47 protein-coding genes and 1 pseudogene (1 of these 48 cut by a window edge) are annotated in these 57514 nt (G+C 69.5%); 20 read left to right on the top strand and 28 right to left on the bottom strand.

All coding sequences use genetic code 11. From position 1 onward, the window contains the following. Window positions 1-788 carry the 3' portion of a hypothetical protein gene (locus BS329_RS43705; protein WP_158075894.1) on the top strand. The gene continues 538 nt to the left of window position 1, outside the view, so only the last 788 of its 1326 coding nucleotides appear in the window; the start codon falls outside the window, past its left edge; it ends in the stop codon at window positions 786-788. 56 nt (window positions 789-844) lie between these two features. On the opposite strand, the gene BS329_RS40875 is transcribed toward BS329_RS43705, so the two are convergent. Continuing rightward, window positions 845-1576 (bottom strand): TetR/AcrR family transcriptional regulator, encoded by a 732-nt coding sequence (locus tag BS329_RS40875; protein ID WP_244197494.1) that lies wholly within the window; start codon window positions 1574-1576, stop codon window positions 845-847. Between the two features lie 72 nt (window positions 1577-1648). On the opposite strand from BS329_RS40875, the gene BS329_RS40870 reads away from it, so the two are divergent. Both BS329_RS40870 and BS329_RS40865 read left to right on the top strand, forming a co-directional pair. Next, window positions 1649-2752 (top strand): FAD-dependent monooxygenase, encoded by a 1104-nt coding sequence (locus BS329_RS40870; protein WP_076168881.1) that lies wholly within the window; start codon window positions 1649-1651, stop codon window positions 2750-2752. A gap of 222 nt (window positions 2753-2974) precedes the next feature. Continuing rightward, complete coding sequence (locus tag BS329_RS40865) at window positions 2975-3421, top strand: DUF6640 family protein (RefSeq protein ID WP_076168879.1); 447 nt, start codon at window positions 2975-2977, stop codon at window positions 3419-3421. A gap of 394 nt (window positions 3422-3815) precedes the next feature. On the opposite strand, the gene BS329_RS40860 is transcribed toward BS329_RS40865, so the two are convergent. From BS329_RS40860 to BS329_RS40845, 4 genes are read right to left on the bottom strand one after another with little or no spacing between them, the layout of a single operon-like run. Beyond that, window positions 3816-4061 (bottom strand): phosphopantetheine-binding protein, encoded by a 246-nt coding sequence (locus tag BS329_RS40860; RefSeq protein ID WP_076168877.1) that lies wholly within the window; start codon window positions 4059-4061, stop codon window positions 3816-3818. Next, window positions 4058-5554 (bottom strand): amino acid adenylation domain-containing protein, encoded by a 1497-nt coding sequence (locus tag BS329_RS40855; protein WP_076168875.1) that lies wholly within the window; start codon window positions 5552-5554, stop codon window positions 4058-4060. Before BS329_RS40855 ends, BS329_RS40860 begins: the two co-directional genes overlap by 4 nt. Beyond that, window positions 5551-11817, bottom strand: coding sequence for a non-ribosomal peptide synthetase (locus BS329_RS40850; protein ID WP_076168873.1), 6267 nt, complete (start codon window positions 11815-11817; stop codon window positions 5551-5553). The genes BS329_RS40855 and BS329_RS40850 overlap by 4 nt, the downstream gene beginning before the upstream one ends. A 24-nt stretch (window positions 11818-11841) precedes the next feature. Beyond that, complete coding sequence (locus BS329_RS40845; RefSeq protein ID WP_076168918.1) at window positions 11842-12831, bottom strand: TauD/TfdA family dioxygenase; 990 nt, start codon at window positions 12829-12831, stop codon at window positions 11842-11844. Between the two features lie 160 nt (window positions 12832-12991). On the opposite strand from BS329_RS40845, the gene BS329_RS40840 reads away from it, so the two are divergent. Beyond that, a complete protein-coding gene (locus BS329_RS40840; RefSeq protein WP_076168871.1) occupies window positions 12992-13207 on the top strand; it encodes an MbtH family protein in 216 nt (71 codons plus the stop codon). A gap of 13 nt (window positions 13208-13220) precedes the next feature. Further along, window positions 13221-14228: a 2,3-diaminopropionate biosynthesis protein SbnA gene (gene sbnA / locus BS329_RS40835; protein WP_076168869.1), complete on the top strand. Its 1008-nt coding sequence runs from the start codon at window positions 13221-13223 to the stop codon at window positions 14226-14228. 399 nt (window positions 14229-14627) lie between these two features. Here the strand turns inward: sbnA and BS329_RS40830 are convergent, their stop codons facing one another. Next, window positions 14628-15872 carry an MFS transporter gene (locus BS329_RS40830; protein ID WP_076168867.1) on the bottom strand — a complete coding sequence of 415 codons (1245 nt, stop codon included), beginning with the start codon at window positions 15870-15872 and terminating at the stop codon, window positions 14628-14630. Window positions 15873-16049: 177 nt separating this feature from the next. Here BS329_RS40830 and BS329_RS40825 point away from each other — a divergent pair, with 177 nt between their 5' ends. Beyond that, window positions 16050-23318, top strand: a complete 7269-nt coding sequence (locus BS329_RS40825) for a non-ribosomal peptide synthetase (protein ID WP_076168865.1) — start codon at window positions 16050-16052, stop codon at window positions 23316-23318. A gap of 203 nt (window positions 23319-23521) precedes the next feature. Here the strand turns inward: BS329_RS40825 and BS329_RS40820 are convergent, their stop codons facing one another. Together BS329_RS40820 and BS329_RS40815 are read right to left on the bottom strand one after the other, a co-directional pair. Then, entirely contained in the window at window positions 23522-24112 is a 591-nt protein-coding gene (locus tag BS329_RS40820) for a response regulator transcription factor (RefSeq protein WP_084750862.1), read from the bottom strand. Next, the gene (locus BS329_RS40815) at window positions 24109-24729 is read right to left on the bottom strand and encodes a helix-turn-helix transcriptional regulator (protein ID WP_076168863.1); all 621 of its coding nucleotides are present in this window, start codon (window positions 24727-24729) and stop codon (window positions 24109-24111) included. Before BS329_RS40815 ends, BS329_RS40820 begins: the two co-directional genes overlap by 4 nt. A 257-nt stretch (window positions 24730-24986) precedes the next feature. On the opposite strand from BS329_RS40815, the gene BS329_RS40810 reads away from it, so the two are divergent. Genes BS329_RS40810 through sbnB form a run of 5 tightly spaced genes read left to right on the top strand, consistent with a single transcriptional unit; the run spans window position 24987 to window position 32486 of the window. Continuing rightward, window positions 24987-25946 carry an ornithine carbamoyltransferase gene (locus BS329_RS40810; protein ID WP_076168861.1) on the top strand — a complete coding sequence of 320 codons (960 nt, stop codon included), beginning with the start codon at window positions 24987-24989 and terminating at the stop codon, window positions 25944-25946. Next, the gene (locus BS329_RS40805; protein WP_076168859.1) at window positions 25939-28242 is read left to right on the top strand and encodes a lantibiotic dehydratase; all 2304 of its coding nucleotides are present in this window, start codon (window positions 25939-25941) and stop codon (window positions 28240-28242) included. The genes BS329_RS40810 and BS329_RS40805 overlap by 8 nt, the downstream gene beginning before the upstream one ends. Beyond that, the gene (locus BS329_RS40800; protein ID WP_076168857.1) at window positions 28239-29168 is read left to right on the top strand and encodes a threonine ammonia-lyase; all 930 of its coding nucleotides are present in this window, start codon (window positions 28239-28241) and stop codon (window positions 29166-29168) included. The genes BS329_RS40805 and BS329_RS40800 overlap by 4 nt, the downstream gene beginning before the upstream one ends. A gap of 13 nt (window positions 29169-29181) precedes the next feature. Beyond that, window positions 29182-31428, top strand: coding sequence for a lantibiotic dehydratase (locus tag BS329_RS40795; protein ID WP_076168855.1), 2247 nt, complete (start codon window positions 29182-29184; stop codon window positions 31426-31428). A gap of 59 nt (window positions 31429-31487) precedes the next feature. Then, window positions 31488-32486: a 2,3-diaminopropionate biosynthesis protein SbnB gene (gene sbnB / locus BS329_RS40790; protein WP_076168853.1), complete on the top strand. Its 999-nt coding sequence runs from the start codon at window positions 31488-31490 to the stop codon at window positions 32484-32486. A gap of 41 nt (window positions 32487-32527) precedes the next feature. Here sbnB and BS329_RS40785 read toward each other — a convergent pair whose 3' ends face one another. The 3 genes from BS329_RS40785 to BS329_RS40775 are packed head-to-tail and all read right to left on the bottom strand — an operon-like array spanning window position 32528 to window position 35324. After that, entirely contained in the window at window positions 32528-33040 is a 513-nt protein-coding gene (locus BS329_RS40785) for a GNAT family N-acetyltransferase (RefSeq protein ID WP_076168851.1), read from the bottom strand. A gap of 36 nt (window positions 33041-33076) precedes the next feature. Next, window positions 33077-34168: a winged helix DNA-binding domain-containing protein gene (locus BS329_RS40780; RefSeq protein WP_076168849.1), complete on the bottom strand. Its 1092-nt coding sequence runs from the start codon at window positions 34166-34168 to the stop codon at window positions 33077-33079. A gap of 1 nt (window position 34169) precedes the next feature. Then, complete coding sequence (locus BS329_RS40775) at window positions 34170-35324, bottom strand: epoxide hydrolase family protein (protein ID WP_076168847.1); 1155 nt, start codon at window positions 35322-35324, stop codon at window positions 34170-34172. A gap of 63 nt (window positions 35325-35387) precedes the next feature. Between BS329_RS40775 and BS329_RS40770 the strand changes: the two genes are divergently transcribed. Beyond that, on the top strand, window positions 35388-36359 hold the full coding sequence (locus BS329_RS40770; RefSeq protein ID WP_076168915.1) for a helix-turn-helix transcriptional regulator: 972 nt from the start codon (window positions 35388-35390) through the stop codon (window positions 36357-36359). 213 nt (window positions 36360-36572) lie between these two features. Here BS329_RS40770 and BS329_RS40765 read toward each other — a convergent pair whose 3' ends face one another. Next, on the bottom strand, window positions 36573-37697 hold the full coding sequence (locus tag BS329_RS40765; protein WP_084750859.1) for an alpha/beta hydrolase: 1125 nt from the start codon (window positions 37695-37697) through the stop codon (window positions 36573-36575). A 133-nt stretch (window positions 37698-37830) separates the two neighbouring features. On the opposite strand from BS329_RS40765, the gene BS329_RS40760 reads away from it, so the two are divergent. From BS329_RS40760 to BS329_RS40745, 4 genes are all read left to right on the top strand, one after another. Further along, complete coding sequence (locus tag BS329_RS40760) at window positions 37831-38997, top strand: sensor histidine kinase (RefSeq protein ID WP_076168845.1); 1167 nt, start codon at window positions 37831-37833, stop codon at window positions 38995-38997. Next, a complete protein-coding gene (locus tag BS329_RS40755) occupies window positions 38994-39650 on the top strand; it encodes a response regulator (RefSeq protein ID WP_076168844.1) in 657 nt (218 codons plus the stop codon). Before BS329_RS40760 ends, BS329_RS40755 begins: the two co-directional genes overlap by 4 nt. Window positions 39651-39745: 95 nt before the next feature. Beyond that, complete coding sequence (locus BS329_RS40750) at window positions 39746-40513, top strand: FkbM family methyltransferase (protein ID WP_158075893.1); 768 nt, start codon at window positions 39746-39748, stop codon at window positions 40511-40513. A gap of 34 nt (window positions 40514-40547) precedes the next feature. Next, on the top strand, window positions 40548-40988 hold the full coding sequence (locus BS329_RS40745; protein WP_076168842.1) for a hypothetical protein: 441 nt from the start codon (window positions 40548-40550) through the stop codon (window positions 40986-40988). 69 nt (window positions 40989-41057) lie between these two features. On the opposite strand, the gene BS329_RS40740 is transcribed toward BS329_RS40745, so the two are convergent. From BS329_RS40740 to BS329_RS40730, 3 genes are all read right to left on the bottom strand, one after another. Beyond that, the gene (locus BS329_RS40740; protein ID WP_244197493.1) at window positions 41058-41555 is read right to left on the bottom strand and encodes a hypothetical protein; all 498 of its coding nucleotides are present in this window, start codon (window positions 41553-41555) and stop codon (window positions 41058-41060) included. A 438-nt stretch (window positions 41556-41993) separates the two neighbouring features. Then, complete coding sequence (locus BS329_RS40735; RefSeq protein WP_076168839.1) at window positions 41994-42992, bottom strand: HEAT repeat domain-containing protein; 999 nt, start codon at window positions 42990-42992, stop codon at window positions 41994-41996. Continuing rightward, a complete protein-coding gene (locus tag BS329_RS40730; RefSeq protein WP_076168837.1) occupies window positions 42986-43660 on the bottom strand; it encodes a HEAT repeat domain-containing protein in 675 nt (224 codons plus the stop codon). The genes BS329_RS40735 and BS329_RS40730 overlap by 7 nt, the downstream gene beginning before the upstream one ends. A gap of 128 nt (window positions 43661-43788) precedes the next feature. Between BS329_RS40730 and BS329_RS40725 the strand changes: the two genes are divergently transcribed. Continuing rightward, window positions 43789-44205 (top strand): DUF6892 domain-containing protein, encoded by a 417-nt coding sequence (locus tag BS329_RS40725; RefSeq protein ID WP_076168835.1) that lies wholly within the window; start codon window positions 43789-43791, stop codon window positions 44203-44205. Window positions 44206-44334: 129 nt separating this feature from the next. On the opposite strand, the gene BS329_RS40720 is transcribed toward BS329_RS40725, so the two are convergent. Then, a complete protein-coding gene (locus tag BS329_RS40720; RefSeq protein ID WP_076168833.1) occupies window positions 44335-44796 on the bottom strand; it encodes a nuclear transport factor 2 family protein in 462 nt (153 codons plus the stop codon). An 88-nt stretch (window positions 44797-44884) separates the two neighbouring features. On the opposite strand from BS329_RS40720, the gene BS329_RS40715 reads away from it, so the two are divergent. After that, on the top strand, window positions 44885-45472 hold the full coding sequence (locus tag BS329_RS40715) for a TetR/AcrR family transcriptional regulator (RefSeq protein WP_076168832.1): 588 nt from the start codon (window positions 44885-44887) through the stop codon (window positions 45470-45472). 58 nt (window positions 45473-45530) lie between these two features. Beyond that, complete coding sequence (locus tag BS329_RS40710; protein ID WP_076168830.1) at window positions 45531-45953, top strand: HPF/RaiA family ribosome-associated protein; 423 nt, start codon at window positions 45531-45533, stop codon at window positions 45951-45953. Window positions 45954-46068: 115 nt separating this feature from the next. On the opposite strand, the pseudogene BS329_RS45065 reads toward BS329_RS40710, so the two are convergent. The 12 genes and pseudogenes from BS329_RS45065 to BS329_RS40645 form a co-directional block, all read right to left on the bottom strand. Continuing rightward, window positions 46069-46207 (bottom strand): annotated as a pseudogene (locus BS329_RS45065) (TetR/AcrR family transcriptional regulator); the annotation flags it as partial. A gap of 18 nt (window positions 46208-46225) precedes the next feature. Next, window positions 46226-46612 (bottom strand): nuclear transport factor 2 family protein, encoded by a 387-nt coding sequence (locus tag BS329_RS45445; RefSeq protein WP_341866361.1) that lies wholly within the window; start codon window positions 46610-46612, stop codon window positions 46226-46228. Continuing rightward, a complete protein-coding gene (locus BS329_RS40695; RefSeq protein ID WP_076168829.1) occupies window positions 46609-46788 on the bottom strand; it encodes a hypothetical protein in 180 nt (59 codons plus the stop codon). The genes BS329_RS45445 and BS329_RS40695 overlap by 4 nt, the downstream gene beginning before the upstream one ends. A 46-nt stretch (window positions 46789-46834) precedes the next feature. Beyond that, window positions 46835-47272, bottom strand: a complete 438-nt coding sequence (locus BS329_RS40690; RefSeq protein ID WP_076168827.1) for a GNAT family N-acetyltransferase — start codon at window positions 47270-47272, stop codon at window positions 46835-46837. A 77-nt stretch (window positions 47273-47349) separates the two neighbouring features. Then, window positions 47350-48150, bottom strand: coding sequence for a metallophosphoesterase (locus BS329_RS40685; RefSeq protein WP_076168825.1), 801 nt, complete (start codon window positions 48148-48150; stop codon window positions 47350-47352). A 78-nt stretch (window positions 48151-48228) separates the two neighbouring features. Continuing rightward, window positions 48229-48972, bottom strand: coding sequence for a DJ-1/PfpI family protein (locus BS329_RS40680; RefSeq protein ID WP_076168824.1), 744 nt, complete (start codon window positions 48970-48972; stop codon window positions 48229-48231). Between the two features lie 20 nt (window positions 48973-48992). Then, on the bottom strand, window positions 48993-49955 hold the full coding sequence (locus tag BS329_RS40675) for a GlxA family transcriptional regulator (protein WP_076168910.1): 963 nt from the start codon (window positions 49953-49955) through the stop codon (window positions 48993-48995). A gap of 346 nt (window positions 49956-50301) precedes the next feature. Beyond that, window positions 50302-52347 (bottom strand): MDR family MFS transporter, encoded by a 2046-nt coding sequence (locus BS329_RS40670; protein ID WP_076168822.1) that lies wholly within the window; start codon window positions 52345-52347, stop codon window positions 50302-50304. 392 nt (window positions 52348-52739) lie between these two features. Next, window positions 52740-53621, bottom strand: coding sequence for an IS3 family transposase (locus BS329_RS40660; RefSeq protein WP_076168819.1), 882 nt, complete (start codon window positions 53619-53621; stop codon window positions 52740-52742). Then, window positions 53618-53905: a transposase gene (locus BS329_RS40655; RefSeq protein WP_158075892.1), complete on the bottom strand. Its 288-nt coding sequence runs from the start codon at window positions 53903-53905 to the stop codon at window positions 53618-53620. Before BS329_RS40655 ends, BS329_RS40660 begins: the two co-directional genes overlap by 4 nt. Window positions 53906-54038: 133 nt before the next feature. Beyond that, window positions 54039-54926: a CPBP family intramembrane glutamic endopeptidase gene (locus BS329_RS40650; protein ID WP_244197498.1), complete on the bottom strand. Its 888-nt coding sequence runs from the start codon at window positions 54924-54926 to the stop codon at window positions 54039-54041. A gap of 79 nt (window positions 54927-55005) precedes the next feature. Next, the gene (locus tag BS329_RS40645; RefSeq protein WP_076168815.1) at window positions 55006-55575 is read right to left on the bottom strand and encodes a TetR/AcrR family transcriptional regulator; all 570 of its coding nucleotides are present in this window, start codon (window positions 55573-55575) and stop codon (window positions 55006-55008) included. Between the two features lie 75 nt (window positions 55576-55650). Here BS329_RS40645 and BS329_RS40640 point away from each other — a divergent pair, with 75 nt between their 5' ends. Beyond that, entirely contained in the window at window positions 55651-57390 is a 1740-nt protein-coding gene (locus BS329_RS40640; protein WP_076168813.1) for an ABC transporter ATP-binding protein, read from the top strand. The last annotated feature ends 124 nt before the right edge of the window (window positions 57391-57514 follow it).

Below are 57514 nucleotides of genomic sequence, written 5' to 3'. Positions count from 1 at the left end.
GCGGGATCGGTGGTGCCGGTAACGCCGGGAACGTCACCGGTGGCGCCGGAAACGACACCGCTGTCCTCACCGCGGGTAAGGGCGCCAACGGCGGTCTCGGTGGCCTCGGCGGCAACGGCGGCGGTGTCGCCGGTGGTGCGGGTGCCGGGGGTATCGGTGGCGCGGGTGCGGCCGGTGGCGTCGGGAACTCGGGAGCCTATAACGATGATCTCGTCGATCCCGGTCTCGACAACGTCACGGCAAACGGTGGTGCCGGTGGTACCGGCGCGGCCGGTGGCGTCGCCGGCTGCGGCCATGGTGGCGGTGCCGGGGGTGTCGGCGGTGCCGGTGGTGCGGGTGGTGTCGGGAACTCCGGGACCGTCAACAGTGGTGCCGGTGTCGACACGCTGAAGGCCAACGGCGGGCTCGGCGGTAACGGTGGCGTCGGTGGCAAGGGCGGCAACGGCTCCGCCGCTGTCCAGCCCGGCGGCGCCGGCGGTGTCGGCGGCGCGGGTGGCGCCGGCGGAATCGGGAATTCCGGCACTCTCACCGGCGGAACCGGTGTCGACAGCATCACCGCCACCGGTGGCAAGGGTGGCAACGGTGCCGTCGGCGGTAACGGTGGAACCGGTTGCAGTGGTCCTGGCGGTCCTGGTGGCATCGGTGGTGCCGCGGGCGCCGGCGGTCTCGGGAACTCCGGGACCGTCAACGACGGGGCGGACACCATCGCCACACCGTCCGGCGTGAGTGGCCTCGCGGGTGGCAACGGCATCGCCGGGGTCAACAACGGCGGCGTCTGCACCTGCTGACCGGTGATCTCGACGGGCGGCGACCTCTCTGGCGACATCGGAGAGGTCGCCGCCCGTCAATCCCCGTCCAGTCCTAAGAGGACGGTGAGGCCGCGCAGGCAGTCCTCGAAGACGGGTTCCAGGTCGGTGTAGGCGAAGTCGAGCTGGTGCAGGACTTCCATGCACAGCAAGCCGTACAGCCGGGTCCAGCAGGTCAGGAAGACGTACGCGGCTTCTGGGGGGAGGCGTGCGTCGATGGCGGCCGAGTAGGCGGTCAGTTGCTTGCGGAGGGCCGGGGCGAGGTCGGCCGGATCGGGTACCGGAAACGGCCGGGTCCGCCACAGTTCGGCGGTCAGTTCGAGCAGGACGAGCTCGAACCGTTGCCCGGCTTCGTGCCGGGGTGAGGTCCGATCCAGGTCGGGCGGGGTGATCGGGCTGGCGAAGATCCAGCCGAACTCCGCCGGATTGGTGATCGCCCAGGTGCGCATGGCCCGGCACACGGCGAGGATGCGATGGCCGGTCGGCGCGTCGGCGTTGGTGTCGCGGGCCTGTTCCAAGACCGTGGTCAGCTCGCGGAAGAAGTCCGCGGTCACCGCGCCGATCAGTTCGTCGTGACCCGCGTAGTAGTGGTACAGCGCGGGGCCGCTCATGCCCACCTTCCGGGCGACCGCGTTGATGGTCACCGCGGCCGATCCCTGCTCGACCAGCAGCGTGCGCACAGCCGCGTGGATCTCCTTCAGCGCGTCCTGGCGCCTTCTCTCCCGCCTGCTGCCTGGGCTGTCGGCCATCGTCGCCTCATCTCGTCGCACTGTTGACATCTTAGGGCAGCTATGTTTCCTTAATGACTCTAAGCTGGCCTAGAGGCATTAAGGGGATCGCTGATGAAAGTGACCATCGTGGGCGGCGGTATCGGCGGACTGACCGCCGCTGTCGCGTTCCATCGGCGCGGCTGGGAGGTCGAAGTGCTCGAGCGCGCATCCGAATTCACCGAGATCGGTGCGGGGCTTTCGATCCAGCCCAACGCCCTGCGCGCGCTGGACGCGCTAGGTCTGGGTGATCGTCTTCGCTCCGGTGGACTGGCCGAGCCGTTCGCCGGTGTCCGCCGCGCGGACGGGCGATGGCTGTTCCGCAACGACGTCGCCGATCTGAAGCGCCGGTTCGGCCACTGGGCGACCGTGCATCGTGCCGACCTGATCGACCTGCTCGTCAAGGCCCTGCCCGCGCGGGTACTGCGGCCCGGCACCGATGTACGCGAGGTGCGGCCCGACGGCGTCGTCGTGCACAGCGGCGGCACCGTCGCCTCCGACCTCGTCGTGGGCGCCGACGGGGTGCACAGCGCGACCCGGCGGTCCCGGTGGCCCGATGCGCCCGGCCCGCGTTACGTCGGGTACACCACTTGGCGCTTCATCGTCCCACCGCACCCGATCACCGGAAGCGTGGAAACCTGGGGCCGTGGCGAACGATTCGGGCACCTTCCGATGCCGGACGGCCGCGTCTACTGCTACCTGATGGCCAACGCCCCCATCCGCTCGCGCACCGGTCTGGACCAGCTACGCGAACGGTTCGCGGGCTGGCACGATCCGATCCCCGCGCTGCTGGCGGCGGCGGAGGACCACACGGTGTCGCAGCACGACAGCTACCAGCTGCCGGAGTTGCCCACCTACGTGTCCGGCACGGTCGCCCTTCTCGGCGACGCCGCACATGCCATGACGCCCAACCTCGGGCAGGGCGCGTGTCAGGCCCTCGAGGACGCCGTCACGCTCGCCCTCGCCGTCGACACGCTGGGCGTGCGCGCGGGACTGGTGGAATACGACCGTTCCCGCCGTCCGCGGACGCAGATGATCACCCGCCGTTCCCTGCAAGCCGGTGCTCCCGCGCATTGGACGTCCCCGCCGGTGATCGCCCTCCGCGACGCACTGCTTCCGCGACTACCCAAATCCTTCTTCGAGCGCTCGCTCGTCCCCGCGTACACCTGGACGATCTGACCGACCCGGAGGGCATGTGTGGCGTGGCCTTTAGTGCACGGGAAACGTCCTGCGGTCAGTGTCCTCACTCATGTCGCGAAAGCCACTTTCGGGACATCAGATGTCCCGAAAGTGGCTTTCGCGACACCCAGATCACCACCCAGGTGAGCACGCGAGTGGACGCCCCCGTCGGCCGGCCTCACAGTGACCTACCCCCAACACTCAACCCGAAAGGCGGATTCCATGGCCCTGCCGCGAACGGTGCTCATCGTCGTCGGAGTGATCACGACGATCAGCGCAGTACTCGCCGATCTGGTCGTTCCCGACCTGGCGGCGCAGCACGCCTTCAATCCGGGTTGGCCGCCCCACGCCAAATTCCACGACGCCCAGTACATGGTGATGACCGTGCTGCTGGGTCTGCTCGGCCTCACCCTCGCTCTCCGGCGATCGGGCAAGTCGCGCGGCGGCCTGCTGTGCGCCACCGGCGTCCTCGCCACCCCCTGGCTCGGAATGATCGGCGCGCTCCTGTTCCCCGGCACCGCGACCTACGACCCGGAGTTCGTCGACAGGACGCTCTTCGTCTTCGGTCTGCACGGCCAGGTTCTGATGGCGATCGTCCTGATCCTCGTCCTGCTCGGCGCGGCAGCGGCGACACTACGCCTGCCGTCGGAAGCCGTATTCCGGCACTGAAGCAAGCCATCATGCCGGTATCCCGTGAGCGCTATGGAAAACTCCCTGACGGGTGACAGGCGCGAAGAAGCCTCCAGCCGAGGAAGCCGCAGCGAACTCGGCGGCGAGGCGGCCGTCCTGATCGACAGCTTGCTGTGGTTGTCGGTGACGCATGCGTGGGCAGGCAGGTCCTGGCCAACATCCCTTCGTTCGAGCTGTCACGCAGCGGGTCCCGGAACTGCTGGACCGAGCGCTGAGCGAAGACGACGAGCCGTACGACGAACTTCCGGCGGTTCGCCGAACTTCTCGAGCACGTCCGGCACTGGCAGCTGCTGGGAGAACTGGTCGCCGATGTGCGTGAAGTGGTCGAAGACTACGACAAGTACCGGCACCTCTGGAGCTGTTCCCGCGGCGATCAGGCGGATCCCGGCGCGTCCGAGGCGATGACGGCCGCCAGGTCCGCCGGGGACGGGTAGGCGAAGACGAGGGCGACCGAGACCTCGATGCCGAGAGCGTCCTGCAAGCCCGCGGTGATCTGGAAGGCGGCCAGCGAGTCCCCGTTGGACTCGAAGAAGTCGCTGTCGGCGGCCAAGGTGTCGTCGCCGAGGGATTCCCGGTACAGCGACACGATCAGCTCGGGGATGTCGTGGGTCGTGGTCATCTCGGTCCGTTCTCGTTGTCTTGGGCCAGCACGGTTCGGTCGGTCTTTCCGCTGTGTGTGGTGGGGACGCGGGCGATGCGGACGAAGCGGCTCGGCAGCATGTACGGCGGCAGTGACCTGGCCAGGTGTGCGCGCAGCGCGGCGTCCGGCACGTCGGCCAGTTCGCCCGCGACGTGCGCGGTGAGGGCGACGCGGCCCCGTTCGTCCTTGGCCGCGGTGAGGACCGCGCCGATCACGGCGGGGTGGGACAGCAGCGCGCCTTCGATTTCGACCGGATCCACGCGGTAGCCACGGATCTTGAGCTGGCGGTCCATCCGGCCCAGGTACACCAGGTCGCCGTCGGAGTTCCGCCGGGCCAGGTCTCCGGTGCGGTAAAGCCGTGCTCCCGGCGGGCCGAACGGGTCCGGGACGAACCGTTCGGCGGTCAGGCCGGGGCGCCCGCCGTAGCCGCGTGCGACGCCGATGCCGCCGATGTGGACTTCACCGGCCGTCCCGTCGGGTACGGGACGGCGATCCGGGCCGAGCAGCCACACCGAAACCCCGTCAATCGGCCTGCCGACCAGGTCGGCCGCCGTCATCGGGTCTGCGGGCACGGGGTACCGGGTCGAGGTCATCGTGCACTCGGTCGGGCCGTACTGGTTGACCAGCAGGCCCGGCAGCAGCCGGCGACCACCGGAGGCCAGGAACGGCAGCAGCGACTCCCCGCTCGAAACGATCAGCTCGACCGTCCGCAGCGCGGCCGTGGCGGCCTCGTTCCCGGCGAGGAAACCGAGGAACGACGGAGTCACGCTGAGCAGCGTGGTGACGCCGAAGGTGCGCACGGTGTCGGCGAACTCGTGGGGGCGCAGCAACTTGGCACGGGGTACGAGGACAACGCATCCGCCGGCGACGAGTGGCGCGAACACGTCGCGGATCGACGCGTCGTAGCCGATCGGGGCCGCTTGCAGCACGACCGTCTCCGGGCCCAGCCCGTTGTCCGCACCGATCGCGCGCAGATACGACCGCAACCCGCCGTGCTCGACCAGCACGGCGTTCGGGGTGCCGGTCGACCCGGACGTGTGGCTGACGTAGGCGAGCGAGCGTGGCGTGACCTGCGGCAAGCGCACGACTTCGGCGGGCGGCGCGGGCTGGTCGATCAAGACGACCGGGCCGTCGACGGGCAGCGTAAGCCGGTTGGCGAGCGCGGTCGTCGTCACCAGCATCCGCGCGCCACCGGTATGGCACATGGCTTCGAGGCGGGCGTGTGGCAGGTCCGGGTCGAGGGCGAGGAACGCGCCGCCCGCTCGCGCCACGGCGGCCATCGCGATCACGGCGTCCACCCCGCGGACGACGGCGAGGGCGCACACCTGCTCCGGTCCCAACCCGTTGCCGCACAGGACTTCGGCGAGCCGCTGGATCCGGCAGGCCAGCTCCCCATAGGTGAGCAGGCCGTCCGGAGTGCGAATCGCCGGTGCCGCAGGAGGATTCGCGAGGACGTCGTCGACGAAACTCATGTCGCCTCACTGGCCAGCAACCGCGCCACTTCGGCGTCGGAGAGCCCATCGATCTCATCCTCGACCGCCCGTGTCACCGCTTGCGCCAGCTCGGCGACCGTGGTGGCCTCGAACAGGCGCCGCAGCGGAAGCTCCACGGCGAACGCGCGCCGCAACTCGGCGAGCACCCGGGTGGCCAGCAGCGAATGCCCGCCCAGCGCGAAGAAGTCGTCCGTCACCCCGACCCGGTCCACTCCGAGTACCTCGCGCCAGATGTCGGCGACGAGCCGTTCCGCCGGATCGCGGGGTGCCTCGGCCGATCCGGGACTGGTCAGGTCCGGAGCGGGCAAGGCCTTCCGGTCGACCTTGCCGCTCGCGGTCATCGGCAGAGCGGCGAGCTTCGCCCAGCGTGCCGGGACCATGTACTCCGGCACCAGCGCGCGCAGGTGTTCGCGCAACACGTCGGCGTCCGGCGTGCCGACCACGTAGGCGGCCAGCAGTGGGTCGCCCGACGGACTTGCCGCGGTGACCACTACGGCCGCGTCCACGTCCGCGTGCCGCAGCAGGGCCGCCTCGATCTCTCCGAGTTCGATGCGCAAACCGCGGATCTTGATCTGGTGGTCGATCCGCCCGAGGAACTCGATCGCCCCGTCCTGGCGGTGCCGGACCAGGTCTCCGGTGCGGTACAGCCGTGCTCCCGGCTGGCCGAACGGATCCGGGACGAACCGCTCGGCGGTGAGGGCGGCGCGGTCGTGGTATCCGCGGGCCAGCCGCACCCCACCGAGGACCAGCTCGCCGGGTACACCGGTCGGCACCAGGCGGAGGTCGGCGTCCACGATGTACGCGCGGGTGCCCGCGACCGGCCGTCCGATCGGCATCGCGGCCCCGCCCTGCTGCCCGCCGAGGTCACCGGCCACCGGGTACAGCAGGGAACAGATGGTCGCCTCGGTCGGCCCGTAGCTGCACAGGAACCGCCCCGGCAGGCCTGCCGCCGCCCACCGCCGCGCGTCGTCGACGGTGACGACGTCGGCGCCGACGTTCATCAACCGCAGGCCTGCCAGCAGCTCCGGGCCGTAGCGCATCGCCTCGCGGTAGTACGCGGGCGTGGTGTCGATGATCGTCACCCCGTGTCCGGCCAGTTTGGCCGGTAGCTCGGCCGGGGTCCAGAACACCGGGTCGCTCACCACGATCGTCGCGCCGGAAAGCAGAGTGGCGCCGATCTGGTCCATGGACACGTCGAAAGTGAGCGCGGACAACAGGACCACCCGGTCGTCCGGACCGATGGTGTAGGCGTCCGCGATCACCCGGCAGTGGTGGGCGTAGGACCGGTGCTCGATCATGACGCCCTTGGGCCGCCCGGTCGAGCCGGAGGTGTAGATGATGTACGCCAGCGCTCGCGGATCCGGCGGAGGCAAGGGATCGTCGGCGGACCACTCCGTCGGATCGCTGTCGACGGTCACCACTTCGCGGTCGCCGAACCGGTCGGCGAATTCGGCGGTGGTCACCACGACCCGGGCACCGGCGTCGGTGAGCATGAAGGCCAGCCGTTCGGCGGGATGCCGGGGGTCGAACGGGACGTACACACCGCCCGACCTGAGCACGCCCAGCAGGACCACGACCGCGTCGAGAGACCGCTCCAGGCACACGCCGACGACGGTCTCCCGAGTGACCCCGCGTGCCCGCAGCAGCCGCGCGAACCGGTTGACTCGCGCGTTCAGCTCGGCATAGGTCAGTTCCCGCGTGCCGCAGACCACGGCCACCGCGCCGGGCCGCAGCGCCGCTTGCCGCTCGACCAGTTCGGGGACGGACAATCGGTGCTCTTCGGCGGGATCGAGTGCGGCCAGCCGTTCGCGATCCGGGTCGTGCCAGTCGTGCAGGAGCCGTCGGCGCTCGTCGTCACCGAGCACGTCCAACTCGGCCAGACGCTGGTCGGGATCGGCGGCGATACTCGCCAGCAGACGCAGGTAATGCCCGGCCATCCGCTCGACGGTCGTCCGGTCGAACAGGCTGGTCGCGTACTCGAAGACACAACGCAGCTCACCGCCGTCCCGCTGCTGGACGGACACGGTGAGATCGAATTTCGCCACCTGGGTGCCGGACGGGATCCGCTCGACGGCGGTGCCGCAGAGGGTGCCAGGGCGATCTTCCAGATGCTCCAGCTCGAACATGATCTGGAACAGCGGGTTGCGGGACAGATCCCGGTCCGGCTGGAGAGCGTCGACGAGATGCTCGAACGGCACGTCCTGGTTGGCGAACGCGTCGGTGCAGCCGCGGCGCACCTGATCGAGCAGTTCGGTGAAGGCCGGCTCGCCGGCCAGATCGGCGCGCAGGACCAACGTGTTGGTGAAGAACCCCAGCAGATCTTCGGTCTCCTGCCGGGTGCGGCCCGCCACCGGAGTACCGATCGAGACGTCGGTTCGGCCGGTGTAGCGGCCGAGTAGCACCTGGAACGCGGCCAGCAGGGTCATGAACGGCGTGGCGCCCTGCCTCGCGGCCAACTCCGTCATCGCCCGCGCCACCGGCACCGGCACGGTGACCGACAGCGAGTCCCCGCGCGGATCGCGCTGTGCCGGGCGCGGCCGGTCGGTGGTCAGCTCGACCGGGGTGAGGCCGGTCAGCCTGTCCCGCCAGTACCGGAGCTGACCGGCCATGTCCTGGGTGGACTGTGCGGATCGTTGCCATACGGCGAAGTCCGCGTATTGGATGGGCAGCGGCTGCCGGTGCGCGGCGTTCAGGTCGCGGAACAGGATGTCCATCGACCAGGCGTCGGCGACGATGTGGTGCAGGGTCAGCGCGACCAGGTGCTCGTCCGCGGCGACCCGGACCACGGTGACCCGCAGGGGATGCTCGCGCTCGAGGTCGAACGGCTTGCTGGACACCTCGTCCAGCAGTTCGCGGGCCGCCGAAGGCCTGCCTGTCAGGTCGACGAGACGGAACGCCACCGGCCCAGGCGGATCGACGATCTGCACGGGCTCGCCGTCTCGGCCGACGTAGCGGGTGCGCAGCACCTCGTGCCGCGTGGCGAGCCGATCGAGCGCGCGCCGGAACGCGTCGACGGACAGCGGGCCGGAAAGCCGCAGGGCCAACGGGATGAGGTACTCGACGCTGTCCGGGTCGAGCTGGTCGAGGAACCACATCCGCTGCTGCGCGAACGACAACGGCAGGCCGCCGTCGCGCGAGGCCGGCTGAATGGCCGCGACGGCGGTGCCCGCGTCGATCCTGGCGGCGAGCCGCTCGACGGTCCGGTCTTCGAACAGGGCACCGACCGTCAGCTCACCACCGAACTCACGCCGGAGTTTCAGCACGAGCCGGATGGCCAGCAGCGAGTGCCCGCCGATGGCGAAGAAGTCGTCACGGGCGCCGACCTGCTCGACGCCGAGCAGTTCGGCCATGGCGACGGCGACGAACTTCTCGGTCGGGGTACCCGGGGCCGGGCGATCGTCCGATGTGGACTCCGGGCCGGACGGCCGGGGCAGCGCGGCGCGGTCGAGTTTGCCGTTGGGGCCCAGCGGGAGCGCGTCGATGACGCGGATGACCGCTGGGAGCATGGGCGACGGCAGCCGGGCGGACAGGTGTTCGTGCAGGTCGGCCGGTGTGGTTCCGTTGGACGACACCGCATACGCGACGAGGGTGGTGTCCTGGGGGACGACGGCGGCCGCCGTGACCTCCGGGTGCGAGCACAGGACGGCCTCGATCTCGGCGGGTTCGATGCGCACACCGTTGATCTTGACCTGATGGTCGACCCGGCCGTCGAACTCCAGCGTGCCGTCGTCCCGCCAGCGAGCCAGGTCGCCGGTGCGGTACCAGCGTTCGCCGGGAACCGCGGGGTACGGATGCGGGGTGAACTGCCGGGCCGTCTGGTCCGGGCGATCGGCGTAGCCGCGGGCGAGTCCGGCACCGCTGACGCATAGTTCGCCCGGTACGCCGATCGGCACGAGCCGGTCCGCGGCGTCGACGACGAAGACCCGGGTGTTGGACAGCGGCGTGCCGATGGGGACGGTGCCGGTGTGCTCGTCGCGCCGGTAGCGTCCCGCGGTGACGTCGATGGCGCATTCCGTCGGGCCGTAGGTGTTGTCGATCTCGACGTCGAGCAGTGAGGTCAGGTGACGGCACAGTGCCACCGGCAGTGCCTCGCCCGCCGAGCAGACCAGGCGAAGTGACGTGCACTCGGCGAACGCGGGCTCATCGAGCAGCAAACGCAGGACCGACGGGACGAGTTGCAGGACCGTGGCGCCGTGGCGGGTGATCGCCGTGGCCATCGCGGCGGGATCGCGATGGGCGCCGGGTGGCGCCATGACCAGGGTGGCACCGGCGGCGAACGGGGTCAGCAACTCCCACATCGACGCGTCGAACCCGGTCGTGGTCTTGTGCAGGACGCGGTCGGCGGCGGTGAGCTGGTCGCGGACCGACCACAGGACCCGGTTGCGGATGCCGTCGTGGGTGACGGTGACACCCTTGGGTGTGCCGGTGGAACCGGAGGTGTGCACGACGTAGGCGATCTGCGCGCCGTGGATGGCGGGGCGTTCGGTGAGGGAGTGCTGGGCGATGGCTTCCCGACGCGCGTCGAGGTCGACCCGCGTGACGCTGTCGGGGAGGCCGACGTCCACTGTGGATTGTGTGAGGACCAGTGTGACGCCGGTGTCGGCGACGACCTGGCGGAGGCGTTCGGCCGGATGGTCCGGCGGCAGCGGAACGTAGGTGGCACCGGCGGTGAGGATCGCCAGCAGCGCGACGGCCAGGTCGGTACCGCGGTCCATGGCGACGCCGACGGGCGTCTCCGTGCCGACTCCGATCTTGACCAGGTAACCGGCGAGGGCGTCGACGCGGGTGGCGAGCGCGCCGTAGCTCAGTTCGTCCACATCGGACAGTACGGCCATGGAACTCGGCGATCGTCTTGCCTGCGCGAAGAACAGCTCCGGCAGTGACTGTCCGGCCACTGCGGCCGGCGCCGTGCCGAAGGAGCGCAGCCGGTGCTGTTCGGACTCGGCGACCAGGTCGAGCACGTGCGCCGGATCCTCCGGCGCGGCGGCGATTTCGGCGAGCAGTCGCAGGTAGTTGCCTGCCATCCGCTCGATCCGGGCCCGGTCGAACAGGCTCGTCGGAAAGATGAGCTGGCCGTGCACCGAACCGTCGGCGAACCTGGCGAGGTGGAGCGACAGGTCGAAAGCCGAGGCGGCCCACAGCGGGGTGCACAGCGTGACGTCGAGACCGGGAAGCCGGTAGGGCCGGCGTCGGGCGTCGTACCACGCGATACCGGCTTGGAACAGCGGGTTTCGCGACGGGTCGCGCGCCGGATCCAGACGGGCGATGACCTTGTCGAACGGCACGTCCTGGTTTGCGTACGCCTCGAGCGCGGTCTTCCTGACCTGCCCCAGTAGTTCCACAAAGGACGGTTGACCGGACAGGTCGCTTCGCAGCACCAGCGTGTTGAGGAACATGCCGATCAGGGGTAGCTCGTCCCGTCTCCTGGTGGAGACCGAGACGCCGACCGCGACGTCGTCCTGGCCCGAGTAGCGGGCGAGCAGCAGCTGATAGGCGGCCAGGTACACCATGAACGGCGTCGCGCGATGGGTCCTGCCCAGCTCGCTCAGCCGGTCGGCCAGTTCCGGCGGTACGACGAGGTCGACGCAGTCGCCGTCGGCCGCCCACCGCGCGGGCCGTGGGCGATCGGTGGGCAGTTGGAGCGGGGCGAGCCCGGCCAGCCGGTCCGCCCAGTACGCGAGCCCAGCGGCGGGCACCGGTTCGCGGCGGCGCATGGCTTCGTGGTGCTGGAGAGACAGTGGCGGCAGCGTCGTCGAACCGTAGAACGCGTGGAGTTCCTCGGCCAGTACGCTCCAGGACAAGCCGTCGAAGGCGATGTGGTGCACGGCGATCAGCAGGATCGCCTCGTCGTCGGCCCACCGGACCAGTGTGACCCGCCACGGCGGCTCCGTGCGCAGGTCGATCGGGGTGCGCAGGTCGCGCAGCCGAAGCTCCCGCAGTCTCGCCTCCCGCTCGCCGGGTGGCAGGTCCGTGGTATCCACAATGGACAGATCGACGGGTGCGGGATCGGTGACGATCTGCACCGCCTCGCCGTTCACCGTGTCGAACCGGGACCGCAGTACCGCGTGCCGGGACGCGATTTCCGTCAGCGCCGCGGCCAGCGCCTCGACGTCGAGGGCGCCACGCAAGCGCAGTGTCGCGGACAGCAGGTGTTCGATGGCCGCACTCGAACGCAGCTCGTCGATGAACCACAGCTGTTCCTGCGCCGACGACAGCGGGTGGACGGCACCGCTTTCCAGCATGGCCAACACCTTTCGATTCCGGTACTACTGACCGTTCTCGCCGGTCGACGGTTCGGCCATGGCCACGGCGATCTTCCGGTCACCGGTGAACGGTTCCCTGCCGTGCGAGGAAAGCATGTTGTCGACCATCAGCACGTCGCCGCGCCGCCAGTCGAAGCGCCGGGACGCCGCGCGGTAGCAGTCCCGCAGATGGGCGACGACCTCGTCGGGAATGGTGCCGCCGTTGCCGTAATAGGTGTTGGCCGGCAGGTCTTCTTCGGCGAGCATGGCGCGCAGCCCCAGGCAGACGTCCTCGGCCAGCGTGGTCACGTGGAAGAACGTGAGATGGTTGAACCACACGGCCTCACCAGTGACCGGGTGACTGTGCACGGCCCGGCGCCGGGCCGTGGTGCGCAGTCCGTTCCCGCCGAGCCATTCGGTCTCGACGCCGTTCCGCTCGCAGTAGGCCGTGACCTCGTCGCGGTCGGTGGTGTCGAACGTGTGCTGCCACGGCAGGCCGAACGAGTCGGTGAAGTTGCGCACCACCATCCAGCCCCTGGCCTCGAACTCCGCCCGGACGGTCGGATCGATCGCCGCGAGGATCCGCCGGGTGTCGGCGAGCGGCGTGGCGCCGAGCGTGTCCGGCGGCCGCACGCAGTGGAAGAACAAGCTCAGCGGCCAGGCGGCCTGATAGGAGTTCTCGTTGTGCAGGAAGATCTCCTCGGCCTCCGGATAGTCGGTCGAGGTGTACACCCGCCCCTTGATCGTGCTGCGGGGTGACGACCGCTCGTGGTAGGTCAGCGGCGGGCCCGCCAGCGTGCGGACGGTGGCGTCGAACCCGTCCACGTCGTCGATGTCGAACCCGCGCAGCAGCACGGCACCGTGTTCGAACAGCCTGTTCCGGATCCGGGAGCGACGCGCCGCGAGAGAGGCGGTGTCCTTCGTCTCGCCGTCGCCGGGAGTCACCACATAGGGCAGGGCCCGCTCCTGCCGGGAAGACTCATTTGTCGCGGAGACGGACGGTCCAGCGGTCATGTCCGTCATCGTGTCCGTTCCTCCGGGCGCCCAGAAGAGAATGACGGGTAGCGCGGGTTCTGCGCGTTCTTCTCTGCATCCGCACGCGCCCTCGCGGGCAGGCTCGACCCGGCCGGTGACCCGACAGCCGGGTGCGACAGTGACTTTCCAGGAGACGTCCATGCGCGAGGAGCAGACCGACCAGCGGGCCTACCTGGTCGTGATCAACGACGAGGAGCAGTACTCGATCTGGCCCGCCGACCGGGAACCACCGTCCGGCTGGCACGCCGAGGGCAAACGAGGCGGCCGCGAGGAATGCCTCGCCCACATCGGCGAGGTGTGGACCGACATGCGGCCACTCAGCCTGCGTCGTCAACTGGATCCGACAGCCGGCTGAGCCGGCGGAATCCATGGACCTGATCGAGAACGGACCGGCGGGCGTGCTCGCCACGATCGGCGCGACACCGCTGGTCGAACTGACCAAACTCCACCCGTCGGCGGGATTCCGGTTGTTCGCCAAACTGGAGGGCCACAACCCCGGCGGGAGCAGCAAAGACCGCGCGGCACTGTCCATGCTGGCCGGTGAGGTCCGCGCCGGACGGCTCGTCGCGGGGCGCTCGGTGGTGGTCGAGTCCAGCTCGGGCAACCTGGGCATCGGGATGGCGCAGGTGTGCCGGTACTTCGGGATCCGCTTCATCTGTGTGGTGGATCCCCGTACCAGCAAACAGAACATCGCGATCATGCGGGCGCTGGGCGCCGAGATCGAACTGATCGAGGACGTCGACCCGGTCACCGGTGACTACCTTCCGGTCCGCCTCCGCCGCATCCGCGAGCTGACCGAGACACTCGACCACGCCTACTGGCCGGACCAGTACTCCAACCCGGGCAACCCGCTGGCACACCACACCACCATGCGCGAGATCGTCGAGCAGGTTCCCGGAGGACTGGACTTCCTGTTCTGCGCCACCAGTTCCTGCGGAACACTGCGCGGCTGCGCCGAGTACGCGCGGGCCAACGACCTGCCGGTGACGATCGTCGCGGTGGACGCCGCCGGCAGCGCCATCTTCGCCGACACCCCCGGTCCCCGGCTGATCCCGGGGCACGGCGCCGCCGTCCGCCCCGCGCACCACGCGGACGACCTGGCCGACCTGGTCGTGCACATCACCGATGTGGACAGCGTACGCGGCTGCCGCCGGCTCGCCGCCCGCGAGGCGATCCTCGCGGGCGGTTCGTCCGGCGCGGTGGTCGCGGCCGTGGACAGCGTGCGTGACCTCGTACCGCCCGGCGCCACGTGCGCGCTCGTCCTGCCCGATCGCGGCGAGCGGTACCTCGACACGATCTACGACGACACCTGGGTCGCGACTCACTTCGGCGAGGTGCCGGTGGAGGGGCTGACGCGGGTCCCTGTTGGGGGGTAAGTGAAGGTGCCGTGGGGCCGGTCGCGCTTCGGGCTCTCTTGAGAGGTAAGGCAAGGTGGGGTGACCGAGCTGCTCCGCGGTGCCCGTTCCCCTCGCGGTCCGGGCCCCGTGTTCATGTCGCGAAAGCCACTTTCGGGACATCAGACGTCCCGAAAGTGGCTTTCGCGACATGCCAACCGTCGTCCTACCCCTCAAGAGAACCGGATCGCCGCTCATGTCATCTGGCCCCAGCCGCCGCTTTCGCCGAGGCGGGCAACTGCGTGACTGGTGTCCGCAGCGGTTTTCGTGTCCTGAAAGGCCACCGTAGGGACGTTGATCGTCTCAGAGGTGGCCTTCAGGACAGCAGAGCAGTGGTGACTCCGGCGCCGGGTGGGCAGGAAGACAAGAACGCTCGGCGCCTCACTTGGCCGCGGCGGGTGCTTCGGCTTTCGTCAGGTCCGGCGCCGACCGGACGGCGGGGCTGATCACCGTCGCCAAGGCCAGCATCGCCATCCACACGGTGAACAGCCACACCGTCGTGGTGGCGCCGACCGCGCCCAGTAGGATGCCGCCGATCAGTGACCCGAGCGGGACGGCCCCGAAGGCGATCATGCTCCCGGCGGCGATCACCCTGCCCTGGATGTGGTCGGGGGTGATTTCGAGCTGGTAGGCCGAGATCGCCACGTTCCACAGTGGACCGACGAAGGCCATCGCCGCGAACACCACGCCGAGCAGGAGCGGATCCCGCACCACGGCCAAGAGCGGGACCAGCACGAGCCACACCCAGTTCGCCCCGATCACGACCGCTTTCAGTGACAGCCGCTTGGCCGCCACGGGAGCGATGAGCGAGCCGAGCACCCCGCCGACCGCGAGGATGCCCAGCATGAAACCGATGGTCGACGGCGACGCGTCATGACTGGTCGCGATCACGATCACGACCAGGAACATCGCCTGGAACAACAGGTTGCTGCCGGCGATCAGGAGGGTGGTCGTCCGGAGGAACGGCTGCCGCCAGAGCCAGACGGCGCCTTCGGTGAACTCCGCCCAGCGCGGGCGCCGGGTCGTGGTGTCCCGCCGCACCTGGAAGTCCCGGCGGATCAACCCGAGTGTCAGCACCGAAACCGCGTAACTGACGATGTCGAACACGAACGGGACCGCGCGGCCGAAGCCGAACAGCACCCCGCCGAGCGGATTACCCAGCATGGCCGCGCCCCGGCGGCGTGCCTCGTTGCGTGCCAGCGCCTGAGTGAGCTGGGAAGCGTCCACCACATTGGGGACGGCTGCCGCGGCGGCCAACCGGTAGCACACCGCAAAGGTGCCTTCGAGGAAACCCACCACGAGGATGTGCGGCAGGGTCAGCCGTCCGAAGAGCAGGGCCACCACCAGGGTGCTCAGCACAAAGGCGCAGAGCAGATCACAGTGGATCATCATCCGCTTGCGATCGTACCGGTCGACCAGCGCGCCCGCCGGAAGCTGGAACAACAGCTGCGGCAGCAGCGAGACGAACCCGGTGAGACCGGCGTCGGCCGCCGAGCCGGTCAACGCGAGCACCAACAGTGGATAGGCCACGTTGGACACGTTCGAGCCCAGGATCGACACCGCCGATCCGGTCCACAGCAGAACGAAGTCACGGTTTCGGTGCAGCGGGGGAGCCTGGACACTCATGCCCCGATGCTCTCCGGGCACGGGCACGCGCGCACAGAGAAGGACCGGCACTCCGGCACACGATCGGCTGCGTGAACACGCACCCCCTTCACCCTGCCGCCCGCCCGTCCACGCCGGGCATCCTCGACCGATCATCCCTGGCTCCCGGTCTTTGGTGGCAGGACAGGAAGGCGGACCATGGACACCCGAGGCAGCAACCCCCGTGCCGAGCTGTTGCGGCGACGGCTGCGAGGTTTCGGTACTGTGGAGACGGCCGGTGGGATCACCCCGGCGCCCCGGGACCGGCCGTTGCCGCTTTCGTTCGCCCAGCGCGGGTTGTGGTCGCTCGACCAGATCCGGCCGGGTGGCGCCGACTACCTGATGCCGGTGCGGTTACGGCTGCGCGGTGAGGTGAACGTCCCGGCGCTGCGCCGGGCGCTCGATGAGATCGTGGCCAGACACGAGGTGTTGCGTACTCGGTACCAGGGCGGAGGTCCCGGCGGCGAGCCCGTGCAGGTGGTCGACGAGGCGGGTCCGGCACCCTTCGAACGGCTCGACCTCGCCGACCGGCCGGAGTCGCTCGACGGGGTGCTGGCCGACGCCGGGGCCAAGACGCTCGACCTGGCCGGGGAATGGCCGCTGCGGGCATTGCTGGTCAGACTGTCCGATGTGGACCACGTGCTTCTCCTGTCCGTGCACCACATCGCGTCGGACGGCTTGTCGGAGTCGATCATGCTGTCCGAATTGGACAGTCTGTACGCGGCGTTCGCCGACGGCCGTCCGTCTCCGCTCGGCCCGCTCGCGGTGCAGTACGGCGACTTCGCCGTGTGGCAGCGCGAGCGGCTCACCGGTGGTCTGCTCACCGAGAAGATCGAGTACTGGCGCAAGCAGCTCGACGGGATCGTCCCGCTCGAACTACCGACAGATCGTCCTCGTGGCCCGGTCCGCGACAGCGCGGGGGCCACCGTGCCGATCACCGTTCCCAGTTCGGTCGCCGACGCTCTGACCCGGCTCGGCCGGGAGCACGGTGCGACGCCGCATATGGTGCTGCTGGCGGCTTTCCAGGTGTTGCTCGGCCGCTACACCGGCCAGACCGACATTGTCGTCGGCAGCCCGGTCGCCGGGCGCGGACAAGACCGGACCGCGGACCTGATCGGCATGTTCGTCACCATGATCGCGCAGCGCGCCCACGTGTCCGCCGATCTGTCCTTTGTGGAGTTCCTGTCCCGGGTGCGGGCGACCGCGCTGGACGCCTACACCCACCAGGACATGCCGTTCGACCTGGTGGTCGACGAGCTCGCGGGGGAGCGCGACCTGTCCCGCACCCCGCTGTTCCAGGTGGTGTTCCAACTCGGTGACGACGGCGAGCCGCGCCACCTGCCTGGCCTCGGCGCCGAACCGGAGTCCCCGGGGTGGGACGTGGCGAAGTTCGATCTGGACCTCACCCTCACCACCCGCCCGGACGGTTCGATCGCCGGGCAGCTGGGCTACGCCACGGCTTTGTTCGACGCCGCGACCGCACGCCGGATGTCCGGCCACTTCGTCCGTTTGCTGGAGAGCATCGCCGCGGAGCCGGACGGCCGGGTCGGCGGGCTCGCCATGCTGGGCGACGAGGAACGCGGGCGGTTGCTGGCGGCCGGGAACGGCCCCGACCTGACTTTCCCGGCCGACGAGAGCCTGTCCGAGGTGTTCGCCGCACAACTCGCGCGAACCCCGGACACCGTCGCCGTGACCTGTGCCGGCGAGCACCTGACCTACGCCGAACTCGACGCGCGGGCCAACCGGCTCGCCCACCGGCTCCGCTCGCTCGGCTCGGCACCGGGCCGGTTGGTCGGGGTCAGCCTCGACCGGGGGCTCGACCTCGTGGTCGCGCTGCTGGGCGTGCTCAAATCCGGCGCGGGTTACGTGCCGCTCGACCCCGCCCAGCCCGCCGAGCGGCTGGCCATGATGCGGGCCGACGCCGACGTCGACATCGTGGTCAGCCGCGGTGAGCCTGCCGCGTGGCTGGCAGGCGAGCCGGTCACCGCGGTGCTGCTCGACCAGCTCGGCCCCGACGTGCCGGAGACCGAGCCGGAACCCCTGGCAGGGCCGGGCGACGTGGCGTACGTGATCTACACGTCCGGCTCCACCGGACGGCCGAAGGGTGTCCCGGTCACGCACGCGAACGTGGTGCGGCTGCTGCGATCCAGCGCGGCCGACTTCGCCTTCGGCCCCTCCGATGTCTGGACCCTGTTCCACTCGTACGCCTTCGACTTCTCGGTGTGGGAGCTGTGGGGCGCGTTGCTGCACGGCGGGCGCCTCGTCGTCGTGCCGTTCGAGACATCCCGTTCCCCATGGGACTTCTTGGAACTGCTGAGCACCGAGGGCGTCACGGTGCTCAACCAGACACCGTCGGCGTTTCGCCGGCTGATCGACGCGGTCGCCGAGGCGGAGACCCCGCCCGGGTCGCTGGCGCTGCGAGCCGTGGTGCTCGGTGGCGAGGCCGTCGATGTGGCCGACGTGGCGCCGTGGTTCGCCAGGTTCGGCGACGAACGGCCCGCGGTGGTCAACATGTACGGGATCACCGAGACGACCGTGCACGTGACCTACCGCAGGCTGCGGGCCGAGGACACCACCGCGGGCCCGCGCAGCCCTCTCGGCCGCCCGTTGCCCGACCTGCGCGTCTACCTGCTCGACGGCAACCTCGACCCGGTGCCGGTCGGCGTACCCGGTCAGCTCTACGTGTCCGGGCCGGGGCTCGCCCTCGGCTATCTCGGCCGCCCGGAACTGACCGCGGACCGGTTCGGCCCCGATCCGTACGCGCCGCGTCCCGGCGCCAGGATGTACCGCACCGGCGACCTCGCCCGCCGCACCCTCGACGGTGACCTGGAGTTCGTCGGCCGGGCCGACGACCAGGTCAAGATCCGTGGCCACCGGATCGAGCCGGGTGAGGTCGAGGCGGCATTGGCGGGCCACGCGGCGGTCGCCCGTGCCGTGGTGCTCGCCCGTCGTCGGCCGGGGGACTGGGAACACCGCCTGGTCGCCTACGCGGTGCCGGTCGCCGGTCGTCGGCTGGACTCGGCGGACCTGCGCGACCACCTCAGCCGGTTGCTGCCCGCCTACATGGTGCCCGCGGTGTTCGTGCCGCTGGACCGGTTCCCGGTGACGGCCAACGGGAAGATCGACCGGGCCGCCTTGCCCGAACCGTCCGCGGACCCCGCGACGACAGCGGATTCGGTCGCTCCCCGCGACCCCGGGGAACGGGCGATGGCCGAAGTCTGGAGCACGGCGCTCGGTGTCGGATCGATCGGTGTGCACGACAACTTCTTCGCGCTGGGCGGTGACTCCATCCGGGCCATCCAGGTGGTGGGCTTGCTGCGCAAACAAGGCCTGCCGGTGACCGTGCAGGATCTGTTGCTGCATCAGACGGTCGAGAGCCTGACCCGGGTCGCCGGAGCGGCGGCGGGACCCGTCGAGGACCGGCGGGTCGCCCCGTTCGAGCTGATCGGCGAGGCGGACCGGAAGGCGCTGCCGGACGACGTCGCCGACGCCTACCCGATGTCGATGGGCCAGACCGCGATGGTCTACGAGATGGTGGCGGACAGGGACATCAGCCTCTACCACAACGTCACGCTGTTCCCGATCGTGGACGACGCCCCGTTCTCGCTGCCCGCGCTGCGGGAAGCGGCGGTGCTTCTGGTGCGGCGGCACGAGATCCTGCGCACGAGCTTCGACCTGACCACCTACCGGGAGCCCATGCAGCTGGTGCGCCGTAGCGCCCCGATGGAGGTCGGCTACGACGATCTGCGCGAGGTTCCCGAGCAGGCCGACGCGGTGCTGGGGGAGTTCGTCGCCGAAACGCGCCGACAGCCGCTCGACGTCACGCGAGCACCGCTGGTGCGCTTTCACGTGCACCAGACCGCGGAGCGCCGGTGGACACTCTCGTTCACCGAGTGCCACGCGGTCCTCGACGGCTGGAGCCATCACTCGCTGCTCGAAGAGCTGCTGGACACCTACCGCAGCCTGCGGGACGGGCTCACGCCGACGCTCCCCGCACAGGCACCGGTGCGCTTCGCCGACTTCATCGCGCACGAGAAGCGTTCTCTCGAGTCCACTGTGGACCAGGAGTTCTGGCGCGACCGGCTGGATCGCCACGACCCGGTCGGCCTGCCGCCCGGCTGGGCGGCGGCGCCGAGCGCGGACGGCCTTCCCCGCCAGGTCAGCGTGCGCTACGCCGATCTGGAGCCCAGGTTGCGTGCGCTGGCCGCGGCGGCGGGCGCCTCACTGAAGACGGTGCTGTTCACCGCGCATCTCAAGGTGCTGAGCACGATCAGCGGGTCCCGGAAATTCCACGCCGGCCTGGTGCACAACGGCAGGCTGGAGGAACCCGGCGGTGAGCTGGCCAGGGGGATGCACCTCAACCCGCTTCCGGTGTGCGTCGACCTGACCGCGAAGACCTGGACCGGGCTCGTCCGGCAGGTGTTCGCCGAGGAGGTGGCCGTGTGGCCGCACCGGCGGTTCCCGATCGGCGAGCTGCAGCGGCGCTGGGGTGGCGGACGGTCGTTGGTCGACATCTCGTTCACCTACCTGGACTTCCACGTCTTCGACACCCAGCGGGTGGAGACGGCGAAGATCGTGGACGAGAGTTACAACGGGTTCGGCGTGGACGTGGTGAGCTTCCCCGGCGTCCTGCTCTTCCGGGCACAGGCCGACCGGATCGCCCCGGCCCACGCGCCCGCAATCGCCGAGATGTACCGGCGGGTGCTCGAAGCCATGGCCGCCGACCCGGACGGTGACGCCCGCGGTGCCGCGCTCGGCCCGGCCGAGACCGAACGGCTGCTGTCGTTCGCGGACGGCCCGGCCGCCGGATACCCGGACGCGTGCGTGCAGGAACTGTTCGAACGCCAGGTCGCCCGTACCCCGGACGCGACCGCGCTGCGGTGCGCGGACGGGACCACGGTCAGCTACGCCGACCTCAACGCCCGCGCGAACAGGCTGGCCCGCCATCTGCGGGGGCTTGGCGTCGAACAGGAATCGGTGGTCGGCGTACTGCTGCGCCGCGGCCCGGAGTTGGTGACCGCACTGCTCGCGGTCCTCAAGTCCGGCGCGGCCTACCTACCGCTCGACCATGGCCATCCGGCGAAACGGCTGGCCACGGTGCTGACCGAGGCGAACGTGAGCACGGTGGTCACCGAGTCCGTCCTGGCCGACCGGGTGCCCGGTACCGCGACGGTCCAGGTCGAAGACCCGGCCATCGCCACTCACCTGGACGACGACCTCGGCCGGACCGCGACGCCGGGGATGCTCGCCTACGTCGTCTACACGTCCGGTTCGACGGGCACTCCGAAGGGAGTCATGGTCGAGCACCGCAACCTGGTCAACTACCTGTGCTGGCGTGCCGAGCCGACCGCTGCGGCGGGTTCCCCGATGTATTCGTCGATGGCCTTCGACCTGCCGGTGACGTCCTTGTTCCCCGCGCTGCTGTCCGGTGGATCGGTCACCCTCACCCCCGACGACGGCACCCCGACGATCGAGGCATTGATCGGGACTCTGAGCGAGGGCGGGTTCGGTCTGGTCAAGCTCACCCCGTCGCATCTGGTGGCGCTCAACCAGCTACTGCCCGCCGAGGCACTCTCCGGCGCGGCGGCCCGGCTCGTCGTCGGCGGCGAGGAGCTGACAAGGGAAATGCTCGCCGAGTGGACCCAGCACGCGCCGGACACCTTGGTGGACAACGAATACGGGCCGACCGAGGCCACCGTCGGCTGCGCCTCGCACGTGAGCGCGGCCGGTGACCTCGACGCGGGGCCGGTGCCGATCGGCCGCCCCGGCGCCAATACCGTGCTGCGCGTACTGGACGCCGACCTGGAGCAGGTCCCGATCGGTGTGCTCGGCGAGCTGTACATCGGCGGCGCGCAGCTGGCCCGCGGCTACCGCGGCCGCCCCGACCTCACGGCGGACCGGTTCGTACCCGACCCGTACGCCGACGGCCGTCGCCTGTACCGCACCGGCGACCTGGCCCGGTACCGGCCCGACGGCGTGCTGGAGTTCGCCGGCCGGGCGGACGACCAGGTCAAGATCCGCGGGTACCGGGTGGAACCGGGCGAGGTCGAGGCGGTGCTGCGAGCCCACACCGAGCTGCGCGACGTGGCCGTGCGCGCCCGCCGGACCGCCCGCGGCGACCGGGAACTGGTCGCGTACCTGGTGCCGTCGCACGAGGGGCTGGATCCGGCCGGTCTGCCCGGCCTGCTGGCCGGTGTCGTGCCGGAGTACCTGATCCCGTCCGCGTGGGTGGTGCTCGACGCACTGCCCACCACGCCCAGCGGCAAGCTCGACACCAAGGCGCTGCCCGAACCGACGGCCACCACCCGCGCCGCACTGGCCCCGCGCACCGCGGTGGAGAACATCATCGCCACCGTGCTGGCCAAGGCTCTCGGGATCGACCGGGTGGGGGTGGACGTCCCGTTCAGCGATCTGGGCCTGCACTCGATGCTGATCACCCGCGTGCTGGTCGAGCTGCGCGACGAGCACGGCCTGCCGGTGGCTTTACGGGACTTCTACGAGCACCGCACGGTGATCGCTCTGGCCGAGGCGGTGGACCCGGCCAGCGAGGGCGGCTTCCGCCCCACCGAGGCGGCAGCGATGGAAGCCACGGCGGAATGGGCACGGGAGGCCGTCGTGTGGCTGCGCCGCACCGGTACGAAGCCACCGCTGTTCTGCATGTACCCGGGTGGCGGCCTGTGGTACGTCCGGCTGGCCGAGCAGCTGAGCGCCGATCGGCCGGTGGCCGCGCTGGAGTGGCCGGGCCTGCACCGCGACACACCGTCGCCACAGAGCATCGCGAGCGTGGCCGCGCTGTTCGTGGAGCAGATCCGCACCGTGCGCCCGCAGGGGCCCTACCACCTGCTCGGCTGGTGCGGCGGGGGACTGGTCACCGGCGAGATGGCCCGCATCCTGCACCGCGACGGCGATCGGCTCACGCTGATGCTGCTCGACCCGGCGCAGGACTTCTACAAGCGGGACAACATGTGGGAGGAGACCGCCATGTTCAACCGCGGCGAGGACCTCCTCGAACAGCTCGACAACACCACGGATCCCGACGAACTCGCCGAGATCCACCGCCAGTTCGCGGAGGTGCTCGACTACATCATCGACGAGGGCACCAAGGAACCTCCCGTGCCAGGGGACCCGTTCTGGCCGCGCCGGATGCGGGTGTGGCGGGAGCTGACCCAGGCGATGCTCGGCTACCGCCAGCGTCCCTACCCCGGCCGGACCAACCTGCTGGTCGGCGACGAACTGGCCGAAGGCCTGCACGAAGCCAACTTCGGGCAGACCTACGCGCAGTACCGGGACCGCTGGGTCAAGCTGGCGCCGGGCGGGCTCAAGGTCCATCGGGTCGGCGGCGACCACCTGGGCGTGCTGCGCCCGCCGCACGTGGCGAACCTGGCCGAGCTGCTGACCACGCTGATGAAGGCCACGGAGGAAGCGTGACGCGGGTGCCGGGCGATCCCGCGGTCGACCTGGAGCAGACGCCTGACCTCGGCAGAGGTGACGCCTTCGTCCCTGGGCCGCGGTGGCGACCGTGACTCGCGTGCTCAGACACGTGACTCGCGTGCCTGGACCCTACGGCTTCCGGGCACCCGAGATCCGTCTCCGAGCACGCGAGTGCGGTGCCACGCGACGGCCGTCGTCGTTCAGATCAGCCCGGCGCGGACCGCGTGCGCGACGGCATGAGCACGGTTGCGCACCTGGAGCCGCGCCATCAGCTCGTAGATGACGTTCTTCACGGTGTGCTCGGAACAGGACAGCCTCCGTGCGATGTCGGCGTTGGCGTGCCCGTCCGCCACCAGCGTGAGCACCGTGAGCTGACGCTCGGTGAGTGACGCGACCGGTTGGACACCGACGGGCATGGACAATTCGGCGCCACCGCTGAGCAGGCGGACCAGCACCCCGTACGGCAGCCTGCTTTCCCCGTTCACGGCGGAATGCACGGCGGCGCCGAACTGATCCGGTGTCGCTTCGGGAGTCTGCAACAGAATCCGTGCCCCGGCCCGGAAGGCACGCAGCACACCGGCCGAGGTGAGGGTGTCGGCGGCGACGATCAACCGATGGCCGCTCGGATGCGGCGTCGCCGCACAGGCGGTCAACGCCTGGTCGATCGTGCCGCCCGCCGCCACCACCACGGTGCCGGGCGCGGCCGCGACCGGAATCCCCGCCTGCCGTAACTTCGCGACCACGGCTTCCCGGACGGCGGCGCCCGCCGCGCATACCTGCACGCTGATCACAGCAACCTGGCCCGTAACGCGTAAGCGACGGCATGCGCCCGATTGCGCAGCCGGAATCGCTGGGTGATGTCGTGCACGACGCCCGTCACCGTGCGCGCCGAGTAAGACAGCTGCCGGGCGATCTCGTCGGTCTCGTAGCCTTCGGCGACCAGGCGCAGCACCGCGTGTTCGCGTTCGCTGAGTCCGGCGCGTGCCCACGCCTGCGGCGCGACCGGTGGCTGGGTTTCCGTTCCCTGCTCGAGCACCCTGTCGATCAGATCCGGTGGCATGGTGCAGTCGCCGATGACGGCGGCGAGCACGGCGCGGGAGAGCCGGTTCGCGCTGGCCTCTCGCCTTCGCAGCAGGCCATGCGCGCCCGCCGCGATCGCGTGCAGCGCGTCGCCCGGCGAAAGCTCGGTGGCGAGCAGGACGACCTCGGGCCGGTGCGGCTGATTCCGGGTGGTGCGCACGACGTCGAGCACCTTGTCGTCGACGAGGTCCACGACCACGACCGTCGCGTCCTCTTCCTCCCCGTTCGTCACCACGGTCAGTTCCGGGCTGCCGCCGAGTGTACTGCCGATGCCTGCCTCGAGTACCGGATCGGCCGCGTCCACACTGACCCTCGCGGGCTCTTCCATGCCTTTCTCCCCTTTCCCCGTTTCCGTCGTCCAGTCTTATCCGCCGGTCCGTCGGTTGTCTTCCTCGCTACGAATGAATTCCGGTACCGCTGATACGCATATTTGCTCACTTCGCGTGAATTTCACCGTAGCCACGGGACCGTTCGCCGACGCAGGGACAAACGCGCAACCGGTGCCCGCCCCGATCTTGCCGCTCTTTCCCTGCCGTCCCACCACATCGCGCAGCAGGCTGTGGCGAGGACACCTCGGAGGTTGCCATGGCCGAACCGGCGCGCCGCCACCTGATCTCCCTCGCCGATTTAGCGGACACCGATCTGCGTTTGATCGTCCGTCGCGGCGTCGAGTACGCGCAATGCCGCCCAACGGGTGAGCGACCCTTGCGCGATTTGGTTGCCGGTATTTTGTTCCGCAAAACGTCGACAAGAACACGGACGTCGTTTTCCGCCGGAGCACTCCGGCTCGGCGCGCAGTTGGTCACCTATGGTCCCGGTGATCTTCAGGAGAACACCGGCGAGACCATCGAGGACACCGCGGCCGTGCTGTCGGGCATGCTCGATGTGCTCGTGGTGCGGACCGCCGGCGATGAAGCCGAGCTCCGCGCCTATGCCGTGAATCGGCGGATGGCCGTGATCAACGCGATGTGCGCGGACGAGCATCCCACCCAGGCCCTCGCCGACCTCACCACGCTCGCGCAGCGGTTCGGGAAGGTCGAGGGACTGCGCGTGCTCTACGTCGGCGAGGGCAACAACACCGCGTCGGCGTTGACCCTGGCGCTGTCCCGGTATTCCGGCACGGCGCTGTACCTGCGCACGCCGCCGGGATATGGCGTCGCCCAACGGTTCCTGGACCGGGCCCAGCTCAACGCCAAGCACACCGGCGCGTTGGTGGAGGAGCGGCACGACATGGCCTTCCTGCCCCCGGTCGACGTGGTCTATACCACGCGCTGGCAGACGACGGGCACGGTCAAACACACGGAGAACTGGCGTGAGGTGTTCGCCCCGTTCCAGGTCGGGGCCGCGGTGATGGCCGGAACCGGTGCCGAGGTGTTCCTGCACGACCTGCCCGCGCACCGCGGCGAGGAGGTCACCGCGGAGGTGCTCGACGGGACGGCGAGCCTCGCTTTCCGGCAGGCGGAGAACAAATACCACAGCGCCCGCGCCGTCCTCGAATGGTGCGCGGTCCCCGAAACCCGTGGAGATCCGGTGCGTCATGTCTGACGAAGTCCTGCTGTCCGGCGGCGAATGGCGGCTGTGGAGGGAGTTCGCCCTGCGTGGCCCGGGATTCCCCGCCTCCGGAGTACTGCGGTTGGCTCCGTTCGGACTAGCCGAAGCGGCGGACGGCTTCGCCGAGGATGCCAGGCTCACCGGTCCCGAGTGGCTCGCGTTCGAGGAGCGGTTCGCCGACGCGATGGTGGGCAACGTCAAGGAACTCCAGGAGATCGCCGCCTTGCCGGCGTTCCAGGCCGCGGTGGCGTGGCAGAACCCGGCCCTCCTCCAGCGGGGGATCGGCTTGTTCCTGGCGTGGGACCCCTCGGCGGAGGGGCGCACCAGCAAGCGGCGTGAACGTGAGGAGCTGGTGGCGCACTACTGGCAACGGTTCTGCGTGAAGAACGACACGATCGGCTTCTTCGGGCCGGTGGGATGGGGACGGTGGGACGAGTCGGTCGACGGTATGGCCGTCGAGCCGGGTTCCGGCCTGGTCGCCGAGTCGAACGTCTATTTCTCGAGCTGGGCGGTGGACGCGGTCGCCCTCACGGTCGGCGCGGATCCCCGGTTGCGGGCTTGGATCGCGCCGCGCCGAGTGTCCTTCGTCCGGGTCACCGGAGACTCGGTGCGCATGCCCGGCCGTCCCCCGCAACGAATCCAGCCGCTCGAAAGCGAGATTCTCGGGCGCTGCGACGGTATCCGCCGTCCGGTGGAGATCGCGGCAGGCCTCGATCACGAGGTGGCCGAAGACGAGGTACTGTCCATATTGGACGAACTGGTGCGGCGCCGTCTGATCGTGTGGCGGCTGGAGGTGCCGACCTGCGCCCATCCCGAGCACTACCTGCGGACCGTGCTGGACCGGATCGCGGACCCTGACCTGCGGCGCGACGCGCTGTCCAAGGTGGCGGTGCTCGAGCGTGGCCGGGACCGGATCCAGGCCGCCGGGAACGACGCGGGCGCCTTGTCGGCGGCGTTCACCGAGCTGGAGACCGAATTCGAGGCGCTGACCCAGGTCGCGGGGCAACGCGCCAAGGGTACGCGGACCGCGCCGTGCCGGGCACTGATCTACGCCGACTGCCGCCGGTCCGCCACCGTCCGGATCGGTACCGCGATCCGCGACGAGCTGACCCCGCTTTCGTTGTGCCTCACCGCCGCCCGGTGGATGACGGGCCGGTTCGCCCACGTCGTCGGGAGCCGCGTCCGACAGGCTTACGAGCGTCTGCGGGACCGGGACGGGAGCGTGGATCTCGCGTCGTTGTGGATGGAGTGCCTGCCCGCCCCGCACGGCGAGTCGATCGCCGACATCGACCGGATCCAGCGCGAACTGCGCGACCGCTGGGCGCGGATCCTGGACGTCCCCGAAGGCGCCCGTCGCGTCCGCCTGTCCAGTGTGGACATCGCGGACCGGGTACGGGAGGAGTTCGGCGAGACCGGTCCGAGCTGGCCGCAGGCCCGGTACATCAGCCCGGACGTGCTGGTCGTCGCCGACGACGCCGCCGAAGTGGCACGCGGGAACTTCGAACTGGTCCTCGGCGAGCTGCACGTCGCGATGAACACTTCGAGCACCTCGCTGTGGGTGATGCAGCATCCGGACGCCGATCGGCTGCTCGCCGAGACCGCGACCGACTTCCCCGGGCCGCGCCTGCTGCCGATGCTGCCGAAGGAACAGCCGCCGCGATGGTCGGCACGCAGCCGGATCTCCTTGGACCGGCCGGAGGACTACTACGTGGCCTTGGTGGACCACACGGTCGATCCGGAGCGCGGGCGGACGGTGCTGAGCGCCGACGTCCTGGTCGAAGAACAGGGTGACGGGCTGGTGGCCGTGCTGCCCGACCGTGCGGAGTTCGACGTGCTGGACGTGTTCAGCAACGCGATGACCAACCGGGTCATGGACCGGTTCACCCTGCGGTCGCTCACCGCCCATTCGCCACGGGTGACGGTGGATCGGCTGGTGGTGGCGCGGGAGTCGTGGTCGATCGCGGTGGGAGAGATGGCTTTCGTGTCGGAGAAGTCGGAGGCCCGGCGGTTCGTCCTCGGCCGCCGGTGGCGCGACGGCCTGGGGTTGCCGCGTTTCGTGTTCGTGGTGGCGCCGGGGGAGCCTCGTCCGTTCTATGTGGACTTCGACGCTCCGGTGTACGTGAACATCTTCGCGAAGGCGGTGCGACGGCTGGCGCGTCGGGATCCGGGCGGCCGGTTGGTGATCACGGAGATGTTGCCGTCACCCGAGCAGGTGTGGCTGACCGATGACGAGGGTGGGCGTTACACGTCCGAACTACGCTTCGTCGCGGTCGACCAGTCCGCCCGATGATCGTCAAGGCGCCCTGGCTCGGCGCGGCCGACGTGGTGGAGGCGGCGCACCGGACCGCCGGCCGGATCCGCCGCACACCTCTGCTGCCGGTGGGCGGCCTGCCGCACCTCCTGCTCAAGGCCGAGCACTTGCAGCACGGCGGCTCGTTCAAGACACGCGGCGCGGCGAACGCGATGCTCGACCTGGCCGCGACCCACGTGGTGACCGGCTCGTCGGGCAATCACGGGATCGCGGTCGCGCGGCTCGGCGCGGAGCTGGGCGTGGGGGTGACCGTCGTCGTCGCGGGGGGAGCGCGGGCCGACAAAGCCGCCGTCATCGCCGGACTCGGCGCCCAGGTGCTCGAAGTGACCGGCGGAGTGGCCCAACGGGACCGGTTCGCGCGCGACCACGCCGCGGACATCGGCGCCGTGTTCGTACCGTCCTCGGACCACCGGCTGGTGGTCGCCGGCGCGGGCACCGTGGGGATGGAGGTCTTCGCCGAGATCCCCGACCTCGACGCGATCTTCGTGCCGACCGGTGGCGGCGGCCTGCTGGCCGGTGTGTGCCTCGCCGCGGAGGGACTGCGCGGGACACCGCGGATCGTCGGCGTGGAACCGGTGGGGGCGAGGCGTTACGCCCGTTCGCTGGCGGCCGGATACCCGGTCGAAGTGCCGCCGTCCGGCACGGTGGCCGACGGGCTGCGTGGTCAGCGGCCGGGTGCGATCCCGTTCCCGATCATCCAGCGCCGGGTCGACGAGCTGGTCGAGGTCACCGACGAGGAGATCCTGGCGGCGATGGACCTGTTGCACCGCAACGGAGTCGAGGCGGAGCCGAGCGGGAGCGCCGCCTTCGCCGGAGCCTTGCGGGCCCGGTTCACCGGCCGGGCCGTCGCCATCGTCTCCGGCGGCAACACACCCCGGCGCTGCCGCGCCGCGGACACGGCCTAGGAGCGTTACCAGCATGGTGTGGTTGAACGAAAAGTGGCGGCTGTGGGACCAGTTCGCGGTCCGGGGCGCGGGTTTCCCCGCCGCGGGTGTCCTGCGGTTGGCGCCGGCCGGGCTGGCGGCCGCCGCGGACCAGTTCGACGCGGGCACGCGGCTGTACGGGCAGGCGTGGGACGTGTTCGACAAGCAGTTCGCCGCCTCGGCCGTGGAAACCGCCGTCGAACTCCAGGCGATCGCGTCCTCACCCGGGTTCCGGGCCGCGGTCGAGTGGCAGAATTCCACGATCTGGCGGACCGGTGTCGAATCCTTCCTGGCGTGGGAGCCGTCGGTGGCGGGCCGGACCAGCAAACCGCGACAGCGTGAGGAGCTGGTGGCGCAGTACTGGCAACGGTTCTGCGTGAAGAACGACACGATCGGGTTTTTCGGCCCCGTGGGCTGGGGGCGGTGGGACGAGTCGGTCTCCGGTGTCGAGATCGAACCCGGTTCCGGTTTGGTCATGGCTTCGAACGTCTACTTCGCCGGCTGGGCGGTCGACGCGGTCGCCCGCACCATCAGCGCTGATCCGCGGTCGCTGAACTGGGTGGCGCCGCGCCGGGTGCCGTTCGTCCGGGTGGCCGATGGCCTGGCGTACCTCCCCGGACGGGCGCCACAGGAGATTCCGAGGGAACTCCTTCGCGTTCTCGACCAGTGTGACGGCGTCCGTACCGCACAGGCGATCCAACAGGACCTGGGGCCCGGCGTCGACGTGGCCGCCGCGGTGGCGGAGCTGGTGCGGCGCCGGTGGGTCGTCTGGCGGCTGGACATCCCGGCGAGCGCGCGTCCCGAGCGGTATCTGCGGTTCTGGCTGGCGGCCGTCGGTGACGCCGAACTCCGGGAGCACTGGCTCGCCCGGTTGGCCGAGCTGGAGCGCGGCCGCGATCGGGTCCGGGCGGCGACGTCGGGGGACCTGCCTGCCGAACTGGGCGCGCTGGAGACCGGTTTCACGACGTTGACCGGCACGGCGGCCACCCGTGCCAAGAACACGAACACCGCCCCCTGCCGCGGTCTGGTCTATTCCGACTGTGTCCGCGCGGCGCGGACCCGGCTCGGCACCGACATGCTGGCCGACCTCGCCCCGCTGGACCTGCTGCTGACCAGCGCGACCTGGCTGACCTCCAGGCTCGCCGACGCGGTTTTGAGCCACGCCCGGCGAGTCCACACCGATCTGGCGGCCACCGGACCCGTCGACCTCGCCGCGTTCTGGTTCGCGTGCATGCCGATCCTGCACGGTTCGGCGGTGACCGAGGCCGCGGCACTCCGCCATGAGCTGTCCTGCCGATGGTCGCGGATCCTCGACGCCCCAGCCGACGCCCGCCGGGTCCGAGTGTCCAGTGTGGACATAGCGGACCGCGTGCGGGACGCGTTCGGCGAGACGGTCCCGGGGTGGGGCATGGCCCGCTACCTCAGCCCGGACGTCTTCGTCGTCACCGGTGACGACGCCGGGATGGTGCTCGGAGAGCTGCACGTCGCGTCGAACACCCTCGGTGCCTCACTGTTCGTCAACCAGCACCCTGCGCGCGACGAGCTGCTCGCCGAGACCGAAGCCGACTTCCCCGGCCCGCGCCTGCTGCCCATGCTGCCCAAGGAACACCGGTCCCGGCTGTCCGCCCGGATCCGCTATTCCTTGGACCGGCCGGAGGACTACTATGTGGCACTGGTGGACCACACGGTCGACCCGAAGCGCGGGCGGACGGTGCTGAGCGCCGACGTCCGGGTCGAGGCGCGGGGCGACCGGCTGGTGGCGGTGTTGCCCGACCACGCGGAATTCGACGTGCTCGACGTGTTCGGGCACGTGCTGACCACACTGGCGATGGACCTGTTCCGGATCATGCCGGACGCGGACCATTCGCCTCGGGTGACGGTGGATCGGTTGGTGGTGGCGCGGGAGTCGTGGTCGATTCCAGTGGGGGAGATGGCTTTCGTGGCCGAGAAGTCGGAGGCGAGGCGGTTCGTCCGTGGTCGTCGATGGCGGAATGCCCTGGGGTTGCCGCGTTTCGTGTTCGTGGTGTCGCCTGAGGAACCTCGTCCGTTCTATGTGGACTTCGACGCTCCGGTGTACGTGAACATTTTCGCGAAGGCAGTGCGGCGGCTGGAGCGTCAGGATCCGGCCGGACGGCTGCTGATCACGGAGATGCTGCCGACGCCGGAGCAGGCCTGGCTGACCGACGACGCGGGAAATCGCTACAGCGCCGAACTACGCTTCGTCGCCGTGCGCGCGGAATAGCCGTTTGTCTGCGTGTTCTTCCCTGCGAAAGACGTTCGCCGCCCGGCAGTCTTGGTGGCATGCTGATCCTGTCCCATGGTGACGTTCGGCGGGTTCTCGACGGTGCGGAGCACGAGGTCCTGGCCGCCGTGCGTGCCGCTTACGTCCTGCACGCCCAAGGCCGGACGGCCGTGCCACACTCGGTGTTCCTGCGCTTTCCCGGCGACGAACGCAACCGGATCATCGCGCTGCCCGCCTTCCTGGACACCCCCGAGGCGCCGGTCGCCGGTGTCAAATGGGTGTCGTCCTTTCCCGGCAACGTGGCCGAAGGGCTGGACCGGGCGTCGGCGGCGATCATCCTCAACTCGATGAGAACCGGCCATCCCGAGGTGTTCATCGAGGGCGCGACCATCTCGGCGCGGCGCACCGCGGCGAGCGCGGCGGTCGCCGCCGCCACTCTCGGCACCTCCGGCTCCGGGGTTTCCCTCGTCGGCTGCGGCGTGATCAACTTCGAGGTGCTGACGTTCCTGCGGACGCTGTACCCGGAATGGGACTCGGTCACCCTGTTCGACCTCGACCAGGCCCGGGCGAGCGCCTTCGCGGACCGGTGCGCCGCCCGGTGGCCGGACACGAAGGTCGACGTCGTCGCCAGGATCGAAGACGCTGTCGCCGCACACCCGTTGGTGTGCCTGGCGACCAGCGCCACGGTCCCGCACCTGGACGCCTCGCGCTGCCGGCCTGGGTCCCTGATCCTGCACCTGTCCCTGCGCGACCTCACCCCGGAAACGATCCTTTCCAGCGTCAACGTCGTCGACGACGCCGACCACGTCTGCCGGGCCGCGACGTCACTGCACCTCGCGGAGCGGCAGGCAGGTCATCGCGACTTCATCGCCCACTCGCTCGGTGAACTTCTCCTCGCCGACGGTCAGCGCTCACCGAACACCGACGCCCTCACCGTCTTCTCGCCCTTCGGCCTCGGCGCGCTGGACCTCGCCCTCGCGGACCTCGTCCACCGGCGCGCCCGCGAACTCGGCCTCGGTACCCGCGTTCCCGACTTCCTCGGCACCGTGTCCGCCTGAGAGATCGGCAGGCTATTGTCCCGGCGTGAGGATCCCCGAGTTCATCTGACCTTGACAGGGCGTCGCTCGGCGATCTTCCGGTGGAAGCACACTCGATCGTGCCCGGCGCCGTCGTAGTCGGTGTGCACGGGCAGACCATCGATCACCCGGTCGCCGGTTTCGAGCGTGAATCCCATCGCGCGGTGAAAGGCGATGGAACCGGTGTTACCCGGCGAGGTGATCGCCCGCACTTCCGTGCGTCCCGCCTCGGCGGCGCGCTGGAAGAAGGTCGTGTACAGACGTCGAGCCGCGCCCTGCCCGCGAAGCTTCGGGTCCACACCCACGAAATGGATGTACGCCTCGACGTCGTTGTCGGCGGAGTAGAAACCGACAAGGAACGCCCTGATGCCGTCCTCGTCCTCCAGGACCAGGCTGGTGCTGGAAAAGAACTGCAAGAACAGTTTGGGGAGCAGGAGCGAAAGCTCGCGAGCCTGCTCGGGGGTGCGTGAGTCGCCCCACCACTGCTGCACGCGGCGCACGATCGCGCCGTGGTCGGAGACGCGGGCCTGGCGCATGTCGTTTCCTTTCGGAGTCAAGGTCGCGGCACCGTTCTACCAGTGGAAGTGGACGGTGTGATCGACGCCTGGAGCCGCGAAAGCGAGCAGCCGCAAAGCTTCCGCTTCGATCGCGGCACGATCGGCGGTGGCGATCGGGCGCAAGGGCACCACGGTGAGTGCGCCCGTCCGGTCCTTCGTCCAGGTCGCCGCCACCGTTCCGTCGACGAGCACGGTAGCGGCGACCGCCGCGCCCTGACAGACCTGACGCCGGATCTCCTCGGTCATCACCCGGGTCCGGTCGGCGTGCGCGAGCAGCGTCGCGTCGAACTCCGGGAGCAGCCGGACGGGCACGGGCAGCTCCGCCGGCGGCAGTTCGCGGTCCGGCAGGTCGAACAGCTCACGGCCCGATTCGTCGGTGTAGGTGCGCAGTTCCGGCCGGAGCCGCTCGAAGACCTCACGCAGTCCTCCCACCCCGGACCAGCTCCGCGCGTCGGCGACGGTGGCCGGACCGAACGCGGCCAGGTAGCGACGGACCATTTCGCCCACGTCCTCGGCGGTGGCGGACTCGGGCACGCCGGGAAAGGCGGCGAACGGGGTCGCGCCGCGGTTGCCCCACGTTCCGCTCGGCGCCGGGTGCACCACGGGGAGCAGGTATTGCACGGTCCAGCCGAGCGCGTTCGGATCGGTGTCCGGCCGGGTACTGGCGAGCGCGCGCCCGAGTTCGGGGCGGGTGAGTGCGGCGCCGTCGGTGAGCAGTCCGGCCGCGTCGGTGACGAGCGCGTCGAGGTCGACCCCGGCGGTGCGGCCGCCGAAGGCGTTGCGCTGCACCCGCCGCAGCAGCGGCGCCAGCACCGGCCGGATGAGCCGGAAGTCCGCCGCCGACATCAGGTGCTGGGTGGCCCGCATCATTGTCGACCGCACGAGGACGCCGTTCTCGATGGCGACGGTGAGATCCTCGATGGCGAACCGTTCGAGCCGGTTCCAGAGCGCGAGGTACGGCAGCTCCGGGTCCTGCGCGTTGAGGCCGAAGAGGTGCTCGGTCGCCGCGGCCACGCCGAGATCGGCGCGGTCGAGCAGTAGTTGCCTGCCGAGGAGGGCGCGGCCGAGCGCCCGCGGGCTCAGCACCGCGGTCCCGCGGGCGCCCATCTCAGCGCACCTTCCGGAAGAACACGCGGACATCGCCGACCAGCGCGTCCGGTGCTTCCATGGCGAGGAAATGCCCGCCGTGGCCGAGTTCGGTCCAGTGCACGACGTGGTGGTCGCGCTCGGCCCAGCGGCGGACGGTCACATCGTGTGCGGACACGAGCACCCCGGTGGGCACGGTCGGTGTCACCGCGGCGCCCCAGCCGCCGGAATCCCAGTCGCTCGCCGAGATCTCCTCGTAGTAGAGCTGTGCCGCCGAACCGGCCGTGCCGGTGAACCAGTACAGCGAGACGGTGGTGAGCATGCGGTCGCGATCCACGCACTGCTCGGGCAGGGCGTCTTCCGGCATGGTGAGTTCTTTGAATTTCTCCACGATCCACGCGAGCTGACCGGCGGGCGAGTCGTGCAGGCCGTAGGCCACCGTCTGCGGGCGTTTGGAGTTGCACTGCAAGTAGCCGTCGTTGAAGTTCCGCATCGAGTCCCAGCGACGCTGGTCAGCCTCGGAAAGGTCGTCCAGTTCGCCTTCGGCCCCGATCGGGAACGAAATCATCGCGTTGAGGTGCACCCCGAGCACGTGCTCCGGATCCTGCTTGCCGATCTCCGGCCCGACCCAGGAGCCGGTGTCGTAGCCCTGCACGCCGTACCGCTCGTAACCGAGCGCGGCCATCAGCCGGACGAAGAGGCCGGCCATCTTCGCGGCGTTCATGCCCGGGCCGGCCAGCGGCGTCGAGAAACCGAACCCCGGCAGGGACGGGATCACCAGATGGAAGGCGTCGGCCGGGTCGCCGCCGTGCGATCTCGGGTCCGAGAGCGGCCCGATCACGTCGAGGAAGTCGGTCACCCCGCCCGGCCAGCCGTGCAGCAGGACCAGGGGAGTGGCGTCCGGCTCGGGAGAGCGCACGTGCAGGAAGTGCAGGCGCTGACCGTCGATGGCGGTGACGAACTGCGGGTGGGCGTTGAGCGCGGCTTCCTGTGCCCGCCAGTCGAATCCGTCGCGCCAGTACTCGGCGAGTCCGGTGAGGTAGCCGACGGGCACGCCCCGGGTCCAGCCGACTCCCGGTAGCTCGCCGGGCCACCGGGTGGCGGCCAGCCGCGCGGCGAGGTCGTCGAGCTCGGCCTGCGGGATGTCGATCGAGAAGGGGCGGATGTCCTGTGTCATGGGAACCACGCTAGAAGCAGGTTAGGACAGGTTCGGTCCTAACCGTCGGGCAAGATGGAACCCATGCTGGAAACGTCGGCACGGCTGCTGAAACTCCTCTCGCTGTTGCAGACCCACCGCGACTGGCCGGGCACCGACCTGGCCGAACGTCTCGGCGTCACCACCCGGACCGTGCGGCGGGATGTCGAGCGGCTGCGGGAACTCGGCTATCCGGTGCACGCGCTGCAGGGCACGCCCGGCTACCGGCTCGGCGCGGGCGCGGCCCTGCCGCCGCTGCTGCTGGACGACGACGAAGCCGTCGCGGTGGCCGTCGGGCTGCGCACCGCCACCGGCAGTTCGGTCACCGGCATCGAGGAAACCGCGTTGCGCGCGCTCACCAAACTGGAGCAGGTGCTGCCGTCACGGCTGCGCCGTCGGGTGAACACGATGCAGACCGCGACCGTGCGCGCCGGGGTGGCGCCCGGCCCGCGGGTCTCGGCGGACGCGCTGATGACCATCGCGGAAGCCTGTCGTCGCCACGAACGGCTGCGTTTCGATTACCTCAGCCCGCGCGGCGGCGCTTCCCGACGGGACGCCGAGCCGTACCACCTGGTCAACTTCGGCAGGCACTGGTACCTCGTCGCTTTCGACATCGATCGCGACGACTGGCGCACCTTCCGCGTGGACCGCCTCACCCCGCGCACGCCGGCGGGCCCCCGGTTCGCGCCCCGCGAGCCGCCGTACGACGACGTCGCGACCTATCTGGCGCATCAGCTTTCCGCGCGTACCTGGCCGAGCCAGGCGACGGTCCGCCTGCACGAATCGGCCGACGCCGTGGCCGACCGGGTGTGGCCGGGAATGGGTGTCGTCGAAGCCGTCGACGAGCACGCTTGCCTGCTGCACCTCGGCGCCGGGACTCCGGCCGACCTGGTCTGGATGATCACCTCGGTGCAGACCGATTTCACCCTCCTCAACGGTCCGCCGGAACTCGCCGTCGCGCTCCGGCGGCAGGCGGAACGTTGTCTGGCCGCGATCGAGGCGGACCATTCGTGCTGAATCCGACCATGCGGTCGGAAAATAAACCTTCATCGAGGAAGTCGGCGAGTCGGAACTGGGACAAGAAGTCCGCACGGCTCCGAACGACTGAAGCCCTTGCCCGACTGTCGCCTCCCGGATGGACAGAGCCGAGGGGCCCGGATGAGTGTGTTTCTGACTTGGCTACACTGGAAAACTCGGACAACCGATGAAAGATCAAACAAGCCATCTCATCTAGTGTCCTTTATGGACAGTCATAAGCCTCAGGCGCTGAACCTTACGTTCCCGGCATTGACCCTGAGCGTAGGCAACGAGGCCTTTCACGGCGATGCTGGCCAGGTTGGCCAGCGAATCCGTTCCAGGGCTCAGGTAATGGTCATGGTCGGCCACGTCCGAGGTACCGAACACGCGGGCATCGAAGGCGGGGTCGGTGGGCTTGGTGCCGTGGCCGAGCCCGAACAAACGCACGCCGGGAACCCGCCGGACCCAGTCGCCACTGGACTGGCCCGCCCAGACGCGCGCCGTCGTACCCAGCTGCGCCACGGTGTTCACGCCCATCCCCGGGCTGCCGAACACGGCGATGTCGGTCACCCGCGGCGGGAACGCGGGCGCGGCGAGTCCGATCACCGTCGACCCGTAGCTGTGCCCCAACAGCGCGATCGTCGCTTGTGGACGGACAGCGGAGAGTCCGGCCACGAACCGGTTCAGCGCCACGGCACCTGTCCGCGCCAGATCCTCACGCGCCGCGGACACGTCGACTCCGTCCGGGGTGTCGTAGCCGAGCCAGGCGACCACCGCGAACCGGTCCTTGTCGGTCGTGCCGTACCTGGCAGCCGCTTCGCGCAGGTCGGCCGCTTGTACGGCGGGTGCCCGGTGGCGTTCGCCGCCCACGCCGGTCCAGAAGTTGTCCGCACGATTGGCCGCGCCGGGCACCAGGACAGCGATCCGGTCGGCCGCCGACAGGTCTCCGAACACTTGCGCCACCAGGCCGTCGCCGCGCGGGTCGAACAGCAGGAACTGCCCGTTCCGCTCACTGAACGGCGAACCGGCCGCTGTCATCGCCTGGTCGTTCGCCGCGTACCGCATCGCCGGGGGAGCGCCATCAAGCGCCCCCACCACTCCCGGGTACTCGCTCACCAGCCCACGCTGCTCGGCTTCGCTGACGGCGGCCAGGAAACGGTGCACCGCAACGGGATCCGTCCGCAACGGGTCCGGAAGACGGCGGCTGTCGGCAAGCCACGCAGCCGTTCCCGCCGGTGGCGTGATCCGCACGGCCTTCGGCGCGGCGAGGAGCGTGGGTGTCATCGTCACGGAGACGGCGGTGAGCGCCGTGACGAGTCTTCTGTTGAGTGCGTTCACCCGGAAAACAGTGTCGATTCCCCGTTTCCCCGGAATCGGCCCGTCGATCACAATGCGCGAGGCCGCGGGTAGCCCGTGGGAGTACGCCCACGAGTCGATGCCCGGCCGCCGATCTGCTGGCTATGATCACCGCATGGCAGCTACTCCCGGACTTTCGCTGGTCAGACGAGTGCCGGTGAGAGTCTGGACGGTTCTGTCGTGGGCCGGTCTCGTACTGTCGCCACTCGTCCTGTACCTCTGGATCGCGCTCGGTGGCCCGTTCACCGTTCTGCCACTTCTGGCCATGCTCTTGCCTTTCGGTGCCCTGCGGCGCCGACCACTGGTGGCATTGGGTGTGCTGCTCGCCGAGGCGATTGCGGTGGAGCTGCTGCCTCTGCCGTCTCCGAGCGCGTCGGGGTTGCACCAGTCCATCCGGTACTTGCAGGTCGTGACCGTGGATCTCGCCGTCGGCTGTATCGCGGCCACCCGGCGCCCGGGGGTCTCGGTCACGGCCGCGGTCCTCGCGCTCGTGGTCCAACTCGGGGTGGCCGCGACTGCCGAACTCTGGCCCGGCGATCTCGAAACCGCCGTTATCCCGTACGTCCTCGCGATCGTCACTGTCTGGGCGATCGGGACCATGATCGGTCAGCGTCGGCGGTTCCGCGAGGCGCAGCGGGCGCAGGCCGAGTTCCGTGCCGTTCAGGCGGAGCGGCTGCGGATCTCCCGTGAGGTGCACGACATGGTCGCGCACAGCATCGGCGTCATCGCCTTTCAGGCAGGCATGGGCAGCCGGGTCATCGACACCCAGCCGTCGGAGGCTCGCGACGCCCTGCGCGCGATCGAGGAAACCAGCCGGGACACACTGGCGGGGCTGCGCCGGATGCTCGGCACGCTCCGCCGCGCCGACGTCGGACCGGGCACCGCACCGCTGGACCCCGCGCCGGGTCTCGCCGACCTCGACGGCCTGGCCGCACGATCACTCGACGCCGGAGTGCGGGTGGATGTTCACCGGCGTGGTGGCCGTCAGCCACTCTCGCCGGACATCGACCTGTCCGCGTTCCGCATCGTCCAGGAGGCGGTCACCAACGTGATCCGGCACGCCGGCGTCCGCCGGTGCGAGGTGGTCGTCGACCAACGGGACAAGGAGTTGTTCATCGAGGTGACCGACGACGGGCAGAACAGTGCCGAGGGCACCGGGTACGGCATCCCAGGGATGCGCGAACGGGCGACGCTGCTGCGGGGAGAGTTCACCGCCGGACGCCGCCCCGAAGGTGGATTCCGCGTCGCGGCCCGGATTCCGATACCGGCAGGGAACAGGTGACGGTCCGGGTCGTCCTCGCCGACGACCAGCCACTGATCCGCAGCGGTCTGCGAGTCCTCATCGCCGACACCGACGACATCGCCGTGGTCGGTGAGGCCGGAACCGGGGCCGAGACGGTGCGAGTGGTCCGGGCCACGCGGCCGGACGTGGTGGTGATGGACATCCGGATGCCGAACATGGACGGTATCGAAGCCACCCGGCAGGTGATCACGGCCTCGGAACCGCCACGTGTTCTCGTGCTCACCACCTTCGACGAGGACGAATACGTGTACGCGGCGCTCCGGGCAGGCGCCAGTGGCTTCCTCGTCAAGGACATGGCGCTGGAGGACATCCTCGCCGCGATCCGCGTGGTCGCCGCCGGTGACGCGCTGATCGCGCCTGCCGTCACCCGCCGCCTGATCGCGGAGTTCGCCGCCCGTCCCGAGCCGGCGCCTGCCCGCCGACGGACCGACGGCATCACCGAACGGGAGCGCGAAGTGCTGACACTGGTCGGCCGCGGCAGGTCCAACAACGAGATCTCGGCCGAGCTGTACATCAGCGTGGCCACCGCCAAGGCACACGTGGCGCGCCTGTTCACCAAACTCGACGCCCGCGATCGCGTGCATCTCGTCATCATCGCCTACGAGATGGGCCTGGTGACGCCACCGCCGTGATCCCGTGGACGTACGCCCACGGGATACCTGCCGTCCCGTCCGGTGTGGTCGTCAGGCCGATGCCCAGGGACACCCGCGTACAGCACCCTTGTCGGGTGATCAACGTGAAGAGTTCCTTGCCCCGCCTGGACCGGCCGAGTCTGACGATCGGCATCGCCAACCTGCTCGCCCGCCGGACGTCCTGGCTGGACACCGAATTGCAGACGCTACCCGGTCTGGTCCGAGCGGGCGACGTATGTGTGGACGTGGGTTCGGCTGCCGGGCTGTACAGCCAGGCGCTGTCCCATCTGGCCGGGCCCGCGGGGCTGGTGCACACCGTCGAACCGCTGTCCTTCTCCCATCCGGTGTGGTCCCGTGTGCTGGCGGCACGGGGGCGCCCGAACGTCCGTCACCACGCCGTGGCACTGGGCGCCGAGCCTGGCCGGGCGACGATGAGGGTGCCCTTCGGTCCCTACGGACCGGCTACCAGCCGGTCCTTTCTCGCTTGGAAGACCCATGGTCTGGGCTCCAACGCGGAATACCGCGACCACGTCGACATGCTCGTCGACGTGGAGACCCTCGATGGGCTCTGTGCCGGCCTGGCCCGCCTCGACTTCGTCAAGATCGATGTCGAAGGAGGAGAACTCCATGTCCTGCACGGTGGAGAGCGGACCGTCGGGACGTTTCTGCCGACGATGCTCATCGAAATAGAGGCGCGGCACACCGCGCGATACGAGTATTCCCCGGACGACGTGGTGGAGTGGCTGAAGTGCCGCGGCTACGCCATGTACGCCTGGAAGCACGGGTGGCAGGCGGCCGACAGAGTGTGCTCGCACGCGAACAACTATCTCTTTCGGCCACCGAGCACTTCACGAACCGCGTGAGCAACGGGTGGAGGGGCAGGCTAGGTTGCCCCGTGTGAGTCTCCTCGATGATGTGGCCGAACGCGACGGCTGGCGATGCTGGGTGTGCGACGAACCGGTCGACGCCGACATGTCGGTGAACGACCCGCGAGGGCCGAGTGTCGACAGCCGGACCGCCGACCGGAAGGCCAAGATCCCCGAGCGGCTCGCGCATCGCGGTTGCAACACCCGCAAGGGCGCGGTCAAGGTGGTCATCTCCTGGCCGGACCGCCTGCACGTGGTCGAACCCGCGCCGCTGATCACCGTCGCCGGGAGGCTGGAGCGCAAGGGAGGCCGCGAGATGGTGGCCCGGTGCCCGACGAAGCAGGACGCGCAAGAGGCGGCGGACTGGCTGGTGGACCGGTTCTCCCGGTTGGTGCCAGGGCTGCCGGTGACCGCCGCCATCGAGCCGGGTGGCGGCCAGTTCCTCGTCATCCTGGCCGCCGGCCGTCGCTGACCGGGTCACCGAAGCTCCCGTTTCTGCGGATTCCGCTGCCGGAAGCCGGAGAGAACGAAGCGGAAGCGGTCATCCTCGCCGTCTCGTGATCCACGCCCGGAACCGCTCCCCGTGGACCTCCTGAGCGGCGGCCACGACGGCGTCCGGATCCTCGGCCGGTGCCAGGCCACGTTTCCGGAGCCACTCGACGAACTCTTCGTGCGAGCCGCTGTGGCCGTCGTCTTCCTCGCGGAAGTAGTAAGCCGAGTCGTGGTCGACCATGATCTCGGCGTCGTAGCCCAGCAGCCGCAGGAAATCCTGGAAGTCGCGGGCGACGACGTGTTCACCGCCTTCGTCGCCGAAGGCCACGACAGGCAGCAGGGCGAGGTCCGTCTCGTCGGAGGATCGCCAGATCGCGTACATCGAGCCACTCCCGTTCGCCTGGGCGAAGGGAATCAACCGGGAAAGGAACTCCGGGTCGTCCAGCTCCTTGGGGAAGTGGCGTTCCTTGTCGTCGTAGTCGTACAGCTCGAAGCCGTCGGCGATGAAGTCGCGAGCCGAGTCGTAGAAGTCCTTCAGCTCGTTCAAGATGGGGATGGGGGAGTACACGCGGTCACTATAAGCGGCCCACCTCCTGGTGTACTTCGTTCAAGCCGCGCCACCGGGGCCGGTGCTGCGGTATGGCGCCGTCGCCTTTTGGGGCTTGGCTTTCGGTGGATCCCTCACCTCGTTCCCCGCCGCGGCGGCCAGGGTCACCGGGCCGAACCGCGACCCCGCTGCCGTGGATCGCGGTGGTACTGACCGCGCCGGCCTGTGCCGTGGCGGCCGTCTCCCGGCGCGAATTCCCGGCCGCCCGACGGTGCCCGAGGGAACGTGCGAACGGCCGCCGGATTGAACCGCGGGCCGAGCGGGTACCTGATCTTTCATGTGGATGGTGCTGGTGACCCCGATGCTGATCATGGCGTTCGCCCTGATCATGGAACGCGTCGAAGTGACCGTCCCCACCGGGAGACCGCGCCGGAGTGATCATCGATCGCGGCCGGCCAGGGCCGAGGCGATCAGGGCGACGGCCGGATCGTCGTCCTCGGCCAGCTGCCGCAGGGCGCCCAGTGCCAGCGGTCCCGGAAGCTCCGCCAGCGCCTGGATGACCCGAATCCGGATCGCGGAATCCGCGGGGTGCGCGGCGAGTTCGCCGGACAAAGCGGCCATGATCAGTTCCTCGACCCCGTGATTTTCCGCCAGGGCACCCAGCGCTTCCGCCGCTTCGACGTCGTTCGCGCCGTCGACCACCATGTCCACGAGGGTCGGAACGGCCGCGGTCGTGCCAGCCCTGCCCAGGGCCAGTGCGGCGTGCCGTCGCACTCTCGCGTCGGGGTCTCCGAGCGCTTCCGTGAGCGCGGCCAGCGCTTCCTTACCGGGCATCTCGGCGATCGTCAGGACCGCGCGCTGCCGGACGTCGACGTCCTCCGAACGCAGACCGGCCGCCACGCCGGCGACGCCGTCGCCACCCGCCCGCGCGAGAGCCCAGCGCAGGGCCCCGGCGACGTTCGGATCGGACTCGGTAAGCACCGCGTCGGCGAGCAGGTCGGCGGGAACCGGAATGTCGTCGGCCGGATTCAGCGCGGCCTGCTGGCGGTACGCGGCATGGGGCGAAGCGAGTCCCCGCAGAAGTTCCACGATGCGTAAGACGTCCTCCCAGTCCGAGGGCGCCGAGGCACCGACCGTGCGAAGCCGTTCGAGCAACTCCTGCTCCCGGCTCAAGCGGTCTTCGGTCCGGCGGATGAGGTCCCCGACCAGCGCGGACGGTGTGAAGGCCGGATCATCGAGGGCGCGCGAGATCTGGCGCAGCGATAACCCCAGCGACCGCAGGCACTCCACGTGGAAGATCCGGCGGATGTCCTCGGTCGAATACTCCCGGTAGCCGCCGACGGTGCGCCCGGTCGGCCGCACCAGCCCGAGGGAGTCGTAGTGACGCAGCATCCGGGTGCTCACTCCCGAATGCCGCGCCACCTCACCGATCAGCATCCCGATCCTGCTGGCCGGTGCGGACCGAGCGCCACGATCCGTTTCGCCTCGTCGGCCGTCACGTCGAAACCGGCGTCGGGATCGCGCAGGAGCCGTTCCGTGGCACGCGCGTGCGCGCGCACCATCGGGTCAGGGCTCTCCAGCCCTTTCCGCAGGGCCGCCTCGCTCGCGTCCCCCAGCGCGACGAGTGCGCGGCTGAGGCTCAGCCGCCTGTCCCGGTCGCCGCGGCCGAGCTGCGTGACCAGTTCCGAGGCCAGGCCGGCTCGGTCCTGCTCCGGCGCCAGGACGACGGCCGCGCGCCACGCACTGCGTGCGACCTCGTCGTCGGCGTCGTGCAGCAAGGACGGCGTTATCGCGGGCCAGGCGGCGCGGTCTCCGATCTTCGACAGCGTGTGCAGCGCCTGACTCCGGGCTTGAGCAGGCTGGGAACGAAGCTCGGCGAGGAGCCTTGGCACCGTGACCCGCGGTGGGAGGCGGGTCAGGGCCCAGGTGAGCATGTCGCGAACGAAGAAGTCCGGCTCGACCGCGCAGCGCGCGACGAGCGCGTCGACGAAGCCGGGATCGGGCCGGGTCCCGGCCGCCAGTGCGGCTTTGAGCCGTGTCGACGAGTCCTCGGCGCTCAGCGCGTCGAGTAGCGGCCTGCTCGGTGAATCCGTGGTCGGGTTCATGGGAACCACCTCCTGCGCTTCAGTGAAGACCTTGTCACGGTGTCAAGGTCAACTGCCCTTCGGCCGTGACGCCGATCTCTTTTCGGTGAATCCACTGTGGACGCCTTCGCCGCTTATAGGGTTCAGGGATGAGCCAGTCGATCCCGTTCGCCGATCCCAACTTCAAACTCGCCGTCGTCCAGGAACTGATGTACGTCCAGGACCTCCTGCCGAAGTTCGACCTGCGGGCATTCGCCGCCGAGCAGGGCTTCACCTTCGATGGCGGGAGCGTCGAGGCGGTACCTGAGGCCCTGGCCTACTTCGAGGCGCTCGAGGTCCCCGTCGGGCTCGCGGAGAAGATCACCGAGATCGAGATGGACGGCGGCAACGAGATCTACCTGGAGATCGCGCCGAACTGGGACGGCGAGGACGGGCTGTTCGACGTCGACGAGTTCGCCGACTTGCGGCACTTTCCGAAGCTGAAGTCGATGACGTTGTTCTACACGGGCAACGAGGAGGCGCTCGAGACGCTGCGTGCCCGCGGCATCGAGGCAGACTGGCTCTGACCCGGCGGCTTCCTCCCAAAATTCGCAACGCCTACTGCGTCCGCCGCGCACTGCCTTAAGTCCCCGGCATGTCCTCCTCGCGCCGCGGCGAAGTCGCCGCGGCGGTCCGGGCGACTCAGCCGAGTTGAGCTAGCGGAGCGGGAAGTCGGCTCCGTGTTCCTCCTTCGGGCGCGGGCCGTGGATGCGCCGCTCGATCTCGGGGAAGGCGACGTCGTTGATGCTCGCCTCACGACGGCTCATGAGACCGTGTTCGTCGAACTCCCACAGTTCGTTGCCGTAGCTGCGCCACCACTGTCCGGCGTGGTCGTGCCATTCGTACTGGAACCGGACGGCGATCCGGTCCTCGGTGAACGCCCAGAGGTTCTTGCGCAGCGCGTAGTCCAGTTCCCGCTCCCACTTCCCGGTCAGGAACGTGACGATCTCCTCCCGGCCGCGGACGAACGTATCCCGGTTACGCCATACCGAGTCCGGCGTGTACGCCGACGCCACCCGGCGGGGGTCGCGGGTGTTCCAGGCGTCCTCGGCCGCTTGGACTTTCCGCAGCGCCGTCTCGCGGGTGAACGGCGGACAGGGCGGGCGCTCTTCCGGCATCTTCGACCTCCTCGGATAGAGAACGAGCGTTCTCTACGCTCTGGCGCCTACAGTAGGGAACGATCGTTCTCGACGTCAAGGAGTTCCGATGCCCGCCGCCGTCACCGACGAGCAGAACCGCTCGGACCGCGAGACCCTGCTCGACGCCGCCGAGAATCTCTTCTACGAGAACGGCATCCAGGCGGTCGGCATGGACAAGCTCCGCGCGGCGTCCGGCCTCTCCTTGAAGCGGATCTACCGGTTCTTCGAAACCAAGGAAACCCTCGTGGTGGCGATGCTCAGACGTCGTGACCAGCGCTGGCGGCGCAGCCTGGCGGCCTATGTGGACCAGGTCGCGGATCCCCGTGAGCGGGTGCTGTCGATCTTCGACTGGCTCGCCGAATGGTTCGCCGAACCCGGTTTTCGCGGCTGTGCCTGGATCAACGCCCATGGCGAATTCGCGCCCTCGTCAGAGGCGGTACTGGCCGAAGTGCGGACACACAAACGGGCGTTCCGCGAGCAGATCGAGACCTGGGTGCTGGCCGCCGGGGCGACGGTGACCGAACCGGTCTACCTGCTCGCCGAAGGAGCCATCGTGACGGCGGGCATCAACGGCGACCCGGCGCCGGCGCGTCAGGCGCGTGAGGCTGTCGCGGCACTGCTCGGCAGTTCGTGCGCTGAGGTCACCGGGGTTTGAGCTGATCGCCACCGTGGTACTGACGAAGTTCATCGCTGTCCCGTTTTGGAGGCTGTCAGTGCAAATCCAAGTCAACACCGATCACAAGATCCCCGGTGGAGAGAAACTGGCCGACTATGTGACCGCCGACCTGGAGAACAGCCTGTCCCGGTTCGGCGGATGGTTGACCCGGGTGGAGGTGCACCTCAGTGAAGACGGCGGGGGCAAGCCGGAGGACAAGAAGTGCGTGATCGAAGCGCGGCCCGGCGGTAAGGAACCGGTCGCGGTCACCCACCATGCGAGCACCGTGGACGGTGCCTACGCCGGGGCGGCACACAAACTGGTGCGAGTGCTGGATTCCCGGCACAGCCGCGCCCATGACCACAAGGGCAGTGACAGTATCCGTCACATGTCAGGGCCGGAGGATCCGGAGCAGGTGGGTGTGCTCGGGGACGAGACCGCTGATTTGATCGAGGCGGAGCGCAACCGCGAAGCGACGTGAGGGACTGTGTGGATTTCGGGTCATCCAGCGACCCGAAATCCACACGGTGAGGAGCGATCCGGCGCGGCCGCACGTGTTCCAGTCGTTCATCGGCGTACCCGACGAGGTTCTTGGCCGCGCGGCGCGGCCCGTCCAGTACGAGGGTGATGACACCGTCGGCCTCGGCCCGCCAAGCGGGGCGGTCGTGGGCCGCACCGAATGCCCTGCAGTGCCATCATGACCGTGCCGGAATCGATGTCGCGGTGGAAGGCGCCGTCAGTGGCGAAAGGACGTCACGACGTCAAGTCCGGTCCGCGCCTTCCTTGTGCTGGGTCAGGGTGCGGCCGACGGAAGGTCCATGATGCCGGTGGCTTGCGACCAGGCACAACGCCACGTGCCGTCGGCATTGGTGTAGACGTCGGTGTGCCAGGCCTCGTGCCGCGGGATGTCCGNNCGACGATGGCGTCCACGTCGCCGGTCAGCGCCAGTTCCCGGTAGGCGACCCGGCCGGTGGTGAGGAGATCCAGGTATTCGGCCTTCGTCCACACGGTGCCGGTCGGGTTGCACAACCGGTACTCCGCGGCGTGCAAGCGGTCGTAGGTGCCGCGATCCACGTCGAGGAGACACTGGATCCGATCCTGCTCAGCCTTGATCACTTGGTCGGCCACGTCGTCGGTCATACCCGCTCCTGCTCACTCGTTCGGTTCTGGCCATGGTCACCCTGCTCGCCGAATTCACCACTTATCTCGATCACGAAGACGCCGATCTGGTCGGCTACCGGCAACACGCGGTCTGGCTCTCCCGTGACGAGGTCGCGGACCTGATCGACGGTCGGCGCGCGGCGATCCTTCCGCACCTGCGCAACCCGGCCCGCGCGCGGCGGCCAGGCCGACACATAGGCGTCAGGGACGCAGCGGACGGACGAACACGGGCTCGCCGTAGTGGGTACGTTCTGTGCCGTGAAACCCGCAGCGGCGCCAGAAACCTTCGGCGCCGCCACCCTCGACCGGTACGACGCTGGTCTCCAGAGAGCGCCATCCGCCCTGGTACAGCTCGTCCGCCAGCAGCTCGACGGCACGGCTGCCGATCCCGCGGCCCTGGTGATCCGCGTCGACCATGAACCGGACCAGGTGCGGGGTCCCGCTCTCGACCTCGACAAGCAGGACGCCGACCGGCTTGTCGTCGAGGTAGATGGCTCGCAGTATCGCGTCCGGCTCGTAGTTGCCCTCGGCGATGGTGTAGGCCGCCGGCGCGACGAGATGGTGCTGGTCCTCGGCCAGACGGAGCTCACACACCGCGCGGACGTTCTCACGCGACAGTGGCTGTAGCAACACGGTCATCGCTCGAATGTATTACAGCCGGACGGCGCGGCAATGCTCCTTTGGTCGTAGGGAAAGTTGCCCGGCCACAGCTCTCGTCAAGGCGTGGGGGCCATGACGCGGGCGTTGTCGAGGACCAGCGGTCGCCACTCGGCGGCGCCGGTCCGGCCGTGGCCAGGGTCGACACCGGTGAACACGCGTCCTCCGACCCGCACCCGCACGTGGCGGGCGTGCCAATCGACCGCCGTGCGTTGCCGGATCCGCCCGGTGCACCGCCAGGTCCGATCGGTGAACCGCACGACCGTGGAGTGCCCGTGGATCTGGCCGAAGGGGACGACACCGCGATGGCCCATCCAGGGTTCGTGCAGTGCCGCGCCCGATTCGGCCCACAAAGGACCCGCGTTGCCGTCGCGGCCGTGTTCACCGACTTCCCAGATCAACTCCGGGCGCTCGTTCAGCGACGCCGCGGCTTCGGCCGCCGACAGCGGTTCTCCCAGTCGCTGCCAGCAGGCGAGCGTCAAACCCGCGTGGGTGACCAGCAGTTCTTCGCCCTCGGCGGTGCGGACGGCCTCGGCCACCCGCAACCGTCCGTCGGCCCACCACTGCCGCAGCCGGGCCACGTCGGCCTCCGCGAGAGGCTCGCGCCAGAAGACGGTGCCGCCGGGCAGGTACTGCGCTTCGTGGTTCCCGGCGAGCTGGATCCATCGCCGCGCGTCCAGCAGTTCCGCCACGATGTCGAGCACCGCCGCGCTGTCCGGCCCGCGATCGACGAGATCGCCGACCTGGATCACGGTGAGATCCGGCGGAAGTCCTCCTTCGGCGGCGCCGAGCCGGGCCAGGGCCCGGAGCAGCTGATCCGGATGCCCGCCGACATCGCCGATGATGGCGACTCTTTCCATGGCCACTCCCGAGACAGTCGTGTCAGGAACCAGGCTACGGATTTTCGGGCAGGCTCGGACGTCGGGCGATGCCGGCGCCTACTCCTGCGAATCAGCGAGCAGTTTCAGCGCGAGGGCTTTGAGTTCCGGACTCGCCGTCGCGGCATTGCCCGAATCGAAGGGCGGCCGCGGGTCGTATTCGACGGCGAGCTGGATACCTCTGGCGGTCTCCTCGCCTGCCAAAAGGGACGCGAGATAGAGCGCGAGGTCGATACCGGCGGATACGCCTGCCGCGGTGATCACCTTGCCGACCTGGACGTACCGCTCGGGTACGTAGCGCACGCCGAAGGTCTTCTCCAGGTAGTCCGCCGAGGCCCAGTACGTGGTGGCCCGGTCGCGGAGCAACCCGGCCGCGCCGAGGATCAGTGTTCCGGTGCACACCGCCGTGGTCCAGGTCGTGTGCCGGTGGATCCGGCGGATCCAGTCGAGCAGTACCGGGTTCTCCATGGCGGCGACCGTGCCGCGGTTGCCCGCGCCCGGAACCAGCAGCACGTCCAGGCGGTTCACCTCGGCCACCGACCGTTCCGCCAGCACCGCGACGTCCCGGGTGTCGGTGCGCACCGGGCCGCGGTGCTGGGCGATCATCGTCACGGTCGCGCCGGGCAGCCGGGACAGCACCTCGGCCGGGCCGGTCGGATCAAGCAGGCTGAAGCCGTCATAGAGCAGGATGCCGATCCTCAACCCCTTGGTCTCCGCCTGAGCCGGACCGGTGGCGAGGCCGAACGCCGCAGCTGCCGCGACGCCGGTCAATACCGTCCTGCGCGTGGTCTTCGCACTCTTCATGCCACGAAATTCTGGAGTGCTCAGGTCCCGATCGGAGGTGGCATGTCCGTCATCCTGCGAAGCGTGTCCCCGGTGAGCCCATAGTGGTGGCGGAACGCCGTTCGCAGGGTTTCCGCCGACGCGAACCCGCATCGCCGCGCGACCGCGGAGAGCGGCAACGCGGTGGACCGCACCAGATGGGCGGCGGCTTCGGTCCGGGCCGTCCGCACGGTTCGAGCCGGGGTGCTGCCCAACTGCGCGGTGAACAACCGGTTGAGGTGCCGGGTGGTGACCCCGGCTCGCGCCGCCAGCGCCGGCGGGCTCAGGTCTTCGGCGAGATGCGCGACGATGTACCCCAGCAGGTCACGGACGACCCGGTTGTCCGGCGGCGGAGCGGCCAGGAACGTGCTGATCTGTGCCTGGTCGGCCGGGCGGTGCAGATAAGTCACCAGCTCGCGGGCGACCTCGCGGGCCAGCGTCGGACCGTGGTCGTCTTCGATCAACGCGAGCGTGAGATCCAGCGCGCTGACGACCCCCGCCGAGGTGAAGACGTTGCCGTCGCGGATGTAGAGCGGGGCGGAATCCACCGTCACCGCGGGAAAGGCCGTGGCGAGCAGCTCGCCGTATCCCCAATGGGTGGTGACCCGCCGGTTGTCGAGCAACCCGGCGGCCGCCAGCACGAACGCACCCGTGCACACCGAGGCGACCCGCCTGCTCCGTCCGGCCAGCCGCCGCACCTGCGTCAGCAAGCGCTCGTCCGCCGCGGCCGCCTCCGTTCCCGCGCCCCCGACCACGAGCATCGTGTCCGTCCGCCCGGACACCTCGGCCAGCCGCCGGGCGCCGGCGAGCATGATTCCCGACGAACTCCGCGTCGTCCGCCCGTGAACCGTGGCCAGCTCGACGACATAAGGCGGTGCGGCGCCGTGCGAGTTCGCGATCTCCAATGCCCCGCTGGGGCAGGCGACGTCGATGATCTGCGCGTCGTCGAACGCGACGATCACCACGCGGCGCGCCGGTTCCGCTTCAGCTCCCACACGGAGAATCTACCGGCCGGGCCCGGGGCCGAACTTGTCTGGCGTCACCACACGCGGGGACGGAGAGCCCGTGTGAGTCGCCGGACAGGATATCGGCCGAGGATCGCCGCGAACTCGCGAGTTCCGTCATGTCCGTCATGGGAGGATCCGAAACGCGAATGACCGCGAGCAGGAGCGATCGCCTTCCCGATCCGCACCATGACCAGTAACGGGGAGCGGGAGTTCCCGCCCGCTTTCCTGTGCCGGTGCCTGCGCTTGAAGAGTGCTGTGGCGACCCGCGGTTGCCACGGCCACACCTGGCCGCGCTCGACAAGGTCTAGACAGCGGCGGCGTGCTTCCCGCGAGGGACGTCGTCGGCCGCCTGGTCGAGGATGCGGTTCGCGACCCGCTCGAGCGCCGCGTACAGGTCTTCGTGGCCCTCCGTGCCCCAGTCCTGGAGCCGTTCGGCGAGCCAGTCCTTCCAGGCTTGGATGAGTTTGCCGAGTTCCGCCCGGCCCGCCTCGGTCGTCGCCCAGCCGCCACGCTGGTAAGTCAGGTGCCCGGTCAGTTCCAGCTTCGCGAAGGCCGGTTCGAAGACCTCGGGCGGGATGCCGTGGCGCTCACCGATCGCCGTCAGCGACGTCGGCTTGTCCCGCCGTTCCCGCAGCCGCACCTGTCCCACGCACCACAGCCCGCCGCGGTCCAGTTCGCAGCCGGAGCGTGCCGCGATCCTGGCTGTGGCGGCCCGCCCTTCGCGGGCCAGCAGCCTGCCGACGGCGCGTTCGAGATCCTGGTCGCGGTCGCTCGGATCCGGCATCGCGAAGCCGTCGCCGATGTCCTGGGCACCGGCCCGCGCGGTGTCCCGCAGCGGAACCTCCTTGAGGAAGAACGCCAGCACCAGGGCCAGGAGCCCGACAGGCGAGGCGTAGAGGAACACCGAGTGCAGGGAATCGCTGTATGCCTGGACGTAGGGGAGCGACACCGATTCGGGCAGTTGGTGCAGCCCGCTCGGTATTTGCACGATCCGCGGGTCGACCCCCGGCGGCAGCGGGTGTTCCGCGGTCGCCTTCGCCATGTTCGGCGCCAGCTGGTTGGCGTAGATGGTGCCGAAGATCGCCGCGCCGAACGAGGAGCCCATGGACCGGAGGAACGTCACCCCGGAAGTCGCCACGCCGAGGTCACGGTAGTCGGCGGTGTTCTGCACGACGATGACGAGGACCTGCATGCTCAGCCCGATCCCCGAGCCGAGCACGGCGAAGTAGAGCGACATCTCCCAGAACCCGGTCGTCGGCGTCAGCCGGGAAAGCAGGTACAGGCCGAGCGTCAGCCCGGCCCCGCCGAGGATCGGAAAGATCTTGTACCGCCCCGTTTTGCCGACCAGGTTGCCCGCGATGACGCCCGCGACCAGGAGGGCGATCACCATCGGCAGCATCCGGACGCCCGAATCGGTCGCCGAGATCCCGTGCACGTACTGCAGGTAGGTCGGCAGGTACGACAGCGCGCCGAGCATCGCGAACCCGACGACGAAGCTCAGGACGGCCGAGACCGAGAACACCGGATTCCGGAACAGCCGCATCGGCAGGGTCGGTTCCTTCGCCCGTTTCTCCGCGAAGACGAACAGCACCAGCAGGATCACCGAGCCGATCGACATCCCGATGATCGTCGGCGAGTCCCAGGCGTACTGCGTGCCTCCCCAGCTGGTGACGAGGGTGAGCCCGGTCGCGGCGAGCCCGATCAGCGCGATGCCGAGGTAGTCGATCACCGGTTTGGCGACCGCCTTGACCGACGGCATCACGCTCGCCGTCACGATCAGCACGAGCACCGCCACGGGGATGTTGACGTAGAACGCCCAACGCCACGAGAGGTGGTCCACGAACAGCCCGCCCAGCATCGGTCCGAGCACCGTGACGACGCCGAAGACCGAACCGAGCACACCCTGGTACTTGCCGCGCTCACGCAGTGGGACCACGTCGGCGACGAGCGCCGTCGCCGTGACCATCAGGCCGCCCGCACCGAGGCCCTGGACGGCCCGCGCGACGATCAGCCAGATCATGTCGTCCGCGAACCCGCAGAAGAACGACCCGCCGGTGAACACGATTACCGACAGCTGGAACATCAGCTTCCGGCCGAACAGGTCACCGAGCTTCCCCACGACGGCGGTCATGATCGTCTCGGCGAGCAGATAGGAGGTGATCACCCACGAGAGATGCCCGGCACCACCGAGGTCGCCGACGATCGTCGGCAACGCGGTACCCACGATCGTCTGGTCCAGCGCGGCGAGCAGCATGCCGAGCAGGACCGCCGCGAAGATCGCGTTCACCTGCTTGCGGCTCAGCTCGGGCGGGGTGCCACCCGGCCGGACGGCGTCCACGATCGTGGCCATCGAACCTCCCTTGCGTCAGGCTCAAACCTAGGTGCCCCACGTGGCTTGCTCCACTGTGGACGATCACTCGTTCCGGTGATCCGCGCGGCGACGACCACTGGGATCCAGTCCGACCACCGGATCCGCGGAGACCCGAACTGATCGACAGGTTCGAGACCGATGCCGGGATGACGCCCGCGGGTGACGCCTATGGCGGTCTCGTCCCGCAATTCTTCCGATTCGGCCCGATGGGGACCATGTTCACGGTCGGCCCGCCTACTGTGGTGCGCGGGTGGCGGTCTCGCGTGATCAGCGGGACGACACGCGTGACGGGATGGACGACACGCGTGTCCAGCACGCGTGTCGTCCGTCTGATCACATGGAGTTGCCCCCGGATGCCGGACACGGGGTTTTCACGCGGCTTGTTGGTGAGTGTAGCTGGTTCGGGTTTGGTGGGGTGTTCGGTGACCGACTGTCGAATGTAGACGGTCGTGGTTGTAGTAGTGGAGGTAGCGGAATATGTCGTGTCGTGCCTGGTCGCGGGTGGGCCAGATGGTGGTGTCGATCTCGGTTTTGAGGGTGGCGAAGAACGACTCGGCGACGGCGTTGTCGTAGCAGGATCCGACTCGTCCGATCGAGGGCTGGATCCGGGACTCGCTCAGCGCGGTGCGGAACTGGGCCGAGGTGTACTGGACGCCGCGGTCGGAGTGGAAGACCGCGTCGGGGCGGATCAGGCCGCGTGCGGTGGCCAGGGCGATCGCGTCGCAGACCAGGTCGGCGCGCAGGTGCTCGGCCATCGCGTGCCCGACGATCTCGCGGTTGTGCAGGTCGATCACCGTGGCCAGGTAAAGCCAGCCCTGGAACGTGGGCAGGTAGGTGATGTCCCCGACGAACCGCTGCCCTGGCTCCTGGGCGGTGAAATCACGGCGGATCACGTCCGCCACCGGTGGCACCGGGGTGGTGGCGGGTCTGGTCAAGCTCCGGCGTTTGCGGCGGGTGATCCCGGCCAGGCCCTGCTCCCGCATGAGCCGTTCCACCCGCTTGTGGTTCACCACGCGTCCGCGCCGACGCAGCTCCGCGGTGATCCGGGGCCGCCCATAAGCGCCCCGGTGCTGCGCGTGGATCGAGGCGATCACCGCTATCAGCTCCCGCTCCTGTTCCGCCGCGGCCTCCCGGGCCGCCCCGGCGGCGGCCCACTCGTGGAAACCCTGCCGGCGCAGACCCAGGACCTGGCACAACCGCTTCACACCGAACTCGGCGCGATGCTCGGAGATGAACCGGTAGCGGTAGATCATCGATCCATCTCTGTGGCAAAATAGGCGGCCGCTTTACGCAGGATCTCCTTCTCTTTCTGCAGCTCAGCGACCTGCTTCCGCAACCGCCGCACCTCATCGGCGACCGCCGGATCCTCCACCGGCCCGGCTTCAGCGGCTCGTTTGGCGGTGTTCACCCACGACCGCAAGGTCTCATGGTTGACACCCAGCTCACGGGCGATCTGACGCAACGGCCTGTCACTCATGTTGACCAACTCGATCGCGTCACGACGAAACTGCTCCGGATACTTCGACCTGCGAGACACGCAAGACATCCTCCCTCCAGACCAGCGTCTGGAATCAAGGTGTCCGCATCACGGGGGCAACTCCACACGCGTGATGGGGCGGACGACACGCGTGATGGGGCGGACGACACGCGTGATAAGGCGGCTCGCCGCGTCACATCAGCAGTAGCGGCAAGGTGTTCATCGCGGTGTGCGCGGCGATCGGGGCCCACAGGTTGCGGTAGCGCGACCACAGGTAGCCGGTGAACAGGCCGAAGAACCCTTGGAACGCGACGATCGCGCCCAAGGTCAGCGGGAGTGCTCCCTGGCCGTGTGTCGGCAGGTGCAGCCACGCGAACAGCAGTGACGCCAGCAGGATCCCGGGCCAGCGACCGAAAAGCGCTTCCAAACGGGTTTGCAGCATGCCGCGGAAGAAGACCTCTTCGAGTACGTTCGCGGTGAAGAAGGTCAGCGTCGCGCCCACCGCGAGATACACCGGGTCGGGATAGTCCTCGGCGGTGGGAAGCGGCGGCGCGAACGGTCCCAGGACGGACAGCCAGCCGAACACCAGCACCGCCGGAACCGGTGCGAGCCATTGCCAAGTCCGGCGCGGCCGCCACGTGAGCCGGAACGGATCCGGTTCCCCCGGGGTGCGCAGGATTCGCAAGAGAACCAGTGGCAGCACCAGGAACACGAGCGGTTTCGCGAGCGCCCAGATGTCGCGGATCAGCGCCTGATGTCCCGCCGCTGACACCAGGAACAACGCCAGTGGCCACAAGAAGGCGATGAGCGCCAAGGCCGTCGCCTGCCTGCTCAGTCCGCGCCGGTCGGTCGTCTCGGGGAGCAGACCGGGTGCTTGGAGCGGGATCGCGCGGACCAGCAGGATCCCGGCCACCGCGGGAATCAGGGCGCCCGCGAGGGAAAGCTCCTTGTCCGAATCGGCGGACGGTTTGATCGTGTCGTGCCCGGTCGCCAGCAGCAGTGCGGGCGCGGCGGCGAAAACCACGACGCCGCCGACAAGGATTCCCCAGGCGGCGCCCGGGCGGGTGCCGGTTTTTTCCATCACCGGGAAAGGATCATCGAAGCGGTGCCCGCCCGCGTCATCCTTTCGGACGACATCGGCTCTTCCTTTCGGCCGGACCTCAGCCGACCGTGATGACCTTTTCCAGGCTGCGTATGCACAACGTGAGCGCTTCGTGCTTCGGGGTCTTCTCCCGGACCATCTCCCAAGCCGTGTAGAGCAAGCTCCACAGCAGCTGCTGCACCCATTCCTTCGTCATCGCCGGGTCGACCGACCCTTCGCGATGCCCGCGTTCGATGAGCCCGAGCAGGACGCGGTCGTCCTCGCTCTCCTCTTTCCATTCGGGGCGGGTCATCAGATCCGGCATCGTGAACAGCAACTGGAAGACGTCGGCGTGCTCGAAGTACTCCTGGCAAAGCCGCGCCAGTGCCACCGGGACCGGGCCGTCGTCGATGCGGGCTCGTTCGGTGCTCCGGGAGATCTTGTCGAGAGCGTCGAGGCTGATGGCGTCGATGAGGTCCGACCGCTCCGGGAAGTAGCGGTGCACCGTGGTCCGCCCGACGTCCGCGGCCGCCGCGATGTCGGCGAGCGTCGCGCTCGGTTGCTTCGTCAGCTTCTCGATGGCCGCGTCCAGGATCGCGCGCCGGGTCCTCGCCCGGACACCCGTCTCGGTGACCACACCCTCACTCATGGCCGGTACCGTACCTCGCTCCCCGATATGGAACTCGCTTGACGAGTTTAGAACACGTGTGTTCCATTGGGAACCATGGATACTCCACGATTGAAGGTGCTGTGGTCGTTCGCGCGGCCACACAAGGGGGCACTCGCGATCGGCCTGGTACTCGCCCTGCTCGGCTCCGCGACCGGTCTCGCCACGCCCATGGTCACGAAGTGGGTGCTCGACTCGCTCGGGTCATCGACATCGCTGGCCGGACCCGTGCTGGCACTGCTCGGCCTGATGCTGGTGGGCTCGGTGATCTGGCTGACGCAGTGGATCCTGCTCGGCACGGTCGGCGAGCGGGTGGTGCTGAAGGCGCGGGAATCGATGGTGCGGCGCTTCTTCCGCGCGACGATCCCGGCCATCACGAAACGGCCGACGGGGGAACTGGTCACTCGCGTCACTTCGGACACGGTGCTGCTGCGCGAGGCGGCCTCGTCCAGCGTGATCGGCCTGATCAACGGGGTGGTGATGCTCATCGGCACCCTGGTGCTGATGAGCGTGCTCGACCCGGTGCTGCTGGCGACCACGGTCGGGGCCGTGGTCGTGGTGGTCGCGCTGTTCGCCTGGCTCATGCCGGCCATCGCGAAGGAACAGGAGAAGGCGCAGGACCGGGTCGGCAAGCTCGGCGGCGTGCTGGAAGGCGCGCTGCGGGCGATCCGCACGGTCAAGGCCAGCCGTGCCGAAGGCCGTCAATCCGACCGGATCCTGGTCGACGCGGAGGCGGCCGCCGTCCACGGCGTCCGCGCGGTGCGGCGGCAGGCCACCGCCTGGGTGGTGGCGTGGTCGGGTATCCAGGGCGCGATCCTGGTCATCCTCGGTCTCGGTGCCTGGCGGGTCGACGCGGGGCTGCTCGAGGTGTCGAGCCTGATCGCGTTCCTGCTGTACGCGTTCGCGCTGATGGAACCGATCACCGAACTGAGCCAGAACATGACCGCGTTGCAGGCGGGGATCGCCGCCGCCGGGCGGATCCGGGAGATGGACACGCTGGAGGTCGAAGAGGACAAGGCGTCCACGACGCCGGAAGCGGCGGTGGATCAGGACGGGCCGGTGCTCGAACTGCGCGGGGTCACCGCGGGCTACGGCGGCGATCCGGCGCTGCGGGACGTCTCGCTGAAGATCCCGAGACGCGGCCACACCGCGATCGTCGGACCATCCGGCGCGGGCAAGACCACGATGCTGTCGCTGATCATGCGGTTCGTCCAGCCGCAGTCGGGTTCGCTGCTGCTGGACGGGCGTGAGTACGCGGACCTGCCGTACGCGGACGTGCGGACGCGGCTGGCCTACGTCGAACAGGAGACGCCGATCGTGCCGGGCACGATCCGGGAGAACCTGCTCTTCACCCATCCGGACGCGACCGAGGAGGAGGTACTGCGAGCACTCGGCGAAGTCCGGCTGAGTGACAAGATCGCCGCACTCGGCGACGGCCTGGACACACCGCTGTCGTCGACGTCGGTGTCCGGCGGGGAACGCCAGCGGATCGCGCTGGCGAGGGCGATCCTGCGCACGCCGGACGTGGTCCTGCTGGACGAGGCGACCGCGCAGGTGGACGGCCGGACCGAGAGCGCGATCCACGACTGCATCCGGCGGCGGGCCCGCGAGGGCGCCGTGGTCACCGTGGCGCACCGGCTGTCGACGGTCATCGACGCGGACACCATCGTGGTGATGGAGGACGGCCGGGTGCGGGCCAGCGGTAGTCACGACCAGCTGCTCGCCACCGACACCCTGTACCGGGAACTGGTGGAGGCACTGCGGATCGCGGGGGAGGGCGCACCCGTCCCCGGCTGATCTCAGATGCGCGGTGATCAGGTCCGCCCGGCGGGCGGGGACCCCACCGCGGAGCCACGCGCCCATCCGGCGCCGCGCCTCCTGGCAACACGGCGTTCCCGCCCCGGGCGAGCCGCCTTCGGCC

The sequence above is a fragment of the Amycolatopsis coloradensis genome, from assembly GCF_001953865.1.
Taxonomy (GTDB): domain Bacteria; phylum Actinomycetota; class Actinomycetes; order Mycobacteriales; family Pseudonocardiaceae; genus Amycolatopsis; species Amycolatopsis coloradensis.
The sequence above is the reverse complement of the archived record's forward strand: the minus strand, read 5'-3'. Positions and strand labels throughout refer to the sequence as shown.

What these genes read in the sequence shown, in the direction of transcription:
- BS329_RS40800 (WP_076168857.1), top strand. Translation starts at nt 28,239, where the DNA reads ATGATCGTCAAGGCGCCCTGGCTCGGCGCGGCCGACGTGGTGGAGGCG.
- BS329_RS40640 (WP_076168813.1), top strand. Translation starts at nt 55,651, where the DNA reads ATGGATACTCCACGATTGAAGGTGCTGTGGTCGTTCGCGCGGCCACAC.
- BS329_RS40690 (WP_076168827.1), bottom strand. Translation starts at nt 47,272, where the DNA reads ATGACCGTGTTGCTACAGCCACTGTCGCGTGAGAACGTCCGCGCGGTG.
- BS329_RS40645 (WP_076168815.1), bottom strand. Translation starts at nt 55,575, where the DNA reads ATGAGTGAGGGTGTGGTCACCGAGACGGGTGTCCGGGCGAGGACCCGG.
- BS329_RS40680 (WP_076168824.1), bottom strand. Translation starts at nt 48,972, where the DNA reads ATGAAGAGTGCGAAGACCACGCGCAGGACGGTATTGACCGGCGTCGCG.
- BS329_RS40870 (WP_076168881.1), top strand. Translation starts at nt 1,649, where the DNA reads ATGAAAGTGACCATCGTGGGCGGCGGTATCGGCGGACTGACCGCCGCT.
- BS329_RS40855 (WP_076168875.1), bottom strand. Translation starts at nt 5,554, where the DNA reads ATGAGTTTCGTCGACGACGTCCTCGCGAATCCTCCTGCGGCACCGGCG.
- BS329_RS40650 (WP_244197498.1), bottom strand. Translation starts at nt 54,926, where the DNA reads ATGGAAAAAACCGGCACCCGCCCGGGCGCCGCCTGGGGAATCCTTGTC.
- BS329_RS40865 (WP_076168879.1), top strand. Translation starts at nt 2,975, where the DNA reads ATGGCCCTGCCGCGAACGGTGCTCATCGTCGTCGGAGTGATCACGACG.
- BS329_RS40840 (WP_076168871.1), top strand. Translation starts at nt 12,992, where the DNA reads ATGCGCGAGGAGCAGACCGACCAGCGGGCCTACCTGGTCGTGATCAAC.
- BS329_RS40815 (WP_076168863.1), bottom strand. Translation starts at nt 24,729, where the DNA reads ATGGAAGAGCCCGCGAGGGTCAGTGTGGACGCGGCCGATCCGGTACTC.
- BS329_RS40760 (WP_076168845.1), top strand. Translation starts at nt 37,831, where the DNA reads ATGGCAGCTACTCCCGGACTTTCGCTGGTCAGACGAGTGCCGGTGAGA.
- BS329_RS40670 (WP_076168822.1), bottom strand. Translation starts at nt 52,347, where the DNA reads ATGGCCACGATCGTGGACGCCGTCCGGCCGGGTGGCACCCCGCCCGAG.
- sbnB (WP_076168853.1), top strand. Translation starts at nt 31,488, where the DNA reads ATGCTGATCCTGTCCCATGGTGACGTTCGGCGGGTTCTCGACGGTGCG.
- BS329_RS40770 (WP_076168915.1), top strand. Translation starts at nt 35,388, where the DNA reads ATGCTGGAAACGTCGGCACGGCTGCTGAAACTCCTCTCGCTGTTGCAG.
- BS329_RS40860 (WP_076168877.1), bottom strand. Translation starts at nt 4,061, where the DNA reads ATGACCACGACCCACGACATCCCCGAGCTGATCGTGTCGCTGTACCGG.
- sbnA (WP_076168869.1), top strand. Translation starts at nt 13,221, where the DNA reads ATGGACCTGATCGAGAACGGACCGGCGGGCGTGCTCGCCACGATCGGC.
- BS329_RS40830 (WP_076168867.1), bottom strand. Translation starts at nt 15,872, where the DNA reads ATGAGTGTCCAGGCTCCCCCGCTGCACCGAAACCGTGACTTCGTTCTG.
- BS329_RS40805 (WP_076168859.1), top strand. Translation starts at nt 25,939, where the DNA reads ATGTCTGACGAAGTCCTGCTGTCCGGCGGCGAATGGCGGCTGTGGAGG.
- BS329_RS40780 (WP_076168849.1), bottom strand. Translation starts at nt 34,168, where the DNA reads ATGGGCGCCCGCGGGACCGCGGTGCTGAGCCCGCGGGCGCTCGGCCGC.
- BS329_RS40810 (WP_076168861.1), top strand. Translation starts at nt 24,987, where the DNA reads ATGGCCGAACCGGCGCGCCGCCACCTGATCTCCCTCGCCGATTTAGCG.
- BS329_RS40775 (WP_076168847.1), bottom strand. Translation starts at nt 35,324, where the DNA reads ATGACACAGGACATCCGCCCCTTCTCGATCGACATCCCGCAGGCCGAG.
- BS329_RS40850 (WP_076168873.1), bottom strand. Translation starts at nt 11,817, where the DNA reads ATGCTGGAAAGCGGTGCCGTCCACCCGCTGTCGTCGGCGCAGGAACAG.
- BS329_RS40825 (WP_076168865.1), top strand. Translation starts at nt 16,050, where the DNA reads ATGGACACCCGAGGCAGCAACCCCCGTGCCGAGCTGTTGCGGCGACGG.
- BS329_RS40845 (WP_076168918.1), bottom strand. Translation starts at nt 12,831, where the DNA reads ATGACCGCTGGACCGTCCGTCTCCGCGACAAATGAGTCTTCCCGGCAG.
- BS329_RS40660 (WP_076168819.1), bottom strand. Translation starts at nt 53,621, where the DNA reads ATGATCTACCGCTACCGGTTCATCTCCGAGCATCGCGCCGAGTTCGGT.
- BS329_RS40730 (WP_076168837.1), bottom strand. Translation starts at nt 43,660, where the DNA reads ATGAACCCGACCACGGATTCACCGAGCAGGCCGCTACTCGACGCGCTG.
- BS329_RS40720 (WP_076168833.1), bottom strand. Translation starts at nt 44,796, where the DNA reads ATGCCGGAAGAGCGCCCGCCCTGTCCGCCGTTCACCCGCGAGACGGCG.
- BS329_RS40785 (WP_076168851.1), bottom strand. Translation starts at nt 33,040, where the DNA reads ATGCGCCAGGCCCGCGTCTCCGACCACGGCGCGATCGTGCGCCGCGTG.
- BS329_RS40685 (WP_076168825.1), bottom strand. Translation starts at nt 48,150, where the DNA reads ATGGAAAGAGTCGCCATCATCGGCGATGTCGGCGGGCATCCGGATCAG.
- BS329_RS40795 (WP_076168855.1), top strand. Translation starts at nt 29,182, where the DNA reads ATGGTGTGGTTGAACGAAAAGTGGCGGCTGTGGGACCAGTTCGCGGTC.
- BS329_RS40725 (WP_076168835.1), top strand. Translation starts at nt 43,789, where the DNA reads ATGAGCCAGTCGATCCCGTTCGCCGATCCCAACTTCAAACTCGCCGTC.
- BS329_RS40715 (WP_076168832.1), top strand. Translation starts at nt 44,885, where the DNA reads ATGCCCGCCGCCGTCACCGACGAGCAGAACCGCTCGGACCGCGAGACC.
- BS329_RS40735 (WP_076168839.1), bottom strand. Translation starts at nt 42,992, where the DNA reads ATGCTGATCGGTGAGGTGGCGCGGCATTCGGGAGTGAGCACCCGGATG.